We start from the raw sequence: 57,671 nt of genomic DNA, 5'->3' as shown, positions 1-57,671 counted from the left end.
GTGGCTGAAGAATTGATCGCGAATTTTGATGAAGACCAGGAAAAGTGCATCCGTGCAACCCATGATTATTTCGCAAAACAATCGAGGGGTCGGAAATTCAAGCAAGCTTTTTCCAGATTGCTGTCACCGATACTTTAGACCTCAAGCGTACTTGAAACGAATAAAGGAGTACAAGACATGCCGTCAAAGACGGGTGCCTTGTACTCCTTTTTATATATGAATATACCATCGATTGATAAGAATTAACCAAGTTGGATTGCCAATATTTGACTGATATTCAGCAGGTAAGTCACTTTTTTGTCAGCGGTTGTGAACATGACTTGTCTTTTCGGGGTTACGCGGGAATTGAATATGCCGCAAACCAATGTTCTTGTGTATGATTTCGGTCCATGTTTTTCTTCGATCACAACATACACAGGGATGTGGTTTTCAAAGGCTTGATTAGCGAAACGGACAACTTGATGAATCGGCATTACTTTGTCCAGAATGGCTTCATTAATGGATTGGACGGATGAGAGTGGGCGCAGATATGTTTTTTTGGAAGGAGTGTGATTATTATTGGATACCGGATAGATGTAGTTTTGCATGCTGGTTCCTCCGAACGTGTGTTTGTCTTGTATTCCTATTATAAGAACATCTGTTCTTTTTTGCAAGCTATTTATTTTGCGCTCAACAAAATTTCACGACAGTAGGCATGCAATTCAACCTGCAGTATTGTCGTTTCGGCTGCAAATGGCCCAATATCCCCTCGTTATCAAGTAAAGTAGAGTCATGAAAAAAACGTGTTGGCCACACATTAATTGTGAAGGAGGAAAAAAGATACTTTCATTGCTTGGAGGAATCACCGTAAAAAATAAGCCGCAAAAGAGACTCCCCGAGGAGGGCTTGCATTTGATGCCAGCTTCTTGGGGATTTTTGTTCACAAAATGTTCATTTTAATATTTTGAAAGAATTTGAGAAAGTTTCTTCCTATTAATGAAACTGCGGTGGTTGTTGAAAACGCTGAAAATGGCGTTCAATTAGATTTGAACGGCCTTTACATTAACTGTATAATGAAATTACTGATTGGAAAAAAGATTATTTTTCCGAAGGAGAATCAAATGAGGGACGGAGGTGGAATGAAAGATGCAAATATTTGATGAAGTAAAAAAGATTGAGCAGGAAGCAACTGATCTGGAATTGGATTATCAGAACAAACTGCGCAAACTGGAACAGAACACGCAAGATAAAATAGGCGAAATGAAAAGGAATATCGAAAAAGAATTAGCTACTTTTCAATCCGAAGAACTTGCGAAAAAATCAGAGCAACTGGCAATTCTCAAGAACGCTTCCGCAGAAAGTGAAAAATCGGAAATCGAGAAGTTGCAGACTCGGTTTGAAGCGAAAGAAGAAGAACTTGTGAATGCCGTAATTGGGGAGGTGATGAGGAAATATGGCAATCGCTAAAATGAAAAAAATTACTCTCATTTCTTTTCACGAAAAAAAAGAGCAGCTATTGACGGCTATCCAAACGTTGCAGAGCTTAGAGGTCATCGATTTGCCTGCCGCAAAAGAAAATTTGCAAACCTTATCGCCTAAAGAACGAGAGTCAATTGAACAAAACATCAAGAAGACTGAAAGTTATCTCGAAAATGTCACGGAAGCCTTATCTTTCCTACAGTCATATCTGAAGAAGGAGTCTTTGATCAAACAGTATACAACCCCGAGACAATCTCTGTCTTTGGAAGAGTTAGAAAAAGCTGTGAGCGAATTTTCTTCGGATATTGTTCTGGATAAAGTGTTGGGTCTGAAGGCCGAACAGAAGAAACTCGAGGAAGGCAAGAAACATCTGTATGAACAAGAGGATTTTCTGCTTTTATGGAAAAAATTGTCATTCAACCCTACGGAGTCGGGAACGTTTGAACATGTCGCGGTCAAAGTGGGCACGATTCCTCAGACGCTTACCAATGATTACATCACCTATGTGACTTCCAATCCACTGGTCTATGCGGAAGAAATATTCCAGAACAAAGAATCATATGGGGCGGTGATTTTCTATGATCCGTCACAAATTAAGGATGTAAACGCTTTGTTGGACAGCAATCACTTCCAACCACTAGTTTATGAGTATGATTTACCGCCTGCAGAGGCATTGGTGGATGTTCAAAGTCGCATTCAAGATAACCGCGAAGCGCACAAGCAGTTGCTGGCGGATCTTTCCGACATGAAAGCAGAAGAGTGGCAGTTAATGCTACTGTCCGAGTTCCATTATGCAAAACTGCAGCGGATCAAAAGCCAACAATTGCTTGTCAACGAGAAACATCTCTTTGTCATCCAGGGATGGCTTGAAGAAGATAAAGTCAAAGAAATCAAGCGGACATTGACTGAGACTGTGTCGGAAAATGAATACGCATTGACGATTGACGATGCAGATGGATCGGATGTTTCAGTCATTCCGACCGTTTTGAAGAACAATAAGTTGATCACTCCTTTTGAGAATATCACTGCCATGTACAGTTTGCCGAAATATGATGAAATAGATCCCACACCACTATTGACACCTTTCTATCTCTTGTTCTTTGGAATGATGATTGCGGATGTCGGATACGGTCTGTTGCTCCTTATCGGAACATTACTGGCATTGAAGTTCCTGAACTTCAACAAAAGCATGCGCACCAATCTGCTGTTCTTTCACATTCTGTCCTATCCATCCATCTTGTGGGGACTTGTCTACGGCTCTTTCTTCGGACTCGAATTGCCGTTTGTGCTCTTGTCAACGAGCAACGACGCCAATACGATTCTGTTGATATCGGTAGTGTTCGGTGTTGTTCAGATTATGTTCGGTCTGGGCATCAAGACTTATTTATCCTTGCGCGACAAAGATCCGCTGGGTGCGATTTCCGGCAGTATTGGCTGGTTGGGGATTTTTGTGGGTCTCATCTTCATCCTGTTCGGGAAGATGCTTTTCCCGAGCCAAGTCCTTGTGACCGTCGGAGCAGCTGTCGCCATCACTAGCGCGGTCGCGATCGTGCTTGCTACAGCTATGGCATCGGATAACAAAGCGTTGGGGGCAGGTGCCGGATTATATAATCTTTATGGGATCACCGGTTATATCGGCGACATAGTCAGTTATACCCGCCTGATGGCTTTAGGGGTATCCGGGGGCAGTATTGCGGTCGCTTTTAACATGATCATTGATTTCTTGCCGGTTTGGGCAAAATTCACTATCGGTGCTGTATTGTTTGTTTTGTTGCACACCATCAACTTCGGTTTGTCCATGCTGAGTGCCTATGTGCACGGCGCTCGTCTAGCTTTTGTCGAATTTTTCGGCAAGTTTTACGAAGGTGGCGGAAGAGCCTTGGACCCATTGAAGACAGAAGAGAAATACATTTACTTAAAAAATAAAAAAGAAGCTTAACTATTGGAGGAATTATAAAATGGAAAATATGACATGGTTACAATATTTCATCGATAACAACGGTGGCATGATGTTCGCAGCTTTAGGCGTCGCTTTGGCGGTCGGATTGGCGGGAACGGGTTCGGCAAAAGGAGTCGGTATGTGTGGTGAAGCCGCTGCTGCATTGATCAAGGAACAACCGGAAAAATTCGGTAAATCATTGATTCTGCAACTGTTGCCCGGTACGCAAGGTTTGTACGGTTTCGTTATCGGATTCCTGATTTATCTGCAAATGTCTCCTGAAATGACCGTTGCACAAGGAATGTATTATCTGATGGCCGGTCTGCCTATCGCAATCACTGGTTTGACTTCAGGTATCGCACAAGGCCGTGTATCTACAGCAGGTCTGCAGATTTTGGCTAAGAGAGAAGAGCACAACACAAAAGGGATCATCTATGCTGCCATGGTTGAAACGTATGCCATCCTAGGATTCGTTACATCATTCTTGTTGGTATTGAACGCTTAATTCTCAAAAGCTCCATAAGAATTAAGGAAAAAGTAAGGAGATGAGAAAGCGTGAAAGATCTACAATCCTTGTCTGAACAGATCCTGAATAAGACAAAAGCAAAAGGACAAAGCAAACTAGAGGATGCTGAAAAAATTTCTGTCGCAAAGATAGAAGAGAGCAGATTGACTCTGGTTGAACAACAAAAGGCGCGCAAAGCTGCCATTTTGAAAAAAGTTGCCAACGATTTTGATCGTGAGCGACAAACCTTGAAGAATAAAGAGCGCAATGCTGTTTTGAAAGAGAAACAGGTCATCCTGAAATCGGTCTTCCAGCAAGCTTTAGAAAAAATGAACACGTGGGATGAAACCCATTTTGCGCAATTCCTGAACGGGGTGCTATCCCAAGCTGACGATTCGAAAGCCTACAGCATTGTTCCGGGCGCAAAATCGGTCGCTCACTTTAAGGGGAAAGAGCTACAACAGCTGTTGGTCAAATATCCCGCTGTCAAGATTTCTGAGGAGACCATTCCGAATAAAGCCGGATTCATCCTTCAGGAAAGTGGAGTCGACTACAACTATTGCTTCGATGATCTGATCGAAGATGTAAAGAACGACTTCGCAGCAGAGCTGGCGAATTTAGCATTCCAAGACGAAAAGTAAAGGAGGGGCACTATGCAAGAGATTGATTACAAAGGCGTCAATACGATACTTCGCACCTACGAATTAAAATTATTGGCGGAAGCGGATTACGATCGGATGCTGAAAGCCTCTTCTTTAAAAGATGCCTTGGATGTTCTGAAAGGTACCGGTTATGAGTTTGACGAGAAAGAAACACTGGTGAACAAAAATTTCGAAGGTTTTCTCATGAAACATCTGGCGGAAGTCTATAAGGAATTGTTCAGCATCACGCCGGTTGCTGAGATTGTGGAATTATTCGCGTTGCGCTATACCTATCACAACCTGAAAGTGTTGTTGAAACAACGTTTTTCGGGTGAAGATTTGGAGCAGCTGTTGATCCCTATCGGCAAATATTCCATAGCCAGTCTGAAGAAATTGGTCGAAACCGGCGACGGCAACGACGAACATCCGATTCTGATAGAGGGTGTTCAAGAGGCGATCCGCGATTTCGATGAAGGTCATCGCATCGAAGCAGCCACTATCTTTATGGACACTTATTATTTCAGGCATCTGCGTTCCATCAGCGACAAGCTCCAACATCCGAGCATCACGAAAATGGTGGATGGCATGATCGACCTCTATAACCTTTCGACCATGATCCGAAGCCTGAAACAAAATAAGCCCCGCGGTTTTCTCTATACGGTCTTATCCAGTTCAGGTTCGATTTCGAAACGTGATTTAATTGAAGAATCGATCAACGGACCAGGCGCGGTCATGCGTAAATATTATTTCAGCAAAGAATACGGTACACGCTTATCCAATATGATTTCCGAGACAACAAATGAAGTGGACACACAGAAGCTGGATAAACTTGTGGATGAACTGACCTATGAATTGATTGCAGAAGGCTTGTACCAACCATTCGGTCCGATTCCCTTGTTGGGTTATCTGTTTGCCAAAGAGAAGGAAGTCACCAATATTCGCTTGATTTTGGTTGGCAAAGACAATCAGATAGATGAACAAATTTTGAGAGAGAGGATGCGACCTGTATATGGCTCATAATATTGCAGTTGTGGGAGACAAAGATTCCATCCTTCCTTTTAAGATTTTGGGCTTCGCAGTATTTGCATGCCATAATGCCCAGACTGCCCGTGAAACGGTAGATCGCCTGGCGATGGAAAATTATGGGATCATTTACCTGACGGAAGAAATGGCAAAAGAAATACCTGATACAGTGCGCAGGTATGACAGCAGTGTCCAACCAGCCATCATCCTGATTCCGAACCATAAAGGTACGTTGAATATCGGGAAAAGCCGCATTCAGGAGAATGTGGAAAAAGCAGTTGGACAGAATATCTTATAATTTGGAGGGGACTTTTTTGAAAAATGGAAATATAATAAAAGTTTCCGGACCTTTAGTTATGGCGGAAGGAATGGAAGAAGCGAACATCCAAGATATTTGCCGCGTCGGCGAATTAGGATTGATCGGGGAAATCATCGAGATGCGTAATGATGTCGCATCCATTCAAGTTTATGAGGAGACTTCCGGTATTGGTCCTGGAGAACCGGTAATCACAACAGGGGAAGCTTTGTCGGTCGAATTGGGACCAGGGATCCTGTCGCAGATGTTTGACGGAATCCAGCGCCCTTTGCATACGTTCCGTGAAATTACTCAAAGTAACTATTTGGTGCGTGGGACGGATATCCCACCATTGAAGAGAGAAAACGTCTGGGAATTCAAAGCCACGAAGAAAGTCGGCGATCACGTCATAGCCGGTGATATTGTCGGTACCGTGCAGGAGACGAAAGTCATCGAGCACCGGATCATGGTTCCTTACGGCATCTCCGGTAAGCTGACTGCCATCCAGGATGGCAGCTACACCTTGGATGACACGGCCTATGTCATCGAAACGGAAGATGGCCCGAAAGAATTGACTATGCTGCAAAGATGGCCAGTCCGTCGCGGACGTCCATTCAAGCAAAAAATGAACCCGCACACGCCGATGGTTACCGGCCAACGGGTCATCGATACGTTCTTCCCGATCACAAAAGGTGGAGCAGCTGCTGTTCCGGGACCTTTCGGAGCAGGGAAAACCGTCGTACAGCACCAAATCGCAAAATACAGTGATGTGGATATCGTAATTTACGTCGGTTGCGGCGAACGCGGTAATGAAATGACGGACGTATTGAATGAATTTCCGGAATTGATCGATCCGAATACGGGCGAATCATTGATGGAGCGTACGATCCTTATCGCCAACACCTCCAACATGCCGGTTGCGGCGCGTGAAGCATCCATCTATACAGGCATCACGATCGCGGAATATTTCCGTGACATGGGTTACAGTGTAGCAATCATGGCTGACTCGACATCCCGTTGGGCAGAAGCTTTGCGCGAAATGTCGGGCCGTCTGGAAGAGATGCCTGGTGATGAAGGCTATCCAGCCTACCTAGGAAGCCGTGTAGCAGAGTATTACGAACGGGCAGGACGAGTATTGGCTTTAGGGTCGGAAGATCGTGAAGGAAGCATTACGGCCATTGGAGCGGTATCGCCTCCTGGTGGTGACACATCTGAACCGGTAACCCAAAATACATTGCGCGTCGTTAAAGTTTTCTGGGCGCTGGATGCCACGTTGGCACAAAAAAGACATTTCCCATCCATGAACTGGCTGACTTCCTATTCCCTTTACAATACCGAAGTCGGGGAATATCTGAATAATGCCTTACAGACGAAATGGTCTGAAATGGTTCAGCATGCGATGAACCTTCTGCAGGAAGAATCGGAATTGGAAGAAATCGTCCGTTTGGTCGGTATCGAATCCTTGTCCGAAAAAGACCGCATGACAATGGCGGTCGCGGAATCGTTGCGTGAGGACTATCTGCAACAGAACGCTTTCGATGATGTCGATACGTACACTTCCCGCAACAAGCAATTGGCGATGCTGGACATGATTCTGGACTTCGAAACAGAAGCCCGTGAAGCGATGCGTTTAGGCGCGTACTTCAATGAAATCATCGAAGGCACAGTTGCATTGCGCGATCGGATCGCAAGAAGTAAATATATCAGGGAAGAAGACCTTGCCGAAATGAAAAACATCAAGGCAGACATGAAGCAAAGATTGCATGAAATCGTTGCGGAAGGAGGGATGACGCACCATGCTTAAGGAATATAAAACAGTAACCGAAGTTGTAGGCCCGTTGATGATTGTAGAGCAGATTGAGGGAGTCAAATTCGACGAATTGGTTGAAATCCAAATGCAAAACGGCGAAATCCGCCATGGTCAAGTTTTGGAAGTCAGCAAAGATAAAGCGATGGTGCAGATTTTTGAAGGCCCAAGCGGGATCAACATCAAAGACACCAAAGTCCGTTTCCGTGGAAAACCACTTTCCATAGCTGTTTCTGAGGATATGGTAGGCCGTGTGTTCGATGGGATGGGCAATCCGATTGATGGCGGCCCGGAAATCATCCCGGAAATGAACTTGGATGTGAATGGACAGGCAATCAACCCTGTAGCGCGTGACTATCCGGATGAGTTCATCCAAACAGGTATTTCCGCCATCGACCATCTGAACACACTCGTAAGAGGGCAGAAACTTCCTGTATTCTCCGGCTCAGGTTTGCCGCATAAAGAATTAGCTGCACAAATCGCCCGTCAAGCGACGGTTTTGAACAGCGATGAAAAATTTGCGGTTGTATTTGCAGCCATGGGAATCACTTTTGAAGAAAAAGAATATTTCATGGAAGATTTCCGCAAGACAGGGGCGATCGATCGCTCCGTCATGTTCATCAACTTGGCGAACGATCCGGCCATCGAACGGATTGCCACACCAAAAATGGCTTTGACGGTCGCGGAATATTTGGCCTACGAAAAGGACATGCATGTCCTGGTCATCATGACTGACATGACCAACTATTGTGAGGCTTTGCGTGAAATTTCGGCAGCCCGCCGTGAAGTGCCTGGTCGCCGTGGTTATCCAGGGTATTTGTACACAAACCTTGCCGCATTATATGAGCGTGCAGGCCGCATCATCGGCAAAAAAGGCTCGGTGACTCAAATCCCGATCCTTTCCATGCCTGAGGATGACATTACGCATCCGATCCCTGATTTGACCGGGTACATCACTGAAGGCCAGATCATCCTTTCGCGTGAGTTGAACAACTCTGGCTTCAAGCCACCGATCAACGTGCTGCCTTCGCTTTCCCGTCTGAAGGACAAAGGTACTGGTGAAGGCAAGACAAGAAAAGACCATGCTCCGACCATGAACCAGTTGTTTGCGGCTTACGCAAAAGGAAAACAGGCAAAAGAATTGGCCGTCATCCTAGGGGAGTCCGCCTTGTCCAAGACAGACAAACTGTATGTGCAGTTCACGAAACGATTCGAAGAAGAATACATCAATCAGGGATTCTATACGAACCGCACGATCGAAGAGACTTTGGCTTTGGGTTGGGAACTGTTGTCCATCTTGCCGGTAACCGAACTTAAGAGAATCAAGAGCGATATGATCGATGAGTTTATGCCGAAGGGAGAGTGATCGTCCATGGCTAGATTGAATGTGAAGCCTACCCGGATGGAACTATCCAATTTGAAATCGCGTCTGGTGCTGTCCACCCGTGGCCATAAACTGCTGAAGGATAAGCAAGATGAACTGATGCGTCAATTCATCTTGCTTATCCGCGAAAACAACCTCCTGAGGGACGAAGTCGAAAAAGAACTGACCGCCTCCATGCGTTCTTTCGTGGTAGCGAAGTCGCTTCTGAATGAGGCTTTCATCGAAGAATTGTTCGCCGTACCCGCTACTGCGGTTGAATTGGACATCCAAGAAAAAAATATCATGAGTGTCGTCGTTCCCCAAATGAACTTTTCGATAGCCAACAAAGACGAAAAATCAACGGATTTGCAGTACGGCTACGTAAACTCAAACGGTGAACTGGATGATGCGATCAAAAAGATCGAAGATATCCTTCCGAAATTGCTTAAATTATCGGAAATCGAAAAAACCTGCCAACTTCTTGCCGATGAGATCGAAAAGACAAGAAGGCGCGTAAATGCATTGGAATACAAAATGATTCCGCAGTTGCAGGAGACGATCCGTTACATTCAAATGAAACTCGAGGAGAACGAGCGATCCAGCATTGTCAGAATGATGAAAGTCAAAGACATGGGCGCTTCATGATGCCGCAGAACAAGACAGGGATATCCTTGTCTTGTTCTTTTTTGTCTTTCCGTCGCTGAAAACGGTAACTAACAAAATGTTGGCGGAAGACTCCAGTAAAGGTTTTAACCTTGACGAAATTGTGTTAAACTATGAAATAATAAACAGAACGCCGCATTAGGCTGTACGATGCTGTAAAAATATAATTGGATGGTGGGCATTAAATGACAGAAAAAGGATTGTTGATTGTCTTATCCGGACCTTCGGGAGTAGGCAAAGGGACTGTGAGACAAGCAATTTTTTCTCGTGGTGAACGGGAGTTCATATATTCAATTTCCGCTACGACCCGCAAAGCGCGCGAAGGGGAAGTGGATGGCAAAGATTATTTCTTCAAGGAAAGAGAAGAATTCGAGAGAATGATCGCCGATAATGAACTGTTGGAATATACCGAGTATGTAGGTAATTACTATGGTACGCCAATCGACTATGTAAGAAGAACGTTGGACACGGGAAAAGATATTTTTCTGGAGATCGAAGTTCAAGGTGCCATGCAAGTGAAGGAACGGATGCCTGAAGGGATATTCATCTTCTTGACGCCTCCTGATATGACGGAACTGGAATCACGGATCGTAAATCGCGGTACGGATGAGTCTCCGATCATCAAGCAAAGAATGGAAAAGGCTATTGAAGAGCTCAGTTTGATGCGTTATTATGATTATGCGGTAGAAAACGACACAGTAGAGAATGCGGTACAGAAAGTGCTTGGCATCATCCAAAGCGAACACTTGAAAGTTTCACGGATTCTGGATACCATCTGTGCGGATGAAAGGGAGTAAAATATTATGATGTTATATCCTTCGATCGATAAATTGTTGGAGCAAGTGGATTCAAAATATTCAATGGTCATTCTTTCAAGCAAAAGAGCGCACCAATTACATGATCGCTCCGAACCTTTATTGGACACTTACCAGTCATTCAAGAATGTCGGACGTGCGCTGGAAGAAGTAGTTGCCGGCGAATTGGAAATCGATCCGAAATCCATCATCCCTGAAAGATAACAGAATAGGAATGAAAAAAGACTACTGTTTTTGAACTTCAAAATCAGTAGTTTTATTTTTTTGATGCCGAAAACTCCGACAAGACTTTATCGGCATAATTTAGTAATATAGTTGTTAGAAAAAGAAGGGGAGGGCTTTATTTGCAAATTGCAAAAGTGATTGTCGATATACCTGCAATGCAGACCAATCGTCCCTTTGATTATGCGATCCCTCCTGCTATGGAGCACAAATTAGGCAAAGGCATGCGCGTTGAGGTGCCTTTCAACAAACGCATCATCCAAGGGTTCATAACGGAAATTTCTGATTATACAGATTTTGAAGGGGAACTGAAGGAAATAATCCAACCTTTGGATATCGAGCCGGCTTTGACCGAAGAGCTGCTTCTGTTGGGCGAGGAAATGGCGGAAACCGTTTATGCCTATCGGATCCATTGTTACCAGACAATGTTGCCGCCTTTGATGAAGGCGAAGTACGAAAAAGAAATAGAGATTGTCGATGAATTGGATGAGGAGACTTTCTACGGACTTTTTCAAGGGAAAAGCAAAATGAGTTGGGAAAATGCCGTCGATCAAGGCATTTTGCCGCAACTGATCGAATTGAAGCGAGCCGGGAAGATTGAAGTCAATTACATCCTCAAAAACCAGGCGAAAGCAAAAATGGTGCAGGTTTATTATTCCGATCTGGAAATGGATAGTCTGGAAGACGCATACCGCAGCCTGAAAAAATCGGCCAAGCAACAGCAAGCCTTGTTGGCGGCAATCATGTCCATGAACGGAACACCGTTGACGTCCAAGGAATACAAGGACCAATTCGATATCGCTTCAGGCACGATCCGGAACGGAGTGGAAAAGGGATGGTTAAAAGCAGCGGACCGGGAAATACTCCGGGATCCTTTTAAGGATAGGCTGTTCAAAAAAACGGAAGCGATGGCCCTTTCGGATGAACAAATGGTAGCTTTTCAGACGATCGGTGCCAGCATCAAGGAAGAACGGCATGCGGTTTTTCTGCTGCAAGGCGTTACTGGAAGCGGAAAGACCGAAGTCTACCTTCAATTGATCGCTGAAGTGATCAAACAAGGCAAGACTGCCTTGATGCTCGTCCCCGAAATCGCTTTGACTCCGCAGATGGTCAACCACTTCAAGAGCCGTTTTGGAGACCGCGTGGCAGTGATGCACAGTGCGTTGTCGTCGGGGGAGAAATACGACGAGTGGCGCAAAATCCACCGCGGCGACGCCGATGTCGTAGTTGGCGCGCGTTCTTCCATTTTTGCTCCGGTTGAAAATATCGGCATCATCATTATGGATGAAGAGCACGAGAGCACCTACAAACAGGACGAAAATCCGAAGTATCATGCCCGGAATATAGCGATTTGGCGCGGGCAGCATAACCATTGCCCGGTTGTCCTGGGAAGCGCGACGCCTTCGCTGGAGTCGCGGGCCAGGGCACAAAAAAAAGTCTACACATTGGTCGAATTGAAAGGACGCTTCAATCAACGCGCGCTGCCCCAAGTCGAAATTGTCGATATGCGTGATGAATTCAAAGCGAACAACCGCAGCAGTTTTTCCATGGTCCTGCAGGAAAAAATCACGGACCGTCTTCAGAAGAAACAGCAAATTGTGCTGATGCTGAACAAAAGAGGCTATTCCTCTTTCATCATGTGCCGGGATTGCGGTTTCGTCCTCGAGTGCCCGAATTGCGACATCAGTCTGACTTTGCATATGGACAGCAAAACGATGAAGTGCCATTACTGCGGCCATGAAGAAGAAATACCCAATACTTGTCCCAAATGTAAGGGACACAATTTCCGTTATTACGGAACGGGAACCCAAAAAATCGAGGAAGAACTGCAGGCGCTCTTCCCGGATGCACGCATTTTGCGTATGGATGTGGATACCACCCGTAAGAAAGGCGGCCATGAAGCTATCCTGTCTGCATTCGGAAAAGGAGAGGCCGACATCCTGCTGGGCACACAGATGATCGCAAAAGGATTGGACTTTCCCAACATCACGTTGGTCGGCGTCATCAATGCCGATACTTCATTGGGGCTGCCGGATTTCCGCTCTTCGGAAAGGACGTTCCAGCTGCTGACCCAAGTCAGTGGCCGCGCAGGTCGTGCGGAGTTGTCCGGGGAGGTGGTCGTGCAGTCCTATAATCCGGATCATTACGCCATCCTTTTTGCCCAACAGCACAATTACGAAGGCTTTTACCGTACCGAGATGGCGCTGCGGCATAAAGCGGGTTATCCGCCTTATTTTTATACCGCGCTCATAACGGTAAGCAACCCTGACGAAAAAAAAGCCCAGAAGAAAATTTATGAAATCCATGAAATCCTTCAAAAAAAGCTTGAGGCTGACACGATCATGCTCGGGCCATCCAAAGGGTCCATCGCGAGAGTGAACAATCGCTATTATTTTCAGATATTAGTGAAATACAAACAGGAAACCAAACTACATCCGGCATTGAAACAGATATTGGATGAGTCACAAAAAGAAAATGCACGTGGTCTCTACATTTCGATCGATTCAGAACCGGTCAATTTCTTCTAGGAGGTATATAAATGAAAAAAATCATTTTTATGGGCACCCCGGAATTTTCAGTGCCCATTTTAGAGGCTTTATTGCAGCATGATTATGATGTGATCGCAGTTGTCACACAACCGGACCGTCCGGTTGGCAGAAAGAAACTGTTGACGCCTTCCCCAGTGAAGGAAGCCGCATTGAAGCACGGTCTGCCGGTCTATCAGCCGGAAAAAATTTCCGGTTCACCAGAAATGGCTGAACTGATTGCCTTGGAGCCGGATCTGATTGTGACAGCGGCCTATGGACAATTCCTGCCGGTCAAGCTGCTGAACGCTCCCCGTTTCCGCTCCATCAATGTGCATGCTTCTTTGTTGCCGAAATATCGCGGGGGCGCTCCTGTCCATTACGCCATCATCAATGGGGAAAAAGAAACAGGAGTCTCCATCATGTACATGGAGAAAAAAATGGATGCCGGGGCTGTGTTGGCGCAGGAAGCCATACCCATCACCGAGGCAGATGATGTCGGAACGATGTTCTTGAAGTTGAGCGAATTGGGCAAAAATCTTTTGATCGAAACATTGCCTGAATTTTTCCAAGGCAAACTCGTGGCAGCAGAACAGGATGAGTCCGTAGCCACCTTTTCGCCGAACATCAAACGCGAAGAGGAACGCATCGATTGGTCCAAAACGGCCGCACAAGTGGCTTGCCAAGTCCGAGGCATGCGTCCGTGGCCAGTGGCGCACACGCTCTTGGACGGGCAAAGGATCAAAGTATGGGCTGGACAGGCTGTCGAGCTGACCACTGCTGATGAACCCGGCACGGTGTTTGCAACAGACAAGGAAGCTCTGTATGTGGCATGCGGGGAGCGCACTGTCTTCAAAATGACGGAACTCCAACCTGCCGGGAAAAAACGCATGTCAGCGGCGGACTACTTGCGGGGCAGCGCCTGCGAAATCCAAGAAGGTACAAGGTTCGAAACGGATGGACAATAAACTCAAAAACAAAATCAAGCACACAGTCCGTTATCTGGCTGTCGATATATTGGAAAGCGTAGAGAATGAAGGCGCGTATTCCAATCTGCTGCTGAACAAAGTCATCCAAGCCGAGAAATTATCACCGAAAGATGCCGGCTTGTTGACTGAAATCGTCTATGGTGTCATCCAGCGAAAAATGACTTTGGATTATGGCCTTTCGGCATACATCAAGGATCCCAAAAAACAACTTTCTTGGGTGACTAATTTATTGCGCGTCTCTGCTTATCAGATGGTCTATTTGACGAAGGTTCCGGATCATGCCGTCCTTTTCGATGCGGCTGAGATAGCGAAAGCTAAAGGCCATACGGGCATCGCCAGTTATGTGAATGGCGTCCTGCGGAATGTGCAGCGGAATGGGCTGCGGGACTGGAAAACGATCAGCAACGCTAAGAAACGCATCAGTGTAGGGGCGAGCATGCCGAAATGGCTTGTCGCCTATTTCATCGAAAAAATCGGCATCGAGGAAACCGAAAAAATGGCGTTTTCCTTATTGGAAGATCCCTTCGTATCGGTTCGATTGCAGTCGCAGGCAATGTCCCGGGAAGAGGCGATTGCGCTGTTGCAAGCAGATGGTTTCGATGTGGTCCCAAGTCCGATTTCAGCTTCGGGCATCCGGATTCACGGCGGGAAAATCGTTGACTCCCCGCTGTTCAAAGAGGGCATCCTTACGATTCAGGACGAATCGAGCCAGTTGGTCGCGCCGGTAGGAGAGCTGGAAAAGGATTTTCTGGTTTTGGACAGTTGTGCCGCACCGGGTGGGAAGACGACGCACATGGCCAGTTATCTCTCGGCTTCGGAAAACGGCAAAGTCATCGCCTTGGATATGTATGAGCACAAGATAAGCCTAATCAACCAAAATGCCGAGCGTCTGCACGTAGCCGATCGCATCGAAACCCGCGTGATGGATGCCAAAGAAGCAGGCACAGCATTTGCACCGGAGTCCTTTGATGCCATCTTCGTGGATGCACCCTGTTCTGGGTTGGGTTTGATGCGCAGAAAGCCGGAAATCAAATATGTGAAAAATATGCAGGACTTTTTGGACTTGCATCAAGAGCAACTTTTGATACTGGACTCCGTCAGTTCCCTGTTAAAAAAAGGTGGACGTTTGGTATACAGTACATGTACACTAACTAAAGAAGAGAATCAAATGACTGTCCAGACATTCATTGAAAATCATGCCGAATTTGCAATCGTCCCGATACACTCCGATTCTTTGGATAAAAAATCTTTCACTCCTGAAGGATTTGTGCAGATATATCCGCATGATTATGGAACTGATGGATTCTTCATCAGCTGTATGGTAAAAAGGTAAATGATTAAGAAAGAATTGAGGGGAAAGAATGCAGATAGCCTTCAAAAGTGATAGAGGCAAAAATAGAGCAATCAATCAAGATTATGTAAGTTATTTCGTGAATGAAGCCCAGCAATCGCTCATGATCGTATGCGATGGCATGGGTGGCCATAAGGCTGGTGATGTCGCCAGCGAAATGGGGGTATCCCACCTGGGTGCAGCTTGGAAGGGATCCCGTTTCACGAATAGCGAAGAATTGTCCCGTTGGCTGATCGCCAACATCCAGCGCGTCAATGATCTGGTTTTTCAAAAATCATTGGATTACAGTGACCTGGATGGAATGGGGACGACCTTGGTGGCTGCGGCCATCGTAGGCAAGGAAATCATTATTGCCAATATCGGCGACAGTCGGGCTTATGTCTACAGAAATTATAAACTCCGTCAAATCACGGAAGACCATTCCTTGGTGAATGAATTCATCAAGTCAGGGGAAATAACCCCGGAAGAAGCGCAGCATCATCCAAGAAAGAACATTTTGACGCGTTCCTTGGGTGTTTCCAGGAAACTGGATATCGATATCATGGCCATGCCGCTTGTGCAGGGTGATTTGTTGCTTCTTTGTTCCGATGGCTTGACCAACATGATGGATGATGAAGAAATTGCCCAGATGCTGAAGGAATGGCTTCCGCTTGAAGAAAAAGTCCTTTCTTTGGTCGATAAAGCGAATGCGGCTGGCGGCTTGGACAACATCACAGTACTTTTGGCTGATTTTACTGATAGAGAGGGGGAACCGATGTGGAGGCAGGAAAGAAATTAGGCGGGCGCTATAAAATCGTCCGTCATATCGGAAGCGGCGGGATGGCGAACGTTTATCTGGGCCATGATCTGATTTTAGATCGTCCGGTCGCCATCAAAGTGTTGCGTTTTGACTTCCGTGACAATAAGGATGCCCTGCGCCGTTTTCAGCGTGAAGCCCTCTCAGCCACACAATTGATCCATCCGAACATCGTAGGTGTATATGATGTGGATGAAGAAGATGAAGTGCAATACATCGTGATGGAATTCATCGATGGCACGGATTTGAAAAAATATATCGACATTCAAGGCAGGGTTTCGCCGGAGAAGTCGATCCATATCATGCACCAAGTTTTGTCGGCTGTGGCGTTGGCCCACAAAAATCGGATCATCCATAGGGACATCAAACCACAAAATATTCTGATCGATAATCAGGACCGCATCAAAATTACCGATTTCGGAATTGCTGTTGCACTATCGGAAACATCGATCACCCAGACGAATACGCTATTGGGCTCCGTCCATTACTTGTCTCCAGAGCAAGCCAGAGGAAGTATGGCCACTTCAAAATCAGACATCTACGCTTTAGGAGTTGTCCTGTACGAATTGCTTAGCGGGGCGGTCCCATTCGATGGAGAATCAGCTGTCAGCGTCGCCCTGAAGCATTTTCAGGAACCGATGCCTTTCATTCGGGAGAATCATCCGGAGATCCCTCAAAGTTTGGAAAATGTCATCATGAAGGCCACGGCGAAAGAACCTCTAGATCGTTACGCCACCTGTGAAGAAATGATGGCGGATCTCGATACTTGCTTGAATGAGGAGCGCTTGCACGAAGCACCTTTTATGCCAGTGTCGCTGTTGCAGGAAACAAAAGTACTCACACCTTTATCAGCTGAAGTCGTAGCCAAAGCGGACAGCGATAAAACGATTGTTTCACCTCCAACAACCGTGAAAGCTGAACCGATCCACGAATACGAATCAGGGCGGGAGGTCGCTGGAGGCAAGAAAAAACGAAAGAAATGGACATTCGTTCTCTTCGTGGTGTTGCTGCTGAGTCTGATTACCAGCTTTTTCTTCTTCTTTTACAATAACCAGGAAGCAGATGCAGTGACTGTGCCGGATGTGTCCGATATGGATCAAGCCAGTGCACGGCTTGCATTGGAAGATGCGGGATTGGTATTGGGGAATATAACGGAAGAATACAGCGATGAAGTCGAAGAAGATGCTGTCATTGAAACGTCGCCGAAAATCGGTGCATCCGTTAAAGCCGGTGATGAAATCGACCTGGTCATCAGTCTGGGCGAGGAATTGTTCACGCTTCTCGACTATGAAGGGCAAGAATATGACAGTGTTCTGGAAGACTTGCGTAAAGAAGGCTTTACGATCGAAAGGACACATGAATTCAGCAGCGAAGTCGCTGAAGGCGACATCATCAGCCAGAGCTTAGAGCCTGGCGCGGAAGTGAAACCAAGCGAAACTACGCTGTCATTTCTGGTGAGTGACGGAAATGAATCCTATACTATGCGCGATCTATCGGGATATACGAGAAAGAGCGTCGAGGATTATGCAGGACAATACGGGCTCGCGTTGACGGTCACTGAAGCTTATTCAGATACGATTGCAGCAGGCTTGGTCGTAAGCCAAAGTCTTGCAGGCGGGTCTCCATTTGTATCTGGGGATGCCTTGAATGTGGTGATTTCGATAGGTCCTGAAGAGCCGCAAGTGGTTTCCTTCAGCCGTACCATCACGATTCCCTATCTCGCGGCAGCCGCACCGCAACCCGCTTCTGAGAGCAGCAACAGTCAAGGCAGCGAAAATGCCAACAGCAATGCGGCCGTCAGTAGTTCCACCAACGAACCCAACCACATCGTCATTTATGTGCAGGACGAAGATCATGTCCTCAGTGACGTTTTCCGTGAGTTCGATATAGCAGCGGATGAGGTCGTGACATTGAATTTCCGTATTCTGGAAGGCAACTCAGCTTCTTACCGGATCGAAAGAGATGGCGAAGTCATCAACGAAGCTTCGGAACTTAAACAATAGAAATATATAGGCTACAAAAATGACAAACATCAAAATGGTTTGTCATTTTTTTGTAGAACAGTGTAGAATAGAGAGAAAGAACTAAACTAGGAGGCGTTGTCGATTTGCAAAAAGGACAAGTCAGGAAAGCAATAAGCGGATTTTATTATATATATGTGGACGGTCAAACGTATCAGACGAGAGGAAGAGGGAACTTCCGCGTGAAAAACATGGCTCCGCTTATTGGGGATTTTGTCGATTTCGAAAGTGACAACTTAACGGAGGGTGTTCTGTTGGACATCTACCCAAGGAAAAATGAATTGATTCGTCCGACTGTGGCGAATGTCGATTTTGGCGTCATTGTGATGTCGGCGATCGAACCCGATTTTTCTTCCTATTTGGTGGATCGTTTCTTGGTTTACCTGGAAGCAAACAACATCAGTCCCATCATCTACGTTACAAAAATAGATCTGTTGGATGAAAAAGCCAAGAAGGATATGCTTCAGTACAAAACTTACTATGAATCGATCGGATACACGATGATTTTATCGGATTATCCCGAGGGAGCTTCCTCTTTGGAGGAGTTGGTTACGACCATGGGCAAAGGGATGGCTGTGTTTATGGGCCAATCCGGTGCCGGGAAATCCACATTGTTGAATCAATTGATGCCCGAATTGGATTTGCTGACAGGCGAAATTTCGACCGCCTTGGGTAGGGGTCGCCATACGACGCGGCATGTCGAGTTGCATCCTGTTGGGGAGGCTCTGATTGCCGATACACCCGGTTTCAGCACAATCGACTTGATCGACATTGAAGCGGTCGATCTGCCTTCTTTTTTCCCGGATTTTGAAGCGCTACGCGATCAATGCCGATTCGGCGGTTGCATGCACATCAATGAGCCGAATTGCCGGGTGAAAGAGGCAGTTGCCTCCGGAGAGGTTGCCCCGTACAGGTACGAACACTATCTGCAGTTCCATGAGGAAATCGTCGGACGCAAACCGATGTACATAAAAAAAAATAAGAGATAAGGTGTGTGTGAAAATGAAAATTGCTCCATCCATATTAAGTGCTGATTTCGCGAATTTAGAGCGGGACGTCAAGTTGGTCGAACAAGCTGGCGCCGATTATATCCACATCGATGCCATGGACGGCCAATTCGTCGCAAATTTGACGTTGGGTCCAAATGTTGTTCAGGCAATCCGTCCGCACACAAAATTACCGTTGGATTGCCATTTGATGGTAAACACACCCGAAAATCTGATCCCGGCCTTCGCCAGGGCCGGCGCCGACATCATCACGATTCATGCAGAAGCCACTGCCCACATCCATGGGGCGATCCAGATGATCAAAAATGAAAACATTGCAGCGGGCGTCGTCATCAATCCGGGCACAAGCGTAGATGTCATCAAACCTGTTTTGGGCGATGTCGATATGGTGCTCGTCATGACCGTCAACCCGGGCTTCGGAGGCCAAGGTTTCATCGAAAGCACCCTGGACAAAATCCAAGAGCTGGCTTCCTTGCGCAAAAAGCATGGCTATCATTACGAAATCGAAGTCGATGGCGGCATTACACATGAGACGATCGTCAAGTGCATTCAGGCGGGTGCGGATGTATTCGTAGCCGGTTCCTACATTTATGACGACGAAAATCCAGCAGCTGCCATCAGCCGATTGAAGGATGCTTGCCATAATGCGGTCTGAGAAAGTGGTGATTGTAGTCGGCGGAGACCAGACGGATGTCGCTGCCTTGGTCCACCGCTATTCGGAAAGCCATCGGTTGATTGGTGCGGACAGGGGAGCGTTGACGCTTGCGGAACTGCTTACCCATTTCGATGCGGCCATCGGTGATTTTGATTCCGTTAGCTCAGCAGAAATGGAAAACATCAAACTGAAAAGTCACGTCTGCCGCATTCTGCCGGCGCAAAAAGATGAAACGGATACTGAAGCCGCCATTGCCTATGCGATTGAAACGTTCAAGCCGGAGGAAATCATTCTTTTGGGTGCCTTCGGTGGGCGTTTGGACCATCTGATGAGCAATTTATGGTTGGCGTTCCATCCGCTCATGAAAGGGATGGACGGCAAAATCAGCCTAATGGATCGGCATAATACCTTGCGGTTTTACATGCCAGGCAGTTATGTGCTGGAAAAAGAAACGGATAAAAAATATTTGTCGTTCATTGGCATGACCCCAATCAAGAAATTGACCCTGACCGGAGTAGTTTATTCTTTGAATGGAAAAGATTACGATTATCCGGTAGCTTTGGTCAGCAATGAGTTTGAAGAGGCTGAGATGCACTTTTCTTTTGAATCAGGTCTTTTGGCCGTCATCCAAAGTGTTGACAAATGCAAATAAAGGAAAGGAGCCGCGATTTTGCCGGGGCCTCTTTCCTTTATTTTTTAAACTGTAATAAAAAAAGATGAGCTGGAATCATGGCGTGGTCCCGGGGCTCATCTATATTTTTATACTCTTTCAACTTTACCAGATTTCAAAGCTCGAGCTGAAACCCATACTTTTTTAGGTTTTCCATCGACTAAGATACGAACTTTTTGTAAGTTAGGCTTGAAAGTACGTTTAGTGTAGTTCATAGCGTGGGAACGGTTATTACCTGAACGGCTTTTACGTCCTGTTACGAAACATTCTTTTGACATTTTCTTTCCTCCTTTGCTGTTACAGAAGCAAAGCTTCTTTCCAATTCATACACTTGATTAATTTATCATAATTCAAAAGTGAATGCAACTGTTTTAAAGGAAAAATACTTGACAGCTCTTTTTTTTATCATGCACTCATCAAATACTCGCATTTGGCCGTCCTCAAAGAGGATGGAACGGGAGATGAGAAAACTCTGAAAATATTTCGAAAAAAAGTCAAAATTGCCGTAAATCGATCGGAAATAAGAAATTTAATCGCAAAAAGTTATTTCTTTTGTATAAAATATGCTATCATAATTTGTAATTAACGATTGTGTGCATACATTAAGGAGGCTATTATAAATGGCAGTTAAAATCCAAACACAATATGGGATGGTTGACTTATCGAACGACGTAATCGCTACGGTAGTAGGCGGCGCCGCAACGGATAATTATGGCGTGGTCGGCATGGCCAGCAAAAATCAAATCAGAGATAATATCAGTGAAATATTGAAAAAAGAGAACTATTCACGCGGTGCCGTGATTCGCCAAGAAGAAAATGGAGTAGCTGTTGATGTTTATATCATTGTACTCTACGGAACAAAAATTTCTGAAATTTGCCGGAATGTTCAAACACAAGTCAAATATAATCTTGAAATGATGTTGGGCTTTTCCGCGAATACAGTGAATGTGTTCGTCCAAGGCGTTAGAGTATTAAAGGACTAAAGATTACAGATCACCATGCTTTGTGGTGAAGGAGGATTATAAGGTGAAGAAAACTGAATTAACAGCGGAAGACTTTAAGGCGATGGTCGCAATCGGCGCCGAACGTCTTAGTGAGAATGCAGAATATGTGAATTCTTTGAATGTGTTCCCTGTTCCGGATGGAGACACGGGCACAAACATGAATCTATCATTCACATCCGGAGCCGAACGCGTCAGGCTGTCGAATGCTACAAAAATAGATCAATTAGGATCGGACTTGGCTAAAGGCTTATTGATGGGGGCTAGAGGGAACTCAGGCGTCATTTTATCCCAGCTGTTCCGTGGCTTTTCGAAGGCGATCGAAGGAAAAACAACCTTGAATACAACTGATTTTGCTGAAGCATTTTCCCACGGCGTTGAGACAGCCTATAAAGCGGTCATGAAACCTGTGGAAGGCACCATTTTGACGGTTGCACGTGAATCCGCCAAAGCCGGTATGAAAAAAGCCGAACACACGGATGATATCATTGATTTGATGGGGACAGTACTCAAAGTCGCGCAGATTGCGTTGGACAAGACGCCGGATCTGTTGCCGGTATTGAAAGAGGTAGGCGTCGTGGACAGTGGCGGACAAGGACTTGTATACATTTATGAAGGTTTCCTGGAATCATTGACTGGAGAAAAAGTGCCTTCCGCCGACAAAGTCACCGCGCAAGCAGACGTAACCGAAATCGCTCACCAAGAAAATTATCATAATGTTTCGCACTCCATTGCGACAGAAGATATTGAATTCGGCTATTGCACAGAAATCATGGTCAAACTAGGCGAAGGCGAAACCGTGACGGACGTCTTTGACTACGACACATTCCGTAATCATCTGAACGAAATCGGGGATTCCCTATTGGTCGTTGCGGATGACGAAATCGTGAAGGTCCATGTGCATACCGAGTATCCAGGGGAAGTCATGAACTATGGCCAAAAATTCGGCTCTCTGATGAAAATCAAAGTGGACAATATGCGCATGCAACATGATGCAGTCCTTGAAAAAGCTGATGCGCCCGCCAAGAAACTTGAAAAAGTTCCTTATGGTGTGATAGCTGTTGCTGCCGGCGAAGGTGTGCATGCCCTGTTTAAGAGCATGGGCGTCTCCACGATCATCAATGGCGGACAAACGATGAATCCAAGCACGGAGGACATCCTTAAAGCGATCGAAAGCACAAATGCCGAAAAAACAATCATTTTGCCGAATAACAAAAATATTTTCATGGCCGCAGATCAGGCTGCCGAAGTTTCTGATGCGGATGTGGTTGTAGTGGCTTCGAAGACAATCTCACAAGGTCTGACAGCTATGCTTGCCTTCAATGAATCAGAGAACTTGGAAACCAATAAAGCCAACATGACTGCCGAACTGGAAAATGTAGTCAGCGGACAGATCACGAATGCCGTGCGCGACACAGTCATAGACGGATTGGCCATCACTAAGGACGACTTCATGGGAATCGTCGACGGAAAAATACTGACGGCCGACAAGGACAGAAAAGCCGCAACGATAGAAACCCTGAAAAAAATGATCACGGATGACAGCGAAATCGTCACCATCATCTTCGGGGAAGACAGCGATGAGAAAGAAAGCAAAGAGATTGCGTCGGTCATTGAAGCGGAATATGACTTTTTGGAAGTGGAAGTGCAAGAAGGAAATCAACCGGTATACAGTTATCTTCTTTCTGTAGAATAATCTGAAAAAGCTGAACGAGTTTCTCTGTTCGGCTTTTCTTTTTCAAAAACGGTTGGCCAGATAAACTGTCCTGCTCCCGGAAGAAAGGAGGCGAACGGATGGAAACGGAAGACAACAAGCAATTGGATATTTATGATCCAGTCGGGGAGTTGCCCCATGTAGGACCGAAGAGGGTCGAGGCGCTGCATTCGTTGGGCATCGATACGATCTATGATCTGATCACACATTTTCCTTTCCGTTATGAGGACATAAAAGTCAAAACATTGGACGAAATCGAGGATTCGGACAAAGTGACGCTGAAAGGACAAGTCGTGACGGCTCCGGTCGTACATCATTACGGTTTTAAAAAAAGCAGGCTATCATTCAAATTAGCCATCGAAGATGCCATCATCTCGGTAACCTTCTTCAATCAGCCTTACCTAAAACAAAAAATCCTGCTTGAGGATGAGGTTGCAATCTTCGGGAAATGGGAACGCGCACGTCAAAGTTTGGCAGGGATGAAGATCCTCGGCAGTTCGAACGGACAGGATGATTATGCAGCCATTTATCACGTCAATAAGACGATCAAGCAGCAGACCGTCCTGAATCTGATCAAACAGGCGATCGAGCTGTATTCTCCGGTCATTCCCGAGATTCTTCCGCAGCATTTGCTGCAGACGTATCATCTGATGAGCCATCGGGAAGCTATCCGAGCGATGCACTTTCCCAAAAATGATGAAGAATCAGAACAAGCCAGACGGCAAATCATCTATCAGGAATTCTTCCTTTACCAGGTGCGCCTGCAATTGCTGCAGTTGAGCCGGAAAACCAATAACCGAGGCATTCCGATCCTGTATGATGTGGACAAGCTGAAGGGTTTCATAGCGACTTTGCCATTTGAACTGACCGATGGACAAAAGAAGGTCGTCAACGAAATATGCCGGGATCTGCGCAAACCTTATGAAATGAACCGGCTGTTGCAAGGGGATGTGGGCAGCGGCAAAACGATCGTAGCGGTGGTCGCCCTGATGGCTACCGTCCTGGGCGGGTACCAAGGGGCGTTCATGGTTCCTACTGAAATTTTGGCGGAACAGCATTTTCGTACCTTGCAGAGCCTGTTCGAATACACTGATGTCTCCGTTGCCCTGCTAACCGGCAGTACGAAGGCAAAAGACCGGAAAGAATTGTTGAACCGGCTTGCAGGAGGCGGCTTGGATATCCTCATCGGAACCCACGCCCTGATCCAAGAGGATGTCGTTTTTGCCAACCTTGGTTTGGTCATCACTGATGAGCAGCATCGCTTCGGTGTTCAACAGAGGCACAAGCTGAACGAAAAAGGGAACAACCCGAATGTTTTATATATGACTGCCACGCCGATCCCGAGAACGTTGGCGATTACCACGATGGGCGAAATGGACGTTTCGGTGCTTGACCAGATGCCCGACGGCAGAAAACCGATCAAAACCGTCTGGAACAAATCGGACAAAATCGAAAATGTGCTTGAGTTCATCCGGAAACAGATGGATAATGGACAACAGGCGTACATCATCACACCGCTGATCGAGAAATCCGAGTCGCTGGATGTCAAGAACGCGGAAGATGTGCATCAAGCCGTGACGGCTTATTACAAAGGGAAATACCAAATTGGTCTGTTGCATGGCCGACTCAAGTCCGAAGAAAAGGATCAAATCATGCGCCGTTTCCAAAACAACGAGCTGCAGGTACTGGTATCGACGACAGTCATCGAGGTGGGTCTTAATGTGCCAAATGCAACAGTGATGGTCATCCAGGATGCCGATCGATTCGGGTTATCCCAGCTCCACCAATTGCGGGGTCGAGTCGGCCGGGGAGACATAGAATCCTATTGTGTGCTGGTTGCCGATCCGAAAACCGATAACGGCAAGGAACGCATGCGCATCATGGTGGAGTCGACTGACGGTTTTTACCTGAGTCAACGCGATTTGGAATTGCGTGGACCAGGCGATCTTTTCGGAAACAAACAATCAGGCTTGCCAGATTTCAAATCCGGAGACATCGTGCGGGATGCCGTCATCTTGGATATTGCGCACAATGACGCTATCCAAATCACGCGCGAACAAGACTTTGAAAGCAATCCTGCCTACGAAAGTTTGCGGGAAGCAGTCGAACGCGAAAAAGAGAAGTTGAAGAGATTACAGTGAAACTAACAAAAGTGAGGTATACAATCTATGAAAATCGCTGTCGATGCGATGGGCGGGGATTTTGCGCCCCAAGCAATAGTAGAGGGCATTTTAATGGCTGCCAAAGAATTTAATGATTTAGAATTTTTGCTTTTTGGTGACGAAGCCAAAATTCGCAAAGCGTTAGGGAATCAATATGCCGAAGATGGGAAAATCACGATCATTCATACGACCGAAAAGATCGAGAGCGACGACGAACCCGTGAAGGCAATCCGCAGGAAAAAACAAGCTTCGATGGTGCTTGCTGCACAAGCAGTCAAAAATAAAGAAGCCGACGCATTATTTTCGGCAGGGAATACAGGTGCGCTTTTGGCAGCCGGATTATTGATCATCGGCCGGATCAAAGGGATCGACAGACCCGGCTTGATGCCGATTCTGCCCGTCATCGGAAAGGAGAATGAACAATTCCTGTTGATGGATGCAGGCGCAAATGCTGACTGCAAACCGGAAAACATCTACCAGTTCGGCCTTTTGGGCTCGTATTATGCCAAGTTTGTGCAAGGTATCGAAAACCCAAGGATCGCTTTGTTGAACAATGGTTCCGAAGCGACGAAGGGCAGCGAACTGTCCAAAAAAGCCTATGTGTTGTTGGAAGAGGACTCCGAACTCAATTTCACAGGCAATGTTGAAGCGCGGGAAATTTTGTTGGGCGCTGCGGATGTCGTCGTGACAGATGGTTTCACCGGGAACGCCGTGCTGAAAACGATGGAAGGAACGGCAATGGCCTTGCTGAAGTTGATCAAAGCCCAATTGCTTTCAGGCGGCCTGAAGACAAAAATCGGCGCAATGCTGATCAAGGATTCCTTTTCAGAAATCAAAGATACGATGGATTATTCGAAGCACGGAGGAGCCGTGCTGTTCGGACTGCGGGCGCCGGTCGTCAAGACGCATGGATCTGCGGATAAAATCGCTGTCTACCACACAGTGAAGCAAATCCGCAAAATCATCAGTTCAAACGTCATCGATGACGTCGTGAAGCACTTTGATGAAATGAATGCCCAGCCTGTAAGCAAAACTGAGCAGGAATAAAAAAATATAGACAAAAGATTAGCGTATGGGTAAAATAGATGTGAGCCTTTACAAAATATTTTCAGTAAATGTGATGTAATTGGTTATGGAACGATAATGGAGGTGTAACGCTTGGCAGATACAAATACTTTTGAGCGAGTAGCCAAGATGGTTATTGAACGATTCGGTGTCGATGAAGCAAAAGTTACGAGAGAGTTGACTTTCCAAAACGACCTTGGGGCGGATTCATTGGATATTGTTGAACTCGTTATGGAACTGGAAGATGTCTTTGCTGTACAGATTTCCGATGAAGATGCTGAGAGGATAATCACAGTAGGAGATGCAGTCGACTACATCGATTCTCAAAAAAAAGGATCGCAATAATTTAACGACAGAAGCAACGTTGACGGTTTTCAAATGCCAATGTTGCTTTTTTTTCAGGCCAAGAAGGCTGATTATGGCAGAAATATGAAATGCATTAAAAGTGAATGAAATAGCGGTTGTTTTTGCATGTGCTTAAACGTATAATGTTAGGAGATATTTCATCAAGTTAGTTATATAAGCATGGAAGGAGGCGCACGATGGGACTTGGAAGACCTTTGCTGGAGATAAACGCATTGCACACCGCATTCCGGATGCAGGAGAACTATTACGATGCAGTGGACGATGTTTCCTTCAGTCTGGAAAAAAATGAAATTTTGGCGATTGTCGGAGAGTCCGGCTGTGGGAAGAGTACACTGGCAACCACAATCGTCGGACTCCACAACAAGGCGAATACCCGAATTTCGGGAGAGATCATCTATCAGAACCTGAATCTCATCGATCTGAATGAAGCTCTTTATAACCGCATAAGAGGAAACGATATCGGGATGGTTTTTCAAGATCCCCTTTCGGCCCTCAATCCCTTGATGACGGTAAGTGAACAGATAGAAGAAGTGCTGCTTTACCATTCCAGGATGACAAAAGAGGAACGTTCACTGCGTGTGAGCGAATTATTGGTCCAAGTTAAAGTGGAGGATCCGGAAGGAACAGCCGCAAGCTACCCGCATGAGCTGTCCGGTGAAGCGCGCCAACGGGTCGGCATTGCCATTGCTGTCGCCTGTGCTCCGCCGATCATCATTGCCGATGAACCGACGACCTCTTTGGATGTCACTGTTCAAGCTCAAATATTGGATCTGTTGAGCGAAGTGAGGGACGACACGGGTGCCGGCATCATCCTGATCACCCATGATTTGGGTGTCGTAGCCGAAATTGCGGACAGAGTAGCCGTTATGTATGCGGGACAGATTGTCGAAACAGCTGATGTCGTTGATCTATTCACGGATCCGAAGCATCCGTATACTCGTTCATTGTTGCGTTCAATGCCGCAAGCGAATAGCGCACTCGACACGGATTCCGGGGAACTGTATGTGATTCAAGGCGATGTTCCTTCCTTGCAGCAATTGCCTAAGCAAGGTTGTCGTTTTGCCGGACGGATTCCATGGATTCCCTTTTCCGCTCATGAACAATCACCAAAAATGCACGAGATTTCTAAGGGACATTTTGTCAGGTGCACGTGCCATGAGTCGTTCCGTTTTGAAGGGGAGAGTGAATAGGATGGGACTTTTGGAAATCAAAGATTTGAAGGTTCACTACCCGCTTAAGAGCGGCTTCTTATCCAGCAAAAAGAGCCTTGCAGCCGTCGATGGCATCAGTCTGTCCCTGGAAGAAGGGAAAAATTACGGTCTAGTGGGCGAATCAGGGTCCGGAAAATCAACTGTCGGAAGAGCAATCGTCGGATTGGAACGGATCACTGCCGGCAAAATCATTTATGAAGGCACTGACGTAACCGCTGCGATAGGAAAGCGGAAGTCAGCCCACAAACGCAATGTCCAGATGATTTTTCAAGATTCGGGTGCGAGTCTGAATCCGAAAAAACAAATCGGTCAGATCATTTGCGAACCTTTGCATAATTTTGAGCAGCTATCCCAGCAGGAAGAGCAAAAACGCGTGCTGGAACTGCTGGAAATGGTAGGGTTGCCGGAAGATGCGCTGCGGAAGTATCCCCACGAATTCACCGGTGGGCAGAGGCAACGCATCGCTTTGGCAAGGGCGGTTGCCCTGCGGCCAAAATTTGTCATAGCTGATGAACCCGTTTCGGTATTGGACCTTTCCGTTCAGGCGCAAGTGCTGAATTACATGAAACGCATCCAAGAACAATACAAACTCAGCTACCTTTTCATTTCCCATGACCTAGGCGTGGTGAAGCAGATGTGCGATGAATTGGCCATCATGTACCGGGGGAGGTTCGTGGAATACGGGGACAGGCAGGACATCTACCTCAACCCGCAGCACATCTATACGAAAAGGCTCCTTTCCGCAATTCCGAACCTGGATCCGGGCAACCGGGAGTTGCACAAGCGTCTGCGGCGGGAAATAGAATCAGAATACAAACAAAGCATGGGGAGTTATCTGGCAAAGGACGGTCGCGTCGGGGATTTGATCCCGTTGTCGGAAACGCATCGGATTGCCGGTAAACCATCGAAAGGAGAGCGTTAGCGATGTGGAACAGAATTCTGAGACGCTTCTTCTTTATCATTCCGCAACTGTTGGCGTTCAGTTTGTTGGTGTTTGCATTGGCTCAATGGATGCCCGGAGATCCTCTGACTGGGCTGATCATTCCGGGGATGAAGCAGAGCAGCGTCGATGCGATCCAAGCGAATGCAGTTCTTGACAACCCATGGCCTGTTCGGTATCTGCAATGGATCTCAAATATGCTCAGCGGGGATTTCGGCCTCAGTTACACTTACCGGATGCCTGTGGGTGTTCTGGTTGGTGCAAGGATTGGCAACACACTCTGGTTGGCAATGGCCTCACTCTTGTTGTCGCATCTGATTGCTGTTCCGCTTGGCATTTATGCAGGGCGTTTTAATGGTTCTTTGGGTGATAAAGTCATTCGTTTTTTGAACAACATCAGTTTTGCCTTGCCGATTTTCATTGTTGCCCTGTTGTTGGTTTGGCTTTTTGGATTTCAACTGGAATTGTTTCCGACGCGGGGGATGCCCTTGTTGCCGGAAACGCAGAGCATATTTGCCTCTCTTTGGAATAGGCTCCACCACTTAGCGCTGCCGGCGCTGGCTTTTGCACTCTCGGCATCCGCCGGCAACATCCAACGTTTAAGGTCAGGCATTATCGAGGCAAAACAAGAAGATTACGTGTTGACAGCCCGCTCAAAAGGCGTTCCGGAGAGCATGGTGTATCGGAGGCACATCTTCAGGAACGCGAGTATGCCGGTAACCTCTCTGTTGGGCTATGACATTACCGGTTTCATAGGGAGCAGCATTTTTATCGAATACATCTTCTCCTACCCGGGGATCGGCCGATTATTCATCAGTTCTTTAGAATCACGCGACTTCAGTGTCATCGTGGCTCTGTTGCTTATTTATGGGCTGGCCGCTTTGATTGGCACGTTAGTTTCTGACATCATTTTGACCATTGTGGATCCGCGCGTCCGGATGAGATAGCAAGAGGGAAGGGGGGATATGTTGAATACGGAGGAAGAAAAGAAAGCAGGCAGAATGGAAGAGTTGAAGACGGAGCTTGCCTCCATTGCGGCAGGCGAGAACCGTTTGAGCCACGAAGTGAATGAGGAAACCAAAATAGTTGTTGATTTCCGCGGTATGCTAAGAGAATTCCGAAAAGACAAGTTTGCGGTCATTGCTTTTGGTACGCTCGTTTTGCTCTTGTTTTTGGTCTTTGTTGGCTCTCTTTTTTTTGATGAGAGTCAAGTCCTGCAGGTAGACTTGTTGAACAGGTATGCTTCGCCGGGGAAAACCCATCTGTTGGGGACGGATGAAGCAGGACGGGATATACTGGGCCAACTCTTGCTGGGAGCGCGTACCTCGCTAGTGGCTGGGACCGCCGTGACAGTTTTGACCGGATTTATCGGAATCGGATTGGGTCTGTTTTCAGGCTACTACGGGGGGATTCTGGATGTCCTTCTTATGCGCTCTGTTGATTCCATCATGGTTCTTCCTGCAAGTGTATTGGTTCTCGTGCTGGTAGCCATCGTATCGGAATACAATTTCTTTACGTTCATATTGCTTATGAGCGCATTCAGCTGGGCTGGGAAATCGAAGGTTTTTCGTAACCGGACGCGTGCGGAGGCCAAACATGGCTATGTGCGGGCATCCAGAACTGCAGGGACAAGTGACTTGCTGATCATGTTCCGTGAAATCCTGCCTAATTTAAGTTCCCTGGTCATCATCAATACGACGATGTCCTTGGCAAGGAATATCGGGATGGAAATAGGTTTGAGTTTTTTGGGCTTAGGGTTACCATACAGCATGCCGAGTATAGGCAAGCTGCTGCGCTATGCCATTTCCCCCACAGTCTTTGAAAATTATGTATGGGTATGGTTACCAGCATCCACACTCATCTTTGCAGTGTTGTTGTGCATCATTTATGTCGGACAAGCATTGCGGCGTGCGGCAGATGCTAAACAAATACAAGGATAATAAGGAGGATGAGGTATGCTGAATAAAATGATTGTTCCGTTCTTGTTGGCTGCGCTGTTGGCGGGTTGCGGAAACAAGGATGTCTTATTGCAAACGGACGGAGACTTGTCCAATTCATCAGCTGTCATCCAAGAATTCGATACTGTCATGAACAGCGATGCTCCTGCCATTGCCGGCGGAGTGTTGAAATATGCTCTGGTTGCCGAATCCTCCTTCCAAGGTATTTTTAGCCCTGTTTTTTCCGAAGATGCTTACGACGAAGAACTCATGGGTTTTTCCCATGAATCCATTTTTACGTATGATGAGAAGTTTCAGCTTACGCAAGATGGCATGGCCACGTTTGTGCGCAATGAAAATTTAAAAACAGTTTCGATTACATTACGGGATAACCTGAAGTGGTCGGATGGAGCGGCACTTACAGTCGATGATATCCTGTATGCCTATGAGGTGATCGGGCATCCGGACTATGCCGGATCCCTTTATGGAGAGGCTTTTGCGACTATCGTGGGCATGAGCGAATACCATGAAGGCACTGCAGATACGATTGCCGGTATCGAAGTTTTGGATGATACGCACCTCACCATTGCTTTCAAAGAATTGAATCCGTCCCTTATGCAGGCAGGAGGAGCCTTGTGGAGCCAACCACTGCCAAGGCACCAACTGGAACGTGTCCCTGTAGCTGATATGATGAGGTCGTCCCAACTGCGGGAACAACCGGTAGGGACGGGTCCGTTCCGGGTCAAGGCCATTGTTCCGGGCGAGTCGGTCCTTTTTGAAGCCAATGAATATTATTGGAAAGGGAAACCGAAACTGGATAATATCCTTGTTGAATTAGTCGGGTCGGCAACAATCGTATCCGAAATGGAAGCAGGAAATTACGACGTCGCTGTCATGCCGGCAAGTTCTTACGAAAGCTACAAAGATTTCGACAATATAACCTTGCTGGGCAGAGAAGAATTGGCGACAACTTACATCGGGTTCAAATTAGGATCCCAAGATGTTAAATCAGGCAACAACAGCCTTAATCTGAGTTCAAAAATGGCGAATGCGGCATTGCGGCAAGCGATGGCATATGCACTGGACAATGAATTTGTTGCCGCGGTGCTATTCGACGGGCTGCAGCAACCGGCAAACGCTATGATTCCGCCAGCGTTTGAAGGATTCAGTGAGGATGAGTCAAAGGGCTTCAGTTACGACCCTATAAAAGCCGCAGGCTTGCTGGATGAGGCCGGCTATCTGGACAGTGATGGCGATGGTTTTCGGGAAACACCGGACGGAGAGCCGCTCAAAATCAGCTTTGCGGCCGTGGCAGGGGGAGACGCTACGGAGACGGTTGTTGCCTACTATATCCAGCAATGGCATGAAATCGGTTTGGATGTCTCGCTCGCCACAGGAAGATTAATTGAATATCAGAAGTTCCATGACATGCTTGCATCCGACAGTCCGGCTATCGATGTCTATCAAGCAACCTGGGGGACAGGCATGGATCCCAATCCGACCGAAATGTTTGGTCGTACCAGTTCTCTCAATTATACCCGTTGGACCAACGAAAAGAATGACACCTTATTGGATCAGATCAACGCTGAGGTTGCCTTGGACGAAAATGCGCGGATGGAAATCTATCAAGAATGGCAAGCGTTGCTGTTTGAGGAAGTTCCTGTCATCCCCACTTTCTGGCGTACGCAGATTTTTGCTGTCAATAACCGCGTCAAGAACTTCAATATCCGCTATGGTGCAACCAGAGGCTGGGAAACCATCGAACTGACGTCAGCAGAACCAGTCCGGTAAAGCGCGCTCAGTTTATTTAACAGAAAGGAGGAAGAGGCCTGGACTTTTGTCTGAGCCTCTTTCTTATGAAAACGGACAGACTGTTCGAGAACGAAATTTGCGTGCTTATGGCAAGCATTTGTCGTATAATGAAAAAGGACTCTATTTTCAAAAGTACCTTGACAGCAAGGAGTCCATTCAAGGAAAGGAGGGAACGAATTGGAAAAAATAGTCAAACAAATAGCAATTGATTTCTCGATTGTTTTCAGGAATGAGAAACTTTTGCATGAAGCATTTACCCATTCATCTTATGTGAATGAGCATCGTCATCTGGCATTGCAGGACAATGAACGATTGGAATTTTTAGGCGACGCAGTTTTGGAAGTCGTCATTTCCGATTATTTGTTTCATACCTATGATACGTGGCATGAAGGCAAAATGACCCGTCTGCGTGCGCAGATCGTCTGCGAGCCAAGCTTATCCGCTTTCGCGAAGGACTGCCATTTCGACTCCTATATCCGTTTGGGTAAAGGGGAAGAGAATATGGGCGGAAGGCAACGTCCGGCTTTGCTATGTGATGTATTTGAAGCATTCATCGGAGCCGTATACCTAGACCAAGGAATCGAAGCTGCCAGAAAATTCATTAACCAAGTCATGATCATGAAGTTAACAGAGGATGCTTTTTCACATGTGATGGATTACAAGACCAGCCTTCAGGAAGAACTGCAAAAAAATGGGGACGTGGATATCCAATATATCCTCCTGAACGAAGACGGTCCTGCTCATGCAAAACAGTTTGACGTGGAAGTGCGAGCTTTCGGAAAAGTCATGGGCCAAGGACAAGGCCCAAGCAAAAAAGCCGCCGAACAGAAAGCGGCACAAAATGCTTTGGAATCTCTAAAAAAATGAAAAGCAAGTTTCACCGGAAAGGATGTTATCTTTGCATCTTGAAAGAATAGAAATGTCGGGTTTCAAATCATTCGCCGACAAAACCGTGATCGAATTTGATGAAGGTGTGACAGCAGTAGTAGGGCCGAACGGAAGCGGCAAGAGCAATCTTTCGGAAGCTGTCCGCTGGGTATTGGGGGAACAATCCGCAAAAAATCTGCGCGGGAAAAAAATGGACGACATCGTTTTTGCCGGGTCGCAGACACGCAAACCTGTCAATATTGCCGAAGTTACCCTGATCCTGAACAACGAGGACGGATTCCTGCCGCTGGAATTCAGCGAAGTGAGCATCACCAGGAGATACAACCGCAATGGCGACAGTGACTGTTTCATCAACAAAAAGCCATGCAGATTGAAGGACATAACGGAATTATTGATGGATTCGGGCATCGGAAAAGACTCTTTTTCCATGATTTCGCAAGGGAAAGTGGAACAGATTTTTCAGAATAAACCCGAGGACAGAAGGATCATCCTGGAAGAGGCTGCCGGGGTAGCCAGATACAAAAACCGCAAAACGAGCGCCGAACGGAAGCTCTCCCAAACGGAAGAGCATCTGAATCGGATTGAGGACATCCTGCACGAAATCAACAGCCAACTCGCCCCCCTGGAAACCCAACGGAAAACGGCTTTGGCGTACAAGGACAAAAAAGCGTCATTAAGCGAGATCGAAATTGCTTTGACCGCTTCCGAAATTGAGCGCCTGAATGCGCAGTGGCAGACGAGCAAACGCGAGCTGAGCGAGTACGACCGGAAAATCAGCACGGAAGAACGGTCCTTAGCAAGCACGCAGACTGCTTTGCAGCAACTGAAACAAAAGTTGGATGTATGCGATGAACAGTTGGAAACACTGCAGACCGGCTACGTCACTGTCATCCAGAAATTGGAACAGCTGGAAGGGCAAAAGCAAGTCTTCCAACAGAGGGCGATGTACTCGTCAAAAAATCAAGAAGAGCAAGCACAGATCATCGCTGAAAAAGAGGCGCTGATCAAGGCGGAAAAAGCCAATCTAGCAGGCTTGCGTACGGAACTTGCGGCGAAAGTGGAAGCGAGGAAAGAGCTTTCGGAAAAAAGAGCGAGCCTTTCCGAAAAGGAAGCCCAGCTGACGCAAAATAAGGCGGAGCTTGTCCAGCAACTCCGGAACGATTACATCACTAGGCTGCAGGAACAATCCAGCAACCGGAACACAACCGTCCATCTTGAAAAAGAAATGACGCTCGCAACCGAACAGGAGCACCGTTTTCTTTCGAAAGGCGACGAAATCAGGAAGAATCTGCGCCAACTAAAGGCGAAACAGCAATCGTTGAATGAGGAACACGTCCAGTTTGTGGAAGAAAATGCCAATCTGGAGTCGGAACTGCAGGACTGCAAACAAAAAAGCTTCCAGCTTGTCTCCAAACTCCAACAACTGAACGCGGAGCTGGATACCGTAACCCGGAATCTGCAGCAGGCGGAAGCCCGTCGCGAAAGCCAACAGGAGTTGGATGACAGCTATGCCAGTTATTATCAAGGCGTAAAGGAAATGTTGAGGAGAAGGGAAAGCGTTCCCGGTATCCGTGGGCCTGTCGCCGAACTGATCCAAGTTCCTGAAAAGTACACCCTAGCCATCGAAATCGCTCTGGGAGCCACGATGCAACACATCGTGGTCGCGGACGAACGCACGGCTTCCCAATGCATCGGCATTCTGAAAGCCCAACACTTGGGGCGCGCCACTTTCCTGCCGATGACAGTCATCCAGGGCAAGTCTTTGCCTGCATCTGTGCGGACGACATTGGAAGCCAGCCCCGGGTATATCGGCATCGCGAATGAGCTGATCGGTCATGAGGAAATGTACAAGGCAATCGTCAGCAGTTTGTTGGGGACAACGATCGTAGCGTCGAATATCCAGGACGGGTTGCAGATCTCCAAGAAATTGCAGAGCCGTTATCGGATCGTGACCCTCGAAGGGGATGTCATCCATGCCGGCGGATCAATGACAGGTGGCGCGACAAGGCGTCAACAAGAGGCATCCTTATTGGCCCGTAAAAACAATCTGAACAAGCTGACCGATTATGTGCAACAGTTGTCCGTCCAATACAATCAGCTGAAACGCGAACAAGAGAAATGGTCGCTGCAGCAACAAAGTCTGCAGGAGGAACTGGATGACAAGCGCCAAAAAGCGACAATCAAACAGTTCGAACTGCAGCAAAGGGAAGCTTCCCTGCAGCAAGTGACAGCTGAAATCGCAACGAAAGAAAAAGAATCGGCTGCACATGAATATGAAAAGCGCATGTTTTATGAAGACAAAGAGGACAGACAAACGCGATTGGCCCAAGCCCAACAAAATTTACTCGTCCTCAACAGCGAAATCGATCAGCTTCAGAAGGATATAGCCGAATCCAGCTTGGATGAAGAGGAGCGCTTGAAACTGCTGCAGGGCGTCCAGTCAAACCGGCAGCAAGCAGACCAAGAGCTTGCGGTCCTGCAGGAGCAGGAAAAGCAATTGCGGCGTGACGTGAAACTGTCGACTGAGCGCATCCAAACGGAGCAGGAAGCCATCAGCTCGCTGAAAGGCAAACAAGATCAAGTCGCCAAGCTGGCCGATACGGAGACGCTGACCATCCAAGAAATCACGACGCAGCTGAAGTCCACGACTGCAGAAAAAGCTGGATTCGATGCAGATTTGAGACAGTTGCGGGAGCTGAAAAAGCAAACCGAACAAAATCGTGCCGTTCAGGAAACCGAACAGAACGAAAAAAATAAGAATCTCCAAAAATTATGGAGTGAGCACGCCAAGCTGGAAACGAATGCTGGGCGCTACGAAATCGCCATCGACCATCACCTTGCGCATTTGAGCGAGGAGTACGGTCTCAGCTTTGAAGCCGCGAAACAGGACCATCAGTTGACCCAAGAGCCCGAAGAGGCAGCCCGCCAAGTGAAACAGTTGAAAAAGGACATCGAAGGGCTGGGCCCAATCAATATGGGTGCAATCGAGGAATACGATCGCATTTCCGAAAGGTTCACTTTCCTTTCGGAACAGCAAACGGATCTGCTGTCTGCCCGTGGGAACCTTCTGAACACGATGAACGAAATGGATGATGAAGTCCGCTTGCGTTTCAAAGAGACTTTCATCCAGATCAAAAAGCAATTCGAAAAAACCTTCCCGAAATTATTCGGTGGCGGAAAAGCGACGTTGGAGCTGACAGATCCGAATGACCTGTTGGAGACCGGCATTGAAATTGTCGCGCAGCCGCCAGGCAAGAAACTCCAGCAGCTCAGCTTGCTCTCCGGCGGAGAAAAAGCCTTCACGGCGATTGCGCTCCTGTTCGCCATCATCGAAGTCAAACCGGTGCCTTTCTGTATTTTGGATGAAGTGGAGGCTGCCTTGGATGAAGCGAATGTATCCCGTTTCGGGAAATATCTGGCAGCATCAACCGAATTGACCCAGTTCATCGTGATCACGCATCGTAAAGGCACGATGGAAGAAGCGGATGCATTGTACGGTGTGACCATGCAGGATTCCGGCGTATCCCGCCTGGCATCAGTCAAATTTGAAGATTACGAAGACATAGGTTAAGGGGATGAAGATAAATGATTAAATTGATAGCACTCGACTTGGATGGCACATTGTTGAATCCTGACAAAAAAATCAGTGAAGCAAATAAACAGGCAATCCACCGCGCTCGGGAAGCCGGCGTGAAGATTGTCCTTTGCACTGGACGCCCGCTTATGGGCATCAAAGACTATGTGGATGAACTGGACCTGCTCCAAGCAGAAGATTACTCAATCACCTATAACGGCGGATTGGTCCAAAAAAATAAAACATCGGAAATCATTTCCCAAAAAGTGCTGAACTACGGTCAGATCGTGGAACTCTATGATTTGAGCAAGGAACTGAACATCCCGATGAACATGCTGGATCTGGAGTCTGTATACGAACCGGAGTATCCGCAAGGCAGAGAGTCCTTGTACAAGAGCCTGCAAAGCTCGAGCTTGCCGTTCGTTGAAAAAAAGATCGAAGACTTTCAGGAACAGCATGCGTTCAATAAAGTTGTTTTTTGTATCGCGCCTGCTGTTTTGGATGAAGCGATCGCCAAAATACCGGCGGACTTCTACAGCAAATATTCGATGATGAAATCACGTCCGCTTCTGTTTGAAGTCATGCATCCCGAAGTCGACAAAGGCAACGGCATCGCGGCTTTATGCAATCATCTGGGCATCACTGCCGATGAAGTCATGGCTTGCGGAGATGAAGAGAACGATTTGGCGATGCTGGATTTTGCGGGCGTAAGCGTCGCGATGGGCAACGCCCCCGATAAAATCAAGGAACGGGCGAGCTTCGTCACGAAGACAAACGGAGAAGATGGCGTCGCACACGCAATCGAAACATTTGTCTTTGCGTAAAAACAGGCTGCCACTAGAGAGGAAGTGTTCAAATGGGATTATTTGATCGAATAAAACGCGCATTTACAGGTGAAGATGTCGTTCAGACACCGGTAACCGAAGAAAATAAGATCGTCATCGACAAATTCGACAAAGGCATGGAGAAGACGCGCAAAAGCTTTTCGGATAAGATGAATGAACTGTTCGCCGGCTTCAGGGAGGTGGATGAAGATTTTTTTGACGACTTGGAGGAAACGCTGATATCCGCAGACGTCGGTTTTGATATGACGTTGGCACTTTCGGATGTGCTGCGGGATGAAGTCAAGATGAAGAACGTGCGCACCGGAGAACAAGTGAAGAATGTCATCATCGAAAAAATGGTCGAAATCTATGAAAAAGGCCAGACGGAATTGCCTACCATCAAAATAAATGAAAATGGGCCGACCGTCATCCTGTTTGTGGGCGTAAATGGAGTGGGGAAAACGACGACCATCGGTAAATACGCTTATCAGTTGAAGAACCAAGGGAATAGCGTCTTATTGGCGGCCGGAGACACTTTCCGAGCCGGCGCAATCGAACAGCTGGAAGTTTGGGGACAACGTGTCGGTGTTCCGGTCGTGACGAGCGATGCAAAAAGCGATCCCGCTTCCGTCGTTTACGATGCGTTGAAACAAGCCAAAGAAGAAAACTACGACTATCTGCTGATCGATACAGCGGGCAGACTGCAGAACAAAGTGAACCTGATGAAGGAATTGGAGAAGATCAATCGGATCATCGCAAGGGAAATCCCCGGCGGCGCAACCGAAACGTTGTTGGTGCTGGATGCCACGACGGGTCAGAACGCTTTGATACAGGCGAAACAATTCAAGGAGACGACGGATGTCACCGGCTTGATCCTGACGAAGTTGGATGGCACGGCGAAAGGCGGCGTCATCCTGGCTATCCGCCAGGAAATGGATATACCCGTCAAATTTGTTGGTCTGGGCGAAGGTTTGGACGATCTGCAGGCTTTCGATCCGGAACAGTACATCTACGGATTGGTTAAAGATCTGCTTGAGAAAAAATAACGAAACGGTTTGCCCATTCCGATGAGGCACGCTGCATAAGCAAAAGGCGACAGAAGCATGGTCAGGCCGGCAATCCCGTTGCGATTGCCGGCCTGACCTTACTTTTATGCTGCGGCAACACGGCATCAGTGCAATTTATGGTTGACTAAGCTTAGCAAAATCGGTAATCTAATGAAGTGTAAAGTTTTTTTCTTGACAATCCGTACGAGAAGGAAGGTATTCTGATGGAACTGGAAAAAACCAATAATATGAATACTCTTTATGAATTCTATAATGTCCTGTTGACGAACAAACAGAAAGGCTATCTTTCTTTGTATTATGGCGATGACTATTCGTTGGGCGAAATCGCCGAAGAATTCGCGATCAGCCGGCAGGCAGTGTACGATAATATCAAGCGCACCGAAAAAATTCTGATGGATTATGAACAGAAATTGAAATTGGCGCAAAACTATAGCCTCCGAAACAAAAAATTGGACGAATTGGCGAACTATGCCGAAGAAAAATATCCCGCAGACAGAACTTTGCAGAGCTTGATCAACAATCTGGAAGAACTGGATGACAAAGACGAATAAACAGTAAGGAAGTGGCAAATATGGCATTTGAAGGGTTATCCGAGCGTCTCCAAGGCGCGATGACCAAAATCGGCAAAAAAGGTAAAATTACGGAAGCCGATCTGAAGGAAATGATGCGTGAAGTACGTCTGGCTTTGCTGGAAGCTGACGTGAATTTTAAAGTCGTAAAAGAATTCGTCAAAAAAGTGAATGAACGAGCGTTGGGCTCTGATGTGCTCGAGTCGCTTTCGCCGACACAGCAAGTCATCAAAATCGTCAACGAAGAACTGACGGAATTGATGGGCGGGCAGCAGGAACCATTCCAATTTTCTGCCAAGCCACCGACTGTCGTAATGCTGGTCGGCCTGCAGGGTGCAGGTAAGACCACCACGGCCGGGAAACTAGCCAATTACATGAAGAAAAAAGAGAACAAACGCCCCATGCTGGTCGCAGCCGACGTCTATCGTCCAGCAGCGATCAATCAGTTGCAGACATTGGGCAAACAATTGGATTTCCCGGTCTATGCATTGGGTACCGAAGCAAATCCGGTCGATATAGCGAAGCAGGCAGTTGAACAAGCCAAACTCGATGGACGCGATCTGGTCATCATCGATACGGCTGGCCGACTGCACGTGGATGAGGTGCTGATGACAGAGTTGAAGAACATCAAAGCTGCCGTCAATCCCACAGAAATCCTGTTTACGGTAGATGCGATGACAGGACAGGATGCCGTCAATGTGGCGCAATCCTTCAATGAACAGCTCGGCATAACCGGTGTCATCCTTACCAAATTGGACGGGGACACACGCGGCGGGGCTGCGCTATCTATCCGTTCCGTAACCGGTAAGCCAATCAAATTTACGGGTCAAGGCGAAAAACTGGAAGACTTTGAACCGTTCTACCCTGAACGCATGGCTTCCAGAATACTGGGCATGGGCGATCTGATGACGCTGATCGAACGTGCGCAACAAGATTTTGATGAGACAAAAGCGGCAGAAATGGCTGAGAAAATCCGTGAGAATACCTTCAACTTCAATGATTTCATCGAGCAGATGGATCAAGTCACCAACATGGGGCCGCTTGAAGACCTCCTGAAGATGATTCCGGGCATGAGCAACGTTCCGGGACTGGACAAAATGAAGATCGATCCCAAAGATGTAGCCCACATGAAGGCAATCGTGCTTTCGATGACGCCCGCTGAACGCGAAAACCCTGAACTTTTGTCGCAGAGCAGACGCAGACGGATCTCGAAAGGTTCCGCAAGATCATTGGCGGAAGTCAACCGTCTGATCAAGCAGTTCAACGAATCCAGGGAAATGATGAACAAGATGTCCAAAGGCAATTTTGCAGGGATGGAAGGTCTCCTTGGACAAGGCCCGAAAGGCAAGATGGGCAAGATGGCCATGCAACAAATGGCCAGACGGATGAACAAAAAGAAGAAAAAGAAAAAATAATTTCAAGTGTAAAGAGAAAACACTTTACAAGCAAATGGAAAACTGGTAATATATAAAAATGTGAGATATAGATATATGGAGGTGTTATATAAATGGCAGTTAAAATTCGTTTAAAACGTATGGGTTCTAAAAGAAACCCGTTTTACCGCGTCGTTGTAGCTGATTCACGTTCTCCACGTGATGGACGTTTCATCGAAAAAGTAGGTACATACAATCCAGTTGTTGAACCAGCTGAAGTTAAATTTGACGAAGAGTTAGTTTTGAAATGGTTAGCTGAAGGTGCACAACCTTCTGATACAGTTCGTAACTTACTTTCTCAACAAGGTATTATGAAAAAATTCCACGACTCTAAGTTAGCTAAATAAAAGGGTGGTTTAAATGCCTGAAATTTCAGATTTAATCCTGGCAATTGTCAAACCTTTGATCGTCCACGATGATAAGATGTCCATCGAAATCAAAGAGACAAGTGAGTTCATGGAATATCACTTGCATCTTGATGTCGAGGATGTCGGCCGTGTGATCGGGAAACAGGGACGTGTCGCCAGAGCGATCCGTACAATTGTATACAGTGTCAGAACCAAAGGCACAAAACGTGTCCGCCTTGTGATCGAAGGGGCCGAATAATCCGCTTCAATTGCGGATCCGGTCGTTTCCATTCGGTGGATGCCTAACTTAATAGCGAATAGATAGAAGCGGATGATGATACAATTGTAGCACTTATCCCTTCTATTTTATTATGTACAGAAACGTTGACAGTGCGATTTATGTAAGGAGAGGTGAAAAATGGAAAAATTTTATGATGTAGGAAAAGTTGTGAACACGCAAGGGCTTAAGGGTGAAGTGCGTGTCATTTCCAGCACTGATTTTGCGGATGAACGCTACAAAAAAGGGGCTACGCTCTACTTGTTCCGCGAAAACAGTGAGCCAATCACTCTGAAGGTAGCCAGCCACCGCGTTCACAAGAATTTCAATATGCTGACATTCGAGGGATATAACCGGATCGAAGAGGTCGAGCCGTTCAGAGGGGGAATCCTGCGGGTTTCCGAAACACAGTTGGAGGACCTTTCGGATCATGAGTTCTATTATCATGAGATCATCGGATTGTCCGTCGTCAGTGATGCCGGCGAAGAATTGGGTATCATCAAAGAAATCTTGCCGCTTGGGGCGAATGATGTGTGGGTTGTATCCCAACCAGGCCGTAAAGATTTATTGGTTCCGTATATCGCTTCCGTAGTGGAAAAGGTATCTTTGGAAGATAAACAAGTCACAATCCACATTCTAGAAGGAATGATGGACTGATGAAGATAGATGTATTGACATTGTTTCCGGCGATGTTCGAAGGCCCTTTATCCGAGTCAATCATCGGAAAGGCGATCGAGAGCGGGCGTGTTTCGATCACTTGCACGAACTTCCGCGATTATTCCGAAAACAAACACAATTCCGTCGACGATTATCCTTTCGGCGGCGGAGCAGGCATGCTGCTGCGGGCGCAACCGATCGTGGACGCGCTGACGGACATCGAGGTCCAGTCGCCTGAAACCAAAAAAAGGATTGTCCTTTTGGATCCCTCCGGAAAAACCTTCAATCAGGAACTGGCGGAAGAGTTTGCCGAAGAAGAGCACCTTGTCTTCATCTGCGGCCATTACGAGGGTTTCGATGAACGTATCAAGCAACACGTAACGGATGAAGTTTCGATCGGTGATTATATTCTGACCGGAGGCGAACTGGGTGCGATGGTCATGATCGACGCTACAGTCCGGCTGTTGCCGGCAGTATTAGGCAATGAACAATCGAACAAGACTGATTCTTTCTCGACCGGCTTGCTCGAGCATCCACAATATACGCGACCGCGCGATTTCCGGGGGGATGTCGTCCCTGAGGTGCTTTTCAGCGGCAACCACCAAAAAATCGCTGATTGGCAAGAAAAAGAATCTTTGCGCAAAACCTGGCTGAGACGTCCGGAAATGTTGGGAAAGATTACTTTGTCAAAAAAACAGCAAGCCTGGTTGGCGGAGATACTGCTGGAAGAAAAGGCTGATAATTAAGCGCAATAGTGCGTTTTAAAATTCAAACAATGTAAACGAAAAATACTTTACACGTCAAAATTATTGTGGTAGAATTCTACAGGTGAGCAGAGAGACTGCTCCATAATACGATATTCCGCTGTGCAGAATGATTGTGTATGAATGTCGGTTGGAAGGAGAAAAAAACATGAGTCAATTACCATTGATTGAAGCAATTACACAAGGACAATTACGTAGTGATATCCCTACATTCCGTCCAGGAGACACTGTTCGCGTCCACGCTCGCGTAGTCGAAGGAACAAGAGAACGTATCCAATTATTCGAAGGCGTAGTTATCAAACGTCGCGGATTCGGAATCAGCGAAACATATACAGTACGTAAAATTTCCAACGGTGTAGGTGTGGAACGTACATTCCCATTGCACACACCTCGTGTAGCTCAAATCGAAGTTGTTCGTTTCGGTAAAGTGCGTCGTGCAAAACTTTATTACTTGCGCGCATTACACGGAAAAGCTGCTCGTATCAGAGAAAAACGTCGTTAATATTCCGCATATCATACGGAAAGGTCTGGACTTCGGTTCCGGACCTTTTTTGTATACCGTGAGAAACGTTTTTCTTGGGAAAAATGTGCTATACTTGTAGCACTATATATGAAAAGAGTGATAGTTTTGACGATATTAGCAGCGCTTGATCAAAAATTCCAAGAAAAAGGCATGCCACTGAAAAGTCATCCCATCCAAAATGGTCAGTATTTGTATCAAGGAAAATTCAATCTCGATAAAGAACATTCCTTGCCGTTTGGTGTAGTCATCGCTAAAGATGAGGCCGAAAGTGATTTTCAGATCAGCTACAGAAAATTGGCTTACCTGAATAATTATGCTGATAAAGTGAACCTGTTGGAACTGATCAATGAATTGAACCAAACCAAAACTTTTTATTATACACTTTGCCTGGCGGGGGATGGCGAGATTTTCCTTCGACTTTTGGGCCGCTCGACAACGGATGTTAAACCATTATACGAAATGCTCGTGATCGGATCGAATATCGCAAAGGTCATGATAGCAGAATTAAAAAGCAAATTTCCGTCTCTTGGGATCGAATGAGTATTCGTCTCTGTAGCGGAAACCGCAGGAGGAATTATGAAACAAAAATTAATCGCTTTAGATTTGGATGGAACTACACTCAACAATCAGTCGTTGTTGAGCGATCGGACCAAAAATGTGCTGGCAAGGTTACAAAAAGATAATCACCTGGTTATGATCGCAACTGGCCGTCCTTACAGAAACAGCAAAGAATTTTATGAGACGCTCAAGATGACCACACCGTTGGTGAACTTCAACGGTGCCTTATGCCATAATCCCCATGACAGCAACTGGATCAATTATTACCATAAGACGCTCAACAAAGATTTTGCGATGGATCTGATCGAACAACGTGAAGAGATGGGAATCGATTTCATCTGTGTAGAAGGCAAAAATAAACTTTTTGCATCCACCGCAACGTTGCCTGCCAACGAATATTTCCCTAAAAATTTGCTGGCGACGCAAATCACTTCTAAGGATACGCTGTCGGAAAATCCTACTTCCATGAATGTATTTTCGGAGGAACGAAATTTGGAAGCCATCCGTGACCGGATTTTGGCGCGTTATGGGAATTCCATTGAAATCCGCACATGGGGTGGCACGATGCCTTGTCTTGAGATCGTATCCGCTGGTGTCCAAAAAGCGCTTGGCGTTGAAGTGGTCGCTAATAACTACGGCATCAAGCGGGAAGATATTCTTGCCTTTGGTGACGAGGATAACGATATGGAAATGATTCGCTTTGCCGGACATGGTGTCGTCATGCAGAATGGGATTGCGGCATTAAAGAGTATTGCCGACGATGTAACGATGCATACGAATCATGAGGATGGCTTAGCCATCTATCTGGAAAAATATTTTTGCCTATAGCAGCCAATCAGAGCTGAAAAAGAGGGATCCAATTGATCGTAATCGAAAGAAAAATCATAAATAATATACCAATTCTGGAAATCGTAGAGGAAGACAAGAAAAACAAGACTATTCCGCTCGCGTTCTTTTACCATGGTATCACGAACCAAAAGGAAAGAGGTTTGGAGCCGGGCTATGCATTAGCCAGCAACGGCATGCGGGTTGTCATTCCAGATGCCTATCGTCATGGTGAACGCAAAGATGAAGCCTATGCTGGTGAACCGGCAGCAGAATTCTGGTCGGTAGTCCTGCAAAACATCAAGGAACTTCCTGATCTTGTAGCGTTTTACGTCGAAGCGGGATTGGCAAAAAGAGACAAGGTTTCGGTCACAGGACTTTCGATGGGAGGCATCACCACTTGCATCGCCTTGACGCAATATCCATGGATCCATTCGGCAGCCTGCCTGATGGGCAGTCCGGATCCTATTGGGTTATCCTATTGGGCATTGAAGTCCCGCTGGGTGGAAGGCTTGCCGCCGATTGATGATGAGAAAGTCAAATCCTTGATGGCGCCTTTTGAAAGCCTGAGCCTCAAAGAACATCCGGAGTCGCTCGTGGACACGCCGTTTTACATTTGGCACGGCACAGCCGACGAAAGCGTTCCGTACCAACAGATGGCTCAGTTCGTCAACTCCATCAGCGAGGAAGCTTTTGCGGAGAACATTTGCTTCCGTACCACAGAAGGCGCAGGGCATCGGGTTCCTTACGCTATTTTTGAGGAAATGGCTGTATTTTTGGGGAACGTATATTAACATTGAATTTCTGCGCACAAACTGTTATCATCAAATTAATCCTGAAAGGTTAGAGGTGTATGCAATGACTGAAGAAATAAATCCCCAATATTCGCAAGAAGAATTGGATAGCATAAAAGAACGCGTCTTAGCGGCGCTTGAGCAAGTGATAGATCCTGAATTAGGAATAGATATCGTCAATTTGGGTTTGATCTATGAAGTGGAGTTGGAACAGGATGGGTTCTGCCTGATCAAAATGACGCTGACAACGATGGGCTGCCCATTGGCGGATGTCATCACCGATGAAATTCACCGTGCTTTGAAAAGCGTTCCTGAAGTAACCGAAACGCAAGTGAAATTGGTTTGGTACCCTGCCTGGACAACAGACAGAATGTCCCGATATGCACGCATCGCGCTTGGAATCCGATGATGAGAAGAGCAACAAAGGAAATTTCCTTTGTTGCTCTTTTTTTTTACGTTATAATTTGACCAATTCTGACCATGGTCGTATACTTGTCCTATAAAGCACCAAAGCAGTAGAATTTCGAGGAGGTACTAACATGGAAATGGAAAAAATGACGACAGCACTGCAGGAGGCAATTGCGGAAGCGCAACGCATCGCCATGGTGCGCAAGCACCAGACCATCGATGTCGCGCATCTGTGGAAAATATTTCTGCAGCCGGATAGTTTTGCGCGTAATTTTTATATTGATTCAGGGGTTGCAGTCGATGCATTTGAATCGGCCGTTGATAAGGAACTGGACAAATCAGTAGTGATTGAAGGGACTTCTGTACAGTATGGACAAACATTCAGCCAGAATCTGTACAACCTTTTTTTGGAAGCCGACCGCAAGCGTTCGGAGCTGAAGGATGACTTCATCTCCACGGATACAGTACTTTTGAGTTTGATGACACTGAAAAATCATCCATTGACCAAATTTCTGGCAAATCAAGGCCTGACTGAAAAAATCATCGCCGAAAAAATCAAGGATATGAGAGGTGGAGACCGAGTGACTTCGCAGAATCAGGAAGATCAGTATGAAGCATTGGAAAAGTATGGCATAGACCTTGTGCAGGCGGTCAGGAGTGGGAAACAAGATCCGGTCATTGGCCGGGACGAAGAAATAAGGGATGTCATCCGCATTTTATCGCGCAAAACAAAAAATAACCCGATACTGATCGGCGAACCGGGCGTCGGCAAGACCGCCATCGTGGAAGGCTTGGCCCAGCGGATCGTGAAAAAAGACGTGCCGGATAACCTGAAGGACAAAACGATCTTTTCGTTGGATATGGGCTCATTGATTGCGGGAGCCAAGTACCGCGGAGAATTCGAGGAACGCCTGAAAGCGGTATTGAAAGAAGTGAAGAAAAGCGACGGCCGCATCATCCTTTTCATTGATGAGATCCATACGATTGTCGGGGCAGGGAAAACCGAGGGGAGCATGGATGCCGGCAATCTGCTGAAACCTATGCTGGCGAGAGGTGAATTGCACTGTATCGGAGCGACTACTTTGGATGAATACCGCCAAAATCTGGAGAAGGACAAGGCCTTGGAGCGGAGATTCCAGAAGGTATTGGTGAAAGAACCGACAGTCGCCGACACAATCAGCATCTTAAGGGGGTTGAAGGAACGGTACGAAATCCACCACAGCGTCAACATCCATGACAATGCCCTTGTGGCGGCAGCGACCTTATCCGATCGCTACATCACTGACCGGTTTCTGCCCGATAAAGCAATCGATCTTGTCGATGAGGCGTGCGCAAACATAAAAGTGGAAATGAATTCGATGCCTACCGAGTTGGATCAAGTGAGCCGCAAACTGATGCAACTGGAGATAGAAGAAGCGGCCCTGAAGAAGGAATCCGATGATCAGAGCAAGAAAAGATTGGCGACGCTGCAAGTCGAGTTGGCCGATCTGCGCGAAGAATCAAACGAATTGCGCATGAAATGGGGCAACGAAAAGGAAGAGGTCGAAAAGCTGCGTGCCAAACGGGAGGACCTGGAGGACGCGCGCAGGCAGTTGGAGGATGCGGAAGCAGACTATGACCTGGAACGGGCAGCAGTTTTGCGCCACGGCAGCATCCCGCAGATGGAAAAGGAATTGGCGGCTCTCGAAAAAGAGAATGCAACCCGCAGGAATAAAGAAGGCAATCTTGTCCAGGAATCAGTGACCGAGAACGAAATCGCAACAGTTGTGGGACGGATGACCGGCATCCCGGTGACGAAGCTGGTTGAGGGCGAAAGGGACAAACTCCTGAAATTGGAGGAAACGCTGCATAAACGGGTCATCGGCCAGGAGGAAGCGGTGGAAAGCGTCACGAATGCCGTTCTGCGTTCACGTGCCGGTCTGCAGTCGCCTAACCGTCCGATCGGATCCTTCTTGTTTCTGGGGCCTACAGGGGTCGGGAAAACGGAATTGGCGAAAGCTTTGGCGGAAAATTTGTTCGACTCCGATGAACATATGGTGCGGCTCGATATGAGCGAATACATGGAAAAATTTTCGGTTTCTCGACTCATCGGGGCGCCCCCTGGCTATGTCGGCTACGAAGAAGGCGGCCAATTGACGGAGGCGGTCCGCCGAAGTCCCTATACGATCATTCTCTTGGATGAAATCGAAAAGGCCCACCCGGATGTATTCAATATTTTGCTGCAAGTATTGGATGATGGGCGCTTGACCGATTCGAAGGGGCGCGTAGTCGATTTCAAAAACACCGTTCTGATCATGACCAGTAACATTGGATCGCAGCTCCTGTTGGAAGGCGTCCAGTCCGATGGTACGATTCCGGAAGAAGTGGCCAATGAAGTCATGAAAGTATTGAAAGGATCGTTCAAGCCTGAATTTTTGAATAGGATTGATGATACCATCCTCTTTACGCCATTAAGTAAAGAGGACGTCAAAAAGATCATCGTCAAAATGGTCAAGGAACTATCCGGCCGGCTGGCGGACAAACAGATACAGCTCTCCGTTTCTGATGAGGTTGCAGCCTGGATAGCAGATAATGCTTACGATCCAATTTATGGCGCTCGGCCGCTCAGAAGATTCATCTCAGCTGAGATCGAGAATCCCTTGGCGCGTGCCATCATAAAGGGCGATATCCATGAAAATCAGGCGGTGACGGTGACGTTGGTGGGCAATCAGGTCGGATTCCAGACCATCGATCTCGCTGAATTTCAACAATAATTTGACAAGTCAGTACGCAGAGAGGAAGTCCTGAAAGGGATTTCCTTTTGTTATTTTTGTATTTGCGGTAAAATGATAATATAAATTTTCTTATTTTTAACTTCACGAGTGTGGCCGTTTATTGCTTTTATCGGAACAAAGCCGAAGGAGGCGTTCATTTTGCTGTTTTTGGTTATTGGATTTCTGTGTCTGGTTTTTATGCTGTTCACTTCGAGATATTATGTCTTCGGAGGTGCGGCCATCCTAAGTTTTTTGTTGTATTTCCTGTATTTCGGAAGCGGTAACTGGCTGACTTTGTTGTTGTTCCTGTTCGGGATCATGTTGTTGGTGGTTGAATTGTTCATACCCGATTTTGGGTTGGTGGGGATCGCGGGTTTCCTGATGGTCGTGGCAGGCCTGTTTTTGAACAATGAGCGTATTTTGGAAAGTGTGCTGGATGTCAGTTTGGCGATCATCTTTTCCGGGATAGCGACATCTGTGCTGTTGAAAAAAGGCTATAAATTCCTGCCGGACCGCAGCAAATTGATTTTGGATACATCCCTGAATCGTGAGCGCGGGTATTCGTCCAGCAAAGACTATTCCGAATTCTTGGGAATGACCGGTACAGCAACGACGACGCTGCGGCCTGCGGGCAAAGTCTCTATCGGAGATGTGGTGCTCGACGTAGTCAGTGACGGGAAGATTATATTTGAAGGGAAACAGATTCAAGTTATCCAGGTTGAAGGGGTCAAAATTACAGTCAAGGAGTTGGATGGAAAATGACAGAAGGATTGATAGGACTCATCTTTATTGCATTGTTTGTCGTACTGTTTTTATCTTTATTTTTCCGCTTTGTGCCGGTTGGTCTATGGATCACGGCTTACTTTTCGGGAGTGAAAGTCAAAATTTCGAATCTGGTCGGCATGCGACTGCGGCGGGTGGTTCCTTCTATGATCGTACAGCCGATGATAAAAGCCACAAAAGCGGGACTGATAATTGATATAAATGAATTGGAGGCGCATCATCTTGCTGGCGGAGATGTTAATATGGTCATCGACGCGCTGATTGCGGCGCAGCGTGCCGATATTGATTTAGGTTTTGAAAAAGCGGCTGCCATCGATTTGGCCGGCCGTAATGTATTGGAAGCAGTGAAAATGAGTGTTAACCCAAAAGTTATCGAAACACCAATCATTGCGGGTGTCGCTATGAACGGGATTGAAGTAAAAGCCAAAGCAAAAGTAACGGTACGCGCCAACATAGAACGATTGGTCGGTGGTGCTGGAGAAGAAACAATCATCGCCCGTGTCGGAGAGGGGATCGTCACAACCGTCGGATCTGCCAAGATGCACACTTCCGTCCTGGAAAATCCGGACTCCATTTCCCAAACGATCCTGAAAAAAGGACTGGATTCGGGTACCGCCTTTGAGATACTGTCCATCGATATCGCCGATGTTGATGTCGGCCGTAACGTGGGCGCCAAACTGCAGGCGGAACAAGCAGAGGCGGATAAGCGGGTGGCTCAGGCGAAAGCCGAAGAGCGCCGTGCTTTTGCGGTCGCAGAAGAACAGGAAATGATCGCTGAGGTGCAAAGGATGCGGGCGAAAGTGGTCGAAGCCGAAGCGCAAGTGCCGTTGGCGTTGGCTGAAGCGCTGCGCAATGGAAATCTAGGCGTGATGGATTATTATAAAATGAAAAATATCATAGCGGATACTGAAATGAGGAGCAGCATTTCGGAGTTTCCGACAGATAGAAGCGAACCGGAATGACTAGCCTAGCATTTCTATTACCGATTCTGTTGCCGATCCTTTTCCTGGTGTTCTTTCTCTCTGTGCTCCTATCGATAGTCAAGAGGATAAACCGGCTATCGGAGAACGCCAGACTTCGAGTGGGCACAGCCCAAACAGCTGCTCTGCAGCAGACATTTCGCCAGTCGTTGGACGGTGCCGGAAATGAGAATGCGAAACAACTGATCAAAAAATTGGCTACATTGAAGCCTGAAGAGGTGTATGGTTTTTTCCAAGAGCGCCTGCCCGAAAAATATCTGCGGGAAGTCAGCCGGATCTTGACCAACAGAAATTGGCGGAGGGAAATCCTGATTTTCGTTAACCGCGAGAATTTATGGCAGTTGCTGTTGCGCGCGAATCCGCCAAAAACAGGCAGCGACCACAAGGACACGGAACCTGCGGATGAAACCGTTGAAGTACAAGTGTTTACGGACTATAATATGGATCCTGCCGTGGGGTTGGCCGATGACTTCACCGTCTTTTCTGAAGACAAAAAGGAATTAAAGACTGCCAAAAGAATGGAGAAATCCACCATTCATAAGAAAAAAAAATATTCCGGCAATCAAAAAGCGTTGATGCGAGCCGTCATTGCCAAAGAAATACTCGATAGGCCGGACTTTGACCACAAATAGGAAATTGAAGGAGACAGATGGATGCCCAGAGAGATCGGATTGAACACTTTAGCGTACATGCACAGAGCTGCGGACAATAAAGTGGAACAAAAAAAAATACTGAAGGAAATCAAGGAAATGGGCTTCCCGATTGTGGAAGTCAGAAGAGAATACATTCTGTCCGGCAAAACGGAAATGAAGGAAATAGCCCAGAAAGCCGCTGACTTGGGTTTGAAGGTGTTCTATTCCGTCCCGGCAGAACTGTTTACAGAGGGTGCGTTGAACGGACAGCTGAGCAACTATTTTGAAGAGGCTTCCCTATTGAACGCAGTCCAACTGAAACTTACTTTAGGGGAATTCCGGGGATTCACAGCCAAGTTGGCTGAAGAATTACGCGAATTGTTGACGACCTATCCCATCCATCTGACGATCGAAAATGATCAGAGCACCAAGAAGGGTAGCCCGCCTGTCCTGATGGGTTTCATTGCAGAAACCCGCAAAGCCTCATTGGACATCGGACTGACTTTTGACACAGGCAATTTCGTTTACATCGATAGCGATCCCTTCGCCGCGGCAGAGCAAATGCGCGAAGCGGTAACCTACATCCACATCAAGAACGTTGCCATCACGGACAGCGGAATTGTTTTATCCGGACTGGAATCCGGGTTGGTGGATATGCGCCGTCTTTTGTCGTTGTTCGCGGACTCGGTGCCAGCCAGCATCGAATATCCCTGCGGTGGCGGCGATGAAGTGACAAAAACCATCAGCGCCGATTACAAAAAGATTCAATCTTGGTGAACGTGCTTTTGCCTATATTCTTACGAATCAGAAAATACAATCCGAAACTTTCGGATTGTATTTTTTTAGTAGCGAATACAAGAAAATAGTGTGCGACTGTGGTATACTGATTGCCGGATATCTATAAGAAAGAAGTGAATACATTGACTGAACCAGCGATTCGTTATCGCCTTATCAAAAAAGAAAAACATACAGGTGCGCGCTTGGGAGAAATCATCACCCCCCACGGCACTTTTCAAACACCCATGTTTATGCCGGTAGGAACTTTAGCCACCGTGAAGACGATGGCTCCTGAAGAATTGAAAGCGATGGGCTCTCAGATCATTCTGAGCAATACTTATCACCTCTGGCTCAGACCGGGCTCAGACTTGGTGGAAGAGGCAGGAGGCCTGCATAAATTCATGAATTGGGACAGAGGGATCTTGACCGATTCAGGCGGCTTCCAGGTTTTCTCATTAAGCCAGAACAGACAGATCACTGAGGCCGGTGTACATTTCCGCAATCATCTGAACGGTTCGAAAATGTTCCTGTCACCGGAAAAAGCGATCCACATCGAAAATCAACTGGGTGCCGACATCATCATGAGTTTTGATGAATGCCCTCCTTACAGCGAAAGCTATGATTACATCAAAGCATCTGTCGAAAGAACGACCAGATGGGCAGAGCGTGGTCTTGAAGCCCACAAAAAGCCCAATCAACAAGGCTTGTTCGGCATCATCCAAGGAGCAGGCTACAAGGATTTAAGGCTGCAGAGCGCCAAAGAACTGATTTCCTTGGATTTTCCAGGCTATTCGATTGGTGGACTTTCGGTCGGCGAAACGAAAGAAGAGATGAATGGTGTGCTTGATTACCTGACGCCAGTCATGCCTGAGGACAAACCAAGGTATCTGATGGGCGTAGGGGCGCCGGATTCCTTGATCGACGGCGTCATCCGCGGAATCGATATGTTCGACTGTGTCTTGCCTACCCGTATAGCGCGGAACGGCACTTGTATGACAAGCAGCGGTCGTTTGGTCATCAAAAATGCGAAATATGAACGGGATTTCCGTCCATTGGATGAAAAATGCGATTGCTACACCTGCAAAAACTATACACGTGCGTACATTCGTCATTTAATCAAAGCTGATGAAACATTTGGCTTGCGCTTGACCTCGTATCATAATCTCCATTTCTTGATAAACCTGATGAAAAATGTGCGCCAAGCCATCATGGATGACAATCTGTTGGAATTCAGGGAAGCGTTTGTGGAAGAATATGGCTTCAACGTTGAAAATCCGAAGAAGTTTTAGGTTTTGGGTGGTAGTCTATCCTAAAGTTTGGTAAAGTGGATGATAGATAAAAATAATCCACAGATGGAGGAAAATGTATGGATACAGTAATCATGATTGCCTTTTATGGGGTGCTGTTCGGCGTAATGTATTTCATCCTGATCAGACCACAAAAGAAACAAGCGCAAAAAACGCAAGATATGCTGAGTCAAATTAAGCCAGGGGATAAAGTAGTCACCATCGGCGGCCTGCACGGAATTGTCGAAGAAATCAATTCCGCTGATAACACAGTCGTATTGGATTGTGAAGGGATCTTCCTGACTTTTGAAAAACGTTCTATTTCACGTATTTCAAAGGTTGCCACAATCACAACTGATGATGCGATTGTCGAAGATTATTCAGCAACCGAATCAGAGCAAGAACAAGAAGACAAAAGCGAAGAGTAACACGATTTGATTCATCGGAAAGGAGGGACGGCGAATGCCGAATATATCTGAGAAGCAATATGCTCAATTGGAGCCTTGGTTCAAACTGAAAGCAACTGAGTTCAATCAACTGGGCTACGAGAACATCAAAGTCGACGATATCTATCGCTATTTCAAGGAATTTTCTTGGAAGCATACTGTCCCTCCCCATTATTACCAACAGATCCGGGATATCATGAAGACGACGGTAAACCACTACTTCGACTTTGTTGCTTTGGAAGCGCAAGTCTATAAGGTCTCTTCATTGGATGAAATGAATTTTGATGATTTCCTATGAAACGTTACACGCGAAAAGTACAATACTTCAGAGTATTGTGCTTTTTTTGTAAATGTAAATCTGAGTTTGCGGTGCAATCTGTGCCCTAAGGATCCATTTTTGAAATGTCGTCATTTAACCGGGACGATTTCAGCCCTTTGAATCGAGCAAAATAATCTTATCGCTTGAATATTCAAAGTTAATCGCTGATTCAGTCGGATTCAACAATTAGTAAGCGGATTTATGCAGATTGATCAGCGTGATAATGCGGGAATCTATCGAACAGGGACGTTAAACGACCATGTATATTTTCGTCATAAAAATTATCTCAAAAAAATTTTTTTCAGCGCGGATTCCGAACAATGATAATAATTTCACAATCAAAAGGTTGAGAAACAGAATGTTTCCAATGACTATTTGTGAAAACCAGTAGAGACAAAAACATCCGTTGAACACGCTTACAGGGCCTGTATGGAAAATAAGTGAAGAACATCACATTTATTCGCTTTACAAACGAAATTCCATGAAATATAATAAGCATGTGAAAAGGATAACATACATTTTTAGGAGGATCTCACATGAGTAAAGAAAAAGTAGTTTTAGAGGAGAAAAAACCCATGATGACTGCAAAAGAAGAAATCAGCAACTACACTGGAAAAGCCCAAAAAGCTTTGACTCTATTTGAAGATTATACCCAAGAACAAGTCGACCACATCGTCCACGAAATGGCATTAGCTGCAATGGAGCAACATATGCCACTTGCAAAAATGGCAGTTGAAGAAACAGGCCGAGGCGTTTATGAAGATAAATGTATCAAAAACATGTATGCCGCTGAAAACATTTGGCATTCAATCAGAAAAAATAAAACAGTCGGAATCATCGAAGACAATAAAGTTGATCAAATCATGAAGGTTGCCGCTCCTGTAGGCGTTGTTGCCGGTATCATCCCGACAACCAACCCAACTTCGACAACAATCTTCAAAGCGATGATCTGTATGAAAACAAGAAACCCGATCATCTTCTCTTTCCACCCAAGCGCAGAAAAATGTTCGGCTGCAACTGCAAAAGTTGTTTACGATGCTGCCATCAAAGCAGGCGCACCTGCTGACTGTATCCAATGGGTAGAAGGCGTATCAATGGAAAAAACAGCTGAATTGATCAACCATCCAGAAGTTGCTGTCGTATTGGCTACAGGTGGAGCTGCAATGGTTAAAGCTGCTTATTCTACTGGTAAACCAGCATTGGGAGTTGGTCCTGGTAACGTTCCGGCTTACATCGAAAAATCAGCAAACGTTAAACGCGCTGTAAACGACATCATCGTTTCAAAAACGTTCGACAACGGTATGATCTGTGCTTCAGAACAAGCTGCAATCGTCGACAGCGAAATCTATGATGAAGTCAAAAAAGAATTCCAATTGCACAATGTATACTTCGCTAAACCTGAAGAAATTCAACAATTGGAAGACGTCGTGATGAATGATGCTAAAACTGGCGTGAGACCGAATGTTGTCGGTATGCACGCTCGTAAAATCGCTGAATTGGCTGGATTAAACGTTCCTGCAAACACTAAATTGTTGATCGCTGAATTACCGGGCGTCGGAGCAGAATACCCAATGTCAAGAGAAAAATTATCTCCAGTATTGGCTATGATGAAATCAGACAGTACAGAGCATGGCTTCGAACTATGCAAACAAATGCTGGATTTGGGTGGTTTAGGTCACTCGGCTTCACTGCATACTCGCCGCAATGATTTGATCGAACAATTCGGAAAAGAAATGAAAGCTTGCCGCGTTCTTATCAACTCTCCATCTTCTCAAGCTGGTATCGGTGACTTGTACAACAATAATATCGCTTCATTAACTTTGGGTTGCGGATCTTACGGCAGAAACTCAGTTTCTCATAACGTTTCTGCATTAGATTTATTGAACGTGAAAACTGTTGCTAAAAGGAGAAATAATATGCAGTGGATTAAATTGCCAGAGAAGGTTTACTTCGAAGAAAATTCAGTTAGATACTTACGTGACATGAAAGATGTCGAAAGAGTCTTCATCGTCTGCGACGACGGCATGGTCAAATTCGGCTATGTGGATGTAGTCATCGAACAATTGAAACAACGCAACAACAAAGTATCTTACGCAATCTTCTCAGATGTTGAACCTAACCCGACAACAAACACTGTAAACCGTGGTACTGAAAAAATGCGCGACTTCAAACCGGATACAATCATCGCAATCGGCGGAGGTTCCCCGATGGATGCTGCCAAAGCGATGTGGTTGTTCTATGAGCACCCAGAAAGCGACTTCTTCGGCGCTAAACAAAAATTCTTGGATATCCGCAAACGTACTTACAAGATCAAGGACATGGAAAAAGCGAAACTTGTCTGCATCCCTACCACATCAGGTACTGGTTCGGAAGTAACGCCATTCGCGGTTATCACAGACAGCGAAACACACATCAAGTACCCATTGGCTGACTACGCATTGACTCCGGATGTTGCCATCGTGGATCCACAATTCGTATACAGTGTTCCTAAATCTGTAACTGCAGATACTGGTATGGACGTATTGACGCATGCCATCGAATCTTTTGTTTCCGTATTGGCAAACGACTACACTAAAGGTTTGAGCTTGCAAGCCATCAAACTGGTATTCGAAAACTTGAGAAATTCATACAACTACGGCGACCAAGAATCCCGCGAAAAAATGCACAACGCTTCAACAATCGCTGGTATGGCCTTCGCGAATGCGTTCCTGGGTATTTCCCACTCGATCGCACACAAAATCGGCGGACAATGGGATCTGATCCACGGCCGTACGAACGCTATCCTGTTGCCGCATATCGTCCGCTACAATGCGCTTGATCCGCAAAAACATGCATTGTGGGCTAAATACGAGTACTTCCGTGCAGACGAAGACTACGCTGAAATCGCTCGTTACCTAGGCTTCAAAGGCAACACGACTGCTGAATTGGTAGAAGCTTTGGCTACTGAAATCACTAAATTAGGTCAAGATATCGGCATCAAGATGAACTTCAAGGATCAAGGCATCACTGATGAAATGCTTGATCGCGATGCGGACCGTTTAGCTGAATTGGCATTCGAAGATCAATGTACAACAGCTAACCCTAAACAACCACTGATCTCAGAATTGAAAGAAATCATCTACGCAGCCTACAAAGGTTAATAGCAGATAAGGAAAAGCCGGGACACGCTCCCGGCTTTTTTTTTGTGTGCGCCCGGCATGGGTGATAACTTGGTGGTGAAAGTCCACTACAGGC

Annotated in this window: 56 protein-coding genes (1 of these 56 running past the window's edge); 54 read left to right on the top strand and 2 right to left on the bottom strand. The window is 46.5% G+C overall.

Features of this window, described 5'->3' with window-relative positions; translation table 11 throughout:
- Positions 1–138, top strand: partial view of a cardiolipin synthase gene (gene cls / locus C7R56_RS06890; RefSeq protein ID WP_107995835.1) — the end only. It extends 1,311 nt beyond the left edge of the window; 138 of the gene's 1,449 nt are visible here — the last part of the coding sequence; the start codon falls outside the window, past its left edge; its stop codon occupies positions 136–138.
- Between the two features lie 104 nt (positions 139–242).
- Here cls and C7R56_RS06885 read toward each other — a convergent pair whose 3' ends face one another.
- Positions 243–587, bottom strand: coding sequence for a hypothetical protein (locus C7R56_RS06885; RefSeq protein WP_107995834.1), 345 nt, complete (start codon positions 585–587; stop codon positions 243–245).
- Positions 588–1,125: 538 nt separating this feature from the next.
- Here C7R56_RS06885 and C7R56_RS06875 point away from each other — a divergent pair.
- The 19 genes from C7R56_RS06875 to C7R56_RS06785 all read left to right on the top strand — a co-directional run bounded on the left by C7R56_RS06875 (position 1,126) and on the right by C7R56_RS06785 (position 20,727).
- On the top strand, positions 1,126–1,446 hold the full coding sequence (locus C7R56_RS06875; RefSeq protein ID WP_106448726.1) for a hypothetical protein: 321 nt from the start codon (positions 1,126–1,128) through the stop codon (positions 1,444–1,446).
- Positions 1,433–3,397: a V-type ATP synthase subunit I gene (locus C7R56_RS06870; RefSeq protein ID WP_107995832.1), complete on the top strand. Its 1,965-nt coding sequence runs from the start codon at positions 1,433–1,435 to the stop codon at positions 3,395–3,397. The genes C7R56_RS06875 and C7R56_RS06870 overlap by 14 nt, the downstream gene beginning before the upstream one ends.
- Positions 3,398–3,425: 28 nt before the next feature.
- The gene (locus C7R56_RS06865; RefSeq protein WP_407701483.1) at positions 3,426–3,902 is read left to right on the top strand and encodes a V-type ATP synthase subunit K; all 477 of its coding nucleotides are present in this window, start codon (positions 3,426–3,428) and stop codon (positions 3,900–3,902) included.
- Between the two features lie 50 nt (positions 3,903–3,952).
- Positions 3,953–4,543: a V-type ATP synthase subunit E gene (locus C7R56_RS06860; RefSeq protein WP_107995831.1), complete on the top strand. Its 591-nt coding sequence runs from the start codon at positions 3,953–3,955 to the stop codon at positions 4,541–4,543.
- A gap of 12 nt (positions 4,544–4,555) precedes the next feature.
- Positions 4,556–5,563, top strand: coding sequence for a V-type ATPase subunit (locus tag C7R56_RS06855; RefSeq protein ID WP_107995830.1), 1,008 nt, complete (start codon positions 4,556–4,558; stop codon positions 5,561–5,563).
- On the top strand, positions 5,553–5,864 hold the full coding sequence (locus C7R56_RS06850; RefSeq protein ID WP_107995829.1) for a V-type ATP synthase subunit F: 312 nt from the start codon (positions 5,553–5,555) through the stop codon (positions 5,862–5,864). Before C7R56_RS06855 ends, C7R56_RS06850 begins: the two co-directional genes overlap by 11 nt.
- A 16-nt stretch (positions 5,865–5,880) precedes the next feature.
- Positions 5,881–7,665: a V-type ATP synthase subunit A gene (locus C7R56_RS06845; RefSeq protein WP_107995828.1), complete on the top strand. Its 1,785-nt coding sequence runs from the start codon at positions 5,881–5,883 to the stop codon at positions 7,663–7,665.
- Positions 7,658–9,034, top strand: a complete 1,377-nt coding sequence (locus C7R56_RS06840) for a V-type ATP synthase subunit B (RefSeq protein WP_107995827.1) — start codon at positions 7,658–7,660, stop codon at positions 9,032–9,034. The genes C7R56_RS06845 and C7R56_RS06840 overlap by 8 nt, the downstream gene beginning before the upstream one ends.
- Before the next feature lie 6 nt (positions 9,035–9,040).
- A complete protein-coding gene (locus C7R56_RS06835; protein ID WP_107995826.1) occupies positions 9,041–9,676 on the top strand; it encodes a V-type ATP synthase subunit D in 636 nt (211 codons plus the stop codon).
- A gap of 203 nt (positions 9,677–9,879) precedes the next feature.
- Complete coding sequence (gene gmk / locus C7R56_RS06830; protein ID WP_068562164.1) at positions 9,880–10,491, top strand: guanylate kinase; 612 nt, start codon at positions 9,880–9,882, stop codon at positions 10,489–10,491.
- A 6-nt stretch (positions 10,492–10,497) separates the two neighbouring features.
- Positions 10,498–10,713, top strand: a complete 216-nt coding sequence (gene rpoZ / locus C7R56_RS06825) for a DNA-directed RNA polymerase subunit omega (protein WP_086628158.1) — start codon at positions 10,498–10,500, stop codon at positions 10,711–10,713.
- 140 nt (positions 10,714–10,853) lie between these two features.
- Positions 10,854–13,259 carry a primosomal protein N' gene (priA, locus tag C7R56_RS06820; RefSeq protein WP_268811290.1) on the top strand — a complete coding sequence of 802 codons (2,406 nt, stop codon included), beginning with the start codon at positions 10,854–10,856 and terminating at the stop codon, positions 13,257–13,259.
- Positions 13,260–13,270: 11 nt separating this feature from the next.
- On the top strand, positions 13,271–14,224 hold the full coding sequence (gene fmt / locus C7R56_RS06815; RefSeq protein ID WP_107995825.1) for a methionyl-tRNA formyltransferase: 954 nt from the start codon (positions 13,271–13,273) through the stop codon (positions 14,222–14,224).
- Positions 14,214–15,578 carry a 16S rRNA (cytosine(967)-C(5))-methyltransferase RsmB gene (gene rsmB, locus C7R56_RS06810; RefSeq protein ID WP_107995824.1) on the top strand — a complete coding sequence of 455 codons (1,365 nt, stop codon included), beginning with the start codon at positions 14,214–14,216 and terminating at the stop codon, positions 15,576–15,578. Before fmt ends, rsmB begins: the two co-directional genes overlap by 11 nt.
- 28 nt (positions 15,579–15,606) lie before the next feature.
- Entirely contained in the window at positions 15,607–16,374 is a 768-nt protein-coding gene (locus tag C7R56_RS06805; RefSeq protein ID WP_107995823.1) for a Stp1/IreP family PP2C-type Ser/Thr phosphatase, read from the top strand.
- Positions 16,353–18,395, top strand: a complete 2,043-nt coding sequence (gene pknB, locus C7R56_RS06800) for a Stk1 family PASTA domain-containing Ser/Thr kinase (RefSeq protein WP_107995822.1) — start codon at positions 16,353–16,355, stop codon at positions 18,393–18,395. The genes C7R56_RS06805 and pknB overlap by 22 nt, the downstream gene beginning before the upstream one ends.
- Positions 18,396–18,499: 104 nt before the next feature.
- Positions 18,500–19,402, top strand: coding sequence for a ribosome small subunit-dependent GTPase A (rsgA, locus tag C7R56_RS06795; RefSeq protein ID WP_107995821.1), 903 nt, complete (start codon positions 18,500–18,502; stop codon positions 19,400–19,402).
- A 13-nt stretch (positions 19,403–19,415) separates the two neighbouring features.
- The gene (gene rpe, locus C7R56_RS06790) at positions 19,416–20,075 is read left to right on the top strand and encodes a ribulose-phosphate 3-epimerase (protein WP_107996020.1); all 660 of its coding nucleotides are present in this window, start codon (positions 19,416–19,418) and stop codon (positions 20,073–20,075) included.
- Positions 20,065–20,727, top strand: a complete 663-nt coding sequence (locus C7R56_RS06785) for a thiamine diphosphokinase (protein ID WP_159072187.1) — start codon at positions 20,065–20,067, stop codon at positions 20,725–20,727. The genes rpe and C7R56_RS06785 overlap by 11 nt, the downstream gene beginning before the upstream one ends.
- A gap of 107 nt (positions 20,728–20,834) precedes the next feature.
- On the opposite strand, the gene rpmB is transcribed toward C7R56_RS06785, so the two are convergent.
- Positions 20,835–21,023, bottom strand: coding sequence for a 50S ribosomal protein L28 (rpmB, locus tag C7R56_RS06780; protein ID WP_068562155.1), 189 nt, complete (start codon positions 21,021–21,023; stop codon positions 20,835–20,837).
- A 342-nt stretch (positions 21,024–21,365) separates the two neighbouring features.
- Here rpmB and C7R56_RS06775 point away from each other — a divergent pair, with 342 nt between their 5' ends.
- The 34 genes from C7R56_RS06775 (at position 21,366) to adhE (ending at position 57,577) form a co-directional block, all read left to right on the top strand.
- Positions 21,366–21,728 carry an Asp23/Gls24 family envelope stress response protein gene (locus tag C7R56_RS06775; protein WP_086941655.1) on the top strand — a complete coding sequence of 121 codons (363 nt, stop codon included), beginning with the start codon at positions 21,366–21,368 and terminating at the stop codon, positions 21,726–21,728.
- Positions 21,729–21,771: 43 nt separating this feature from the next.
- Positions 21,772–23,442: a DAK2 domain-containing protein gene (locus C7R56_RS06770; protein ID WP_107995819.1), complete on the top strand. Its 1,671-nt coding sequence runs from the start codon at positions 21,772–21,774 to the stop codon at positions 23,440–23,442.
- Positions 23,443–23,540: 98 nt separating this feature from the next.
- Positions 23,541–25,601 carry an ATP-dependent DNA helicase RecG gene (gene recG / locus C7R56_RS06765; RefSeq protein ID WP_107995818.1) on the top strand — a complete coding sequence of 687 codons (2,061 nt, stop codon included), beginning with the start codon at positions 23,541–23,543 and terminating at the stop codon, positions 25,599–25,601.
- A gap of 27 nt (positions 25,602–25,628) precedes the next feature.
- Entirely contained in the window at positions 25,629–26,669 is a 1,041-nt protein-coding gene (gene plsX, locus C7R56_RS06760) for a phosphate acyltransferase PlsX (protein ID WP_107995817.1), read from the top strand.
- A 111-nt stretch (positions 26,670–26,780) separates the two neighbouring features.
- On the top strand, positions 26,781–27,032 hold the full coding sequence (locus tag C7R56_RS06755) for an acyl carrier protein (protein WP_107995816.1): 252 nt from the start codon (positions 26,781–26,783) through the stop codon (positions 27,030–27,032).
- A gap of 197 nt (positions 27,033–27,229) precedes the next feature.
- On the top strand, positions 27,230–28,243 hold the full coding sequence (locus tag C7R56_RS06750; protein ID WP_107995815.1) for an ABC transporter ATP-binding protein: 1,014 nt from the start codon (positions 27,230–27,232) through the stop codon (positions 28,241–28,243).
- Between the two features lies 1 nt (position 28,244).
- Positions 28,245–29,186 (top strand): ATP-binding cassette domain-containing protein, encoded by a 942-nt coding sequence (locus tag C7R56_RS06745; protein WP_107995814.1) that lies wholly within the window; start codon positions 28,245–28,247, stop codon positions 29,184–29,186.
- Between the two features lie 2 nt (positions 29,187–29,188).
- Positions 29,189–30,151 (top strand): ABC transporter permease, encoded by a 963-nt coding sequence (locus tag C7R56_RS06740; protein ID WP_107995813.1) that lies wholly within the window; start codon positions 29,189–29,191, stop codon positions 30,149–30,151.
- Between the two features lie 156 nt (positions 30,152–30,307).
- On the top strand, positions 30,308–31,144 hold the full coding sequence (locus tag C7R56_RS06735; protein WP_234402609.1) for an ABC transporter permease: 837 nt from the start codon (positions 30,308–30,310) through the stop codon (positions 31,142–31,144).
- A 15-nt stretch (positions 31,145–31,159) separates the two neighbouring features.
- Positions 31,160–32,932: an oligopeptide ABC transporter substrate-binding protein gene (locus C7R56_RS06730; RefSeq protein WP_107995812.1), complete on the top strand. Its 1,773-nt coding sequence runs from the start codon at positions 31,160–31,162 to the stop codon at positions 32,930–32,932.
- A gap of 198 nt (positions 32,933–33,130) precedes the next feature.
- Positions 33,131–33,820 (top strand): ribonuclease III, encoded by a 690-nt coding sequence (gene rnc, locus C7R56_RS06725; RefSeq protein WP_107995811.1) that lies wholly within the window; start codon positions 33,131–33,133, stop codon positions 33,818–33,820.
- A gap of 31 nt (positions 33,821–33,851) precedes the next feature.
- Positions 33,852–37,412, top strand: coding sequence for a chromosome segregation protein SMC (gene smc, locus C7R56_RS06720; RefSeq protein ID WP_159072186.1), 3,561 nt, complete (start codon positions 33,852–33,854; stop codon positions 37,410–37,412).
- 14 nt (positions 37,413–37,426) lie between these two features.
- Positions 37,427–38,239, top strand: coding sequence for a sugar-phosphatase (yidA, locus tag C7R56_RS06715; protein WP_107995809.1), 813 nt, complete (start codon positions 37,427–37,429; stop codon positions 38,237–38,239).
- 32 nt (positions 38,240–38,271) lie between these two features.
- Positions 38,272–39,285, top strand: a complete 1,014-nt coding sequence (gene ftsY, locus C7R56_RS06710; protein ID WP_107995808.1) for a signal recognition particle-docking protein FtsY — start codon at positions 38,272–38,274, stop codon at positions 39,283–39,285.
- A 224-nt stretch (positions 39,286–39,509) separates the two neighbouring features.
- Entirely contained in the window at positions 39,510–39,857 is a 348-nt protein-coding gene (locus tag C7R56_RS06705) for a putative DNA-binding protein (RefSeq protein ID WP_086628138.1), read from the top strand.
- Between the two features lie 20 nt (positions 39,858–39,877).
- Positions 39,878–41,290, top strand: coding sequence for a signal recognition particle protein (ffh, locus tag C7R56_RS06700; protein WP_106448699.1), 1,413 nt, complete (start codon positions 39,878–39,880; stop codon positions 41,288–41,290).
- Positions 41,291–41,382: 92 nt separating this feature from the next.
- Positions 41,383–41,655 (top strand): 30S ribosomal protein S16, encoded by a 273-nt coding sequence (rpsP, locus tag C7R56_RS06695; RefSeq protein WP_068560440.1) that lies wholly within the window; start codon positions 41,383–41,385, stop codon positions 41,653–41,655.
- Between the two features lie 13 nt (positions 41,656–41,668).
- Positions 41,669–41,914, top strand: a complete 246-nt coding sequence (locus C7R56_RS06690) for a KH domain-containing protein (protein WP_107995807.1) — start codon at positions 41,669–41,671, stop codon at positions 41,912–41,914.
- Between the two features lie 159 nt (positions 41,915–42,073).
- Complete coding sequence (rimM, locus tag C7R56_RS06685; protein WP_107995806.1) at positions 42,074–42,589, top strand: ribosome maturation factor RimM; 516 nt, start codon at positions 42,074–42,076, stop codon at positions 42,587–42,589.
- Positions 42,589–43,335 carry a tRNA (guanosine(37)-N1)-methyltransferase TrmD gene (gene trmD / locus C7R56_RS06680; RefSeq protein WP_107995805.1) on the top strand — a complete coding sequence of 249 codons (747 nt, stop codon included), beginning with the start codon at positions 42,589–42,591 and terminating at the stop codon, positions 43,333–43,335. The genes rimM and trmD overlap by 1 nt, the downstream gene beginning before the upstream one ends.
- 166 nt (positions 43,336–43,501) lie before the next feature.
- The gene (gene rplS / locus C7R56_RS06675) at positions 43,502–43,855 is read left to right on the top strand and encodes a 50S ribosomal protein L19 (RefSeq protein ID WP_106448696.1); all 354 of its coding nucleotides are present in this window, start codon (positions 43,502–43,504) and stop codon (positions 43,853–43,855) included.
- A 126-nt stretch (positions 43,856–43,981) separates the two neighbouring features.
- Positions 43,982–44,416: a hypothetical protein gene (locus tag C7R56_RS06670; protein ID WP_234402599.1), complete on the top strand. Its 435-nt coding sequence runs from the start codon at positions 43,982–43,984 to the stop codon at positions 44,414–44,416.
- A gap of 36 nt (positions 44,417–44,452) precedes the next feature.
- Positions 44,453–45,262 (top strand): Cof-type HAD-IIB family hydrolase, encoded by an 810-nt coding sequence (locus C7R56_RS06665; RefSeq protein WP_107995803.1) that lies wholly within the window; start codon positions 44,453–44,455, stop codon positions 45,260–45,262.
- Positions 45,263–45,294: 32 nt separating this feature from the next.
- Positions 45,295–46,053, top strand: a complete 759-nt coding sequence (locus C7R56_RS06660) for a prolyl oligopeptidase family serine peptidase (protein WP_107995802.1) — start codon at positions 45,295–45,297, stop codon at positions 46,051–46,053.
- Between the two features lie 64 nt (positions 46,054–46,117).
- Positions 46,118–46,462, top strand: coding sequence for a metal-sulfur cluster assembly factor (locus C7R56_RS06655; protein WP_107995801.1), 345 nt, complete (start codon positions 46,118–46,120; stop codon positions 46,460–46,462).
- A gap of 130 nt (positions 46,463–46,592) precedes the next feature.
- Entirely contained in the window at positions 46,593–49,214 is a 2,622-nt protein-coding gene (gene clpB, locus C7R56_RS06650; protein ID WP_107995800.1) for an ATP-dependent chaperone ClpB, read from the top strand.
- Between the two features lie 159 nt (positions 49,215–49,373).
- Positions 49,374–49,976, top strand: a complete 603-nt coding sequence (locus tag C7R56_RS06645) for an NfeD family protein (RefSeq protein WP_107995799.1) — start codon at positions 49,374–49,376, stop codon at positions 49,974–49,976.
- A complete protein-coding gene (gene floA, locus C7R56_RS06640; protein WP_107995798.1) occupies positions 49,973–50,959 on the top strand; it encodes a flotillin-like protein FloA in 987 nt (328 codons plus the stop codon). The genes C7R56_RS06645 and floA overlap by 4 nt, the downstream gene beginning before the upstream one ends.
- Positions 50,956–51,609, top strand: coding sequence for a hypothetical protein (locus C7R56_RS06635; RefSeq protein ID WP_159072185.1), 654 nt, complete (start codon positions 50,956–50,958; stop codon positions 51,607–51,609). The genes floA and C7R56_RS06635 overlap by 4 nt, the downstream gene beginning before the upstream one ends.
- A 21-nt stretch (positions 51,610–51,630) precedes the next feature.
- Positions 51,631–52,386, top strand: coding sequence for a sugar phosphate isomerase/epimerase family protein (locus tag C7R56_RS06630; protein WP_107995796.1), 756 nt, complete (start codon positions 51,631–51,633; stop codon positions 52,384–52,386).
- 143 nt (positions 52,387–52,529) lie between these two features.
- Positions 52,530–53,675, top strand: a complete 1,146-nt coding sequence (gene tgt, locus C7R56_RS06625) for a tRNA guanosine(34) transglycosylase Tgt (protein ID WP_107996018.1) — start codon at positions 52,530–52,532, stop codon at positions 53,673–53,675.
- A gap of 77 nt (positions 53,676–53,752) precedes the next feature.
- Positions 53,753–54,100 (top strand): preprotein translocase subunit YajC, encoded by a 348-nt coding sequence (gene yajC / locus C7R56_RS06620; protein ID WP_106448688.1) that lies wholly within the window; start codon positions 53,753–53,755, stop codon positions 54,098–54,100.
- A gap of 34 nt (positions 54,101–54,134) precedes the next feature.
- Complete coding sequence (locus C7R56_RS06615) at positions 54,135–54,416, top strand: post-transcriptional regulator (protein ID WP_107995795.1); 282 nt, start codon at positions 54,135–54,137, stop codon at positions 54,414–54,416.
- A 557-nt stretch (positions 54,417–54,973) separates the two neighbouring features.
- Positions 54,974–57,577, top strand: a complete 2,604-nt coding sequence (adhE, locus tag C7R56_RS06610) for a bifunctional acetaldehyde-CoA/alcohol dehydrogenase (RefSeq protein WP_107995794.1) — start codon at positions 54,974–54,976, stop codon at positions 57,575–57,577.
- Positions 57,578–57,671: the final 94 nt, after the last annotated feature.

The sequence above is a fragment of the Trichococcus paludicola genome, from assembly GCF_003052295.1.
GTDB classification, from domain to species: Bacteria; Bacillota; Bacilli; order Lactobacillales; family Aerococcaceae; genus Trichococcus; species Trichococcus paludicola.
Note: the sequence above shows the minus strand (reverse complement) of the source record. Positions and strands in the feature narration are given on the sequence as shown.

What these genes read in the sequence shown, in the direction of transcription:
- C7R56_RS06885 (WP_107995834.1), bottom strand. Translation starts at nt 587, where the DNA reads ATGCAAAACTACATCTATCCGGTATCCAATAATAATCACACTCCTTCC.
- C7R56_RS06875 (WP_106448726.1), top strand. Translation starts at nt 1,126, where the DNA reads ATGCAAATATTTGATGAAGTAAAAAAGATTGAGCAGGAAGCAACTGAT.
- C7R56_RS06870 (WP_107995832.1), top strand. Translation starts at nt 1,433, where the DNA reads ATGGCAATCGCTAAAATGAAAAAAATTACTCTCATTTCTTTTCACGAA.
- C7R56_RS06865 (WP_407701483.1), top strand. Translation starts at nt 3,426, where the DNA reads ATGACATGGTTACAATATTTCATCGATAACAACGGTGGCATGATGTTC.
- C7R56_RS06855 (WP_107995830.1), top strand. Translation starts at nt 4,556, where the DNA reads ATGCAAGAGATTGATTACAAAGGCGTCAATACGATACTTCGCACCTAC.
- C7R56_RS06850 (WP_107995829.1), top strand. Translation starts at nt 5,553, where the DNA reads ATGGCTCATAATATTGCAGTTGTGGGAGACAAAGATTCCATCCTTCCT.
- C7R56_RS06840 (WP_107995827.1), top strand. Translation starts at nt 7,658, where the DNA reads ATGCTTAAGGAATATAAAACAGTAACCGAAGTTGTAGGCCCGTTGATG.
- C7R56_RS06835 (WP_107995826.1), top strand. Translation starts at nt 9,041, where the DNA reads ATGGCTAGATTGAATGTGAAGCCTACCCGGATGGAACTATCCAATTTG.
- gmk (WP_068562164.1), top strand. Translation starts at nt 9,880, where the DNA reads ATGACAGAAAAAGGATTGTTGATTGTCTTATCCGGACCTTCGGGAGTA.
- rpoZ (WP_086628158.1), top strand. Translation starts at nt 10,498, where the DNA reads ATGATGTTATATCCTTCGATCGATAAATTGTTGGAGCAAGTGGATTCA.
- fmt (WP_107995825.1), top strand. Translation starts at nt 13,271, where the DNA reads ATGAAAAAAATCATTTTTATGGGCACCCCGGAATTTTCAGTGCCCATT.
- rsmB (WP_107995824.1), top strand. Translation starts at nt 14,214, where the DNA reads ATGGACAATAAACTCAAAAACAAAATCAAGCACACAGTCCGTTATCTG.
- C7R56_RS06805 (WP_107995823.1), top strand. Translation starts at nt 15,607, where the DNA reads ATGCAGATAGCCTTCAAAAGTGATAGAGGCAAAAATAGAGCAATCAAT.
- rpe (WP_107996020.1), top strand. Translation starts at nt 19,416, where the DNA reads ATGAAAATTGCTCCATCCATATTAAGTGCTGATTTCGCGAATTTAGAG.
- C7R56_RS06785 (WP_159072187.1), top strand. Translation starts at nt 20,065, where the DNA reads ATGCGGTCTGAGAAAGTGGTGATTGTAGTCGGCGGAGACCAGACGGAT.
- rpmB (WP_068562155.1), bottom strand. Translation starts at nt 21,023, where the DNA reads ATGTCAAAAGAATGTTTCGTAACAGGACGTAAAAGCCGTTCAGGTAAT.
- C7R56_RS06775 (WP_086941655.1), top strand. Translation starts at nt 21,366, where the DNA reads ATGGCAGTTAAAATCCAAACACAATATGGGATGGTTGACTTATCGAAC.
- recG (WP_107995818.1), top strand. Translation starts at nt 23,541, where the DNA reads ATGGAAACGGAAGACAACAAGCAATTGGATATTTATGATCCAGTCGGG.
- plsX (WP_107995817.1), top strand. Translation starts at nt 25,629, where the DNA reads ATGAAAATCGCTGTCGATGCGATGGGCGGGGATTTTGCGCCCCAAGCA.
- C7R56_RS06750 (WP_107995815.1), top strand. Translation starts at nt 27,230, where the DNA reads ATGGGACTTGGAAGACCTTTGCTGGAGATAAACGCATTGCACACCGCA.
- C7R56_RS06745 (WP_107995814.1), top strand. Translation starts at nt 28,245, where the DNA reads ATGGGACTTTTGGAAATCAAAGATTTGAAGGTTCACTACCCGCTTAAG.
- C7R56_RS06740 (WP_107995813.1), top strand. Translation starts at nt 29,189, where the DNA reads ATGTGGAACAGAATTCTGAGACGCTTCTTCTTTATCATTCCGCAACTG.
- C7R56_RS06735 (WP_234402609.1), top strand. Translation starts at nt 30,308, where the DNA reads ATGCTAAGAGAATTCCGAAAAGACAAGTTTGCGGTCATTGCTTTTGGT.
- C7R56_RS06730 (WP_107995812.1), top strand. Translation starts at nt 31,160, where the DNA reads ATGCTGAATAAAATGATTGTTCCGTTCTTGTTGGCTGCGCTGTTGGCG.
- yidA (WP_107995809.1), top strand. Translation starts at nt 37,427, where the DNA reads ATGATTAAATTGATAGCACTCGACTTGGATGGCACATTGTTGAATCCT.
- ftsY (WP_107995808.1), top strand. Translation starts at nt 38,272, where the DNA reads ATGGGATTATTTGATCGAATAAAACGCGCATTTACAGGTGAAGATGTC.
- C7R56_RS06705 (WP_086628138.1), top strand. Translation starts at nt 39,510, where the DNA reads ATGGAACTGGAAAAAACCAATAATATGAATACTCTTTATGAATTCTAT.
- ffh (WP_106448699.1), top strand. Translation starts at nt 39,878, where the DNA reads ATGGCATTTGAAGGGTTATCCGAGCGTCTCCAAGGCGCGATGACCAAA.
- rpsP (WP_068560440.1), top strand. Translation starts at nt 41,383, where the DNA reads ATGGCAGTTAAAATTCGTTTAAAACGTATGGGTTCTAAAAGAAACCCG.
- C7R56_RS06690 (WP_107995807.1), top strand. Translation starts at nt 41,669, where the DNA reads ATGCCTGAAATTTCAGATTTAATCCTGGCAATTGTCAAACCTTTGATC.
- rimM (WP_107995806.1), top strand. Translation starts at nt 42,074, where the DNA reads ATGGAAAAATTTTATGATGTAGGAAAAGTTGTGAACACGCAAGGGCTT.
- trmD (WP_107995805.1), top strand. Translation starts at nt 42,589, where the DNA reads ATGAAGATAGATGTATTGACATTGTTTCCGGCGATGTTCGAAGGCCCT.
- rplS (WP_106448696.1), top strand. Translation starts at nt 43,502, where the DNA reads ATGAGTCAATTACCATTGATTGAAGCAATTACACAAGGACAATTACGT.
- C7R56_RS06665 (WP_107995803.1), top strand. Translation starts at nt 44,453, where the DNA reads ATGAAACAAAAATTAATCGCTTTAGATTTGGATGGAACTACACTCAAC.
- C7R56_RS06655 (WP_107995801.1), top strand. Translation starts at nt 46,118, where the DNA reads ATGACTGAAGAAATAAATCCCCAATATTCGCAAGAAGAATTGGATAGC.
- clpB (WP_107995800.1), top strand. Translation starts at nt 46,593, where the DNA reads ATGGAAATGGAAAAAATGACGACAGCACTGCAGGAGGCAATTGCGGAA.
- floA (WP_107995798.1), top strand. Translation starts at nt 49,973, where the DNA reads ATGACAGAAGGATTGATAGGACTCATCTTTATTGCATTGTTTGTCGTA.
- C7R56_RS06635 (WP_159072185.1), top strand. Translation starts at nt 50,956, where the DNA reads ATGACTAGCCTAGCATTTCTATTACCGATTCTGTTGCCGATCCTTTTC.
- C7R56_RS06630 (WP_107995796.1), top strand. Translation starts at nt 51,631, where the DNA reads ATGCCCAGAGAGATCGGATTGAACACTTTAGCGTACATGCACAGAGCT.
- yajC (WP_106448688.1), top strand. Translation starts at nt 53,753, where the DNA reads ATGGATACAGTAATCATGATTGCCTTTTATGGGGTGCTGTTCGGCGTA.
- C7R56_RS06615 (WP_107995795.1), top strand. Translation starts at nt 54,135, where the DNA reads ATGCCGAATATATCTGAGAAGCAATATGCTCAATTGGAGCCTTGGTTC.
- adhE (WP_107995794.1), top strand. Translation starts at nt 54,974, where the DNA reads ATGAGTAAAGAAAAAGTAGTTTTAGAGGAGAAAAAACCCATGATGACT.